The following is a 57,671-nucleotide window of genomic DNA, read 5'->3' as shown; positions in this document are numbered from 1 at the left end:
AGTTGAATTTTGCTGAAACGAGGTACCAGAAAGAATTCTCAGATGCAGACAGGGTCTTTGCGCGCAAAATTCAGGCTTCCACCAGTGACGCTATTCCGCGAGGCAAAAGAATCGTTGAAGCCACGAGTCCGGATTTTGTTGAGGCGATCGCTTCCCGATGGCGGTTTCACCGTGATGGCAAGTCCCCCAAGTCGTTAAGACAAATAGCTGAAGCCAGTCCAAATCGGATGGGAGTTGATATAAAGAGCTATGCTGCTTCTCTTCGTAGTGGGGCTGATAGAATGATTGCACTCTACCAGGCGAAGCAAAATCAAAGCTAGCTATCCCAATGGCGCGCCATGCTGGGGTGATCCCCAAAGGGATTACCCCCAGTCGAGATTGGAACTGGCTTCGGCGATAGGGCTTTAAACCATCCTCTTTGCCGGTTACCGGCGAAGAGAATGGTTCAAAGAAAATCAGAGCCTGATCAACACCGACTTCAGCTCGGTGTAGTGTTCGATTGCAGCAGCGCCCATTTCGCGGCCAACCCCCGACATCTTGTAGCCGCCGAACGGCAGCGCCGGGTCCAGCGCACTATGGCAGTTGACCCACACCGAGCCCGACTTGATGCGCGGGATCATCCGGTGCACGGCGCCCAGGTCGTTGGACCAGATGCTGGCACACAGGCCATAGGGGTTGTCGTTGGCCATGGCGATCACTTCGTCGACATCGTCGAACGGCATGGCCACCAGCACCGGGCCGAAGATTTCCTCCTGCACCAGGCGATGACGCTGGTCGACATCGACGATCACGGTCGGCTTGACGAAATAGCCAGGCCCGAAGCCTTCACCACCACAGGCGATGGTCGCACCCAGCTCGCGGCCAAGCTCGATGTAGCCGGTGACCCGGTCCTGTTGCTTGGCCGAGATCAGCGGCCCCATCTGTACCGCAGGGTCCAGGCCGCTGCCCAGCTTCATGCCATTGGCGATGCCGGCGATGTCTGCGATGACGTTGTCGAACTGCTTGCGATGCACGTACAGCCGGGAGCCGGCGCAGCAGACCTGGCCCTGGTTGAAGAAGATCGCGGTGGCGGCACCTGCGGCAGCGTCCTGCAGGTTGGCGTCGGGCATGACGATGGTCGGCGACTTGCCACCCAGTTCGAGGGTCACGCGGGTCATGTTGTCCATGGCCGCCTTGCCGATCAACTTGCCCACTTCGGTCGAGCCGGTGAAGGTCAGTTTGTCGACACCGGGGTGGCGGCTGAGCGCGGCGCCAGCATTCAGCCCGGTGCCGGTGATGACGTTGAACACGCCAGCCGGGTAACCGGCTTCGTCCACCAGCTCGGCGAGTTTCAGCGCGGTCAGCGGGGTTTCGTCGGCGGGCTTGAGCACCACGGTGCAGCCGGAGGCCAGGGCCGGGCCGAGTTTCCAGCAAGCCAGCAGCAGCGGGAAGTTCCAGGCGACGATGGCGCCGACCACACCGATGGCCTCGCGACGGACGAAGCCGTGGAACTGGTCGTTGGGCATCAACGGCATGGACGCCTCGACGGTGCTACCCTCGATCTTGGTGGCCCAACCGGCCATGTAGCGCAGGAAGTCGATGGCCAGTTGCACGTCCATGACCTTGGCCACGGCGGCGCTCTTGCCGTTGTTCAGGCATTCCAGCTCGGCCAGTTGCTGCGCGTCGCGCTCCATCAGGTCAGCCAGGCGCCACAGCAGGTTCTGCCGCTCGCGCGGGCGCGTCCGGCTCCATGCCGAGTCGTCGAACGCCTGGCGGGCGGCGCGTACCGCGCGGTCGACGTCCTCCTGTTCGGCGGCTGGCACTTCGCCGAGCACGTCACCGGTCGCGGGGTTGCGAAACGCAAGAGTGCGGCCACTGGCGGCATCCTGCCAGTCGGCGCCGATGCGCATCTTCAGCTTGCGTTCGAGAAAGGCGCGGGTGGCGGGCAGGATGGGCAGGTCGGAAAGCATGGGGCTGTGCCTCTTGTCATTGGATGTGCCCTGGCATGGCGCAATGGCCGTGCCAAGCTTGGCCAATGCGCGCAAGGTATTGAGTTGGCTGGGTTTTGCCTGGATGCAAAGGGCAAGTTGCGCGGCTGCGCTGTTGCACATTGAGACGCTGTGAGACGGTGATGACACAGTATCCCTACCGCAGAGGTGGGCGTGTAGGAGCGGGTTTACCCGCGAACACGGGCGCAGCCCGTGCCATACACCGCGCCGTTCGGTTCGCGGGTAAACCCGCCCCTACAGGTACTGCGTCGGCCTCAAGCCTCTGTCTCAGGATGAAACACCTTGTCGCGAAATGGCACGCTCCCACTCATCCGGCAGCCGCTCGTGGGCCCCCTGAAAACCACCTAAAGGCCTGAAATAAACCACTTTTAATGCACCTGGCACAGTTTCTGTATCACAAGCTGTCACCTGCACACCTGCTGTACCAAAACGTGCAAGAACGATAATAACAACCGTGGAGGTCTGACCTTGAAGACGACTCGACTCCGGCGGCATGCGGGTAAACTGGCGTTGATCGCCGCCGCACTGCTGGGCACCCAGGCCATGGCGGCCGAGCAGGGCCCGAGCCTGTTGCAGAACAAGTGCATGGGATGCCACATCCCTGAGGGCAATGACACCTACAGCCGCATCAGCCACCAGCGCAAGACCCCTGAAGGCTGGCTGATGAGCATCGCCCGCATGCAGATCATGCATGGGCTGCAGATCAGCGACGACGATCGCCGCACCCTGGTCAAGTACCTGGCCGACAAGCAGGGGCTGGCACCGAGCGAAACCGATGGCGTGCGCTACGCCATGGAGCGCCGGCTCAATACCGTGGAACACTTCGATACCCAGCTCAGCGAAACCTGCGGCCGTTGCCACTCCGGTGCCCGTGTAGCCCTGCAGCGACGCCCGGCGCAGGAATGGGAACACCTGGTCAACTTCCACCTCGGCCAGTGGCCATCCCTGGAATACCAGGCCCAGGCGCGCGACCGCGACTGGCTGGAAATCGCCCTCAAGCAAGTCGTGCCAGAGCTGGCCAAACGCTTTCCGCTGGAAAGCCCGGCCTGGGCCGCCTGGGAAAAAGCCAAGCCCAAGGCCGATGTGCTGCCGGGGCAGTGGGCGTTCAGCGGCCACATGCTCGCCAAGGGCGATGTGCGCGGCGTGATGAGCGTCAGCGCAGGCGAGGGCGATACCTTCAAGGTCGAGGTCAAGGGTAGCTACGCCGACGGCACGCCGTTCAACGGCAGCGGCTCGGCCATCCTCTACAACGGCTATGAATGGCGCGGCAACGTCAAGGTCGGCGACAGCAACCTGCGCCAGGTCTTCGCCGCGCTGGACGGCGAGATGAAAGGCCGCATGTTCGAGGCCGATCACGATGAGCGTGGCCTGGACTTCACCGCAGCGAAGGAAGGCAAGGCGCGCTTGCTGGCGGTGCAGCCGGCGTTCATCAAGGCCGGGGGCGAAAGCGAGATCACCCTGGTCGGTACCGGCCTGTCGGGCAAGCCCGAACTGGGCACGGGCGTCGAGGTGAGCGAGGTGCTGGAGCAGACGCCGACCCTGGTGCGGGTCAAGGCCCGCGCTGCGGCCGATGCCAAGCCTGGCCAACGCGAGGTCGCGGTCGGTGATCTCAAGGGCGCTAGCCTCGCGGTCTACGACAAGGTCGACGAGGTCAAGGTGGTGCCGGCGTTCTCCATCGCCCGTATCGGCGAGAACGGTGCCAAGGTGCCGAAGGTCCAGGGTCGCTTCGAGGCCGAAGCCTGGGGCAAGGACGCCAGCGGCCAGCCGATGCGCATCGGCTACTTGCCTGCGGCGTGGAAGGTCGAGCCGTTCAACGAGCGCGCCGTCGAGGACGAAGACGTCAAGTTCGCCGGGCAGATGCAGGCCGACGGCGTGTTCGTGCCAGGCGGTGCCGGCCCGAACCCTGCGCGCAAGATGATGACCAACAACGCTGGCAACCTGAAGGTCATCGCAACGCTGGCAGACGGCGGCCAGACCGGCGAAGGCCACATGATCGTCACCGTACAACGCTGGAACAACCCGCCACTGCCATAAAGGGCAGGGCACCACGGTTTTTCCAACGGATCGATTATCGGAGGTCGCCATGGGCGCACTACTGAACCTGGTCGAACGCAACCTGCACGAAGTGCAGGTCGATGCCGACCGCATGCTGTTCCACATCCCCAGCAGTTCGCTGTTCACCGCCGATGCGGTGACCGGCGGCATCATCGACACCCTGCGCCAGCACGGATGCTCGGCCGAAGAGCTGATGCAGCGCCTTGGCCAGCGTTTCGCCGGGCAGGAGATCGAGGAAACCCTGCACGAGCTGATCGCCCTCGAGCTGGTCAGCGACGGCTCGCCGCTGACGCCGGAAATCGCCCTGCGCCAGGTCGAGCGCACCGCGCTGAACACCGTGGTGCTGAACGTCAATACCGGCTGCAACCTCAGCTGCACCTACTGCTACAAGGAAGACCTGGACAAACCGTCGGCGGGCAAGAAGATGAGCACCGCCACCGCCGAGGCTTCGGTTGAGATGTTGCTCAAGGAGTCGCCCGACGAGCAGCGCTACAGCGTGGTGTTCTTCGGTGGCGAGCCGCTGTCCAACCGGCCTTTGATCGAGCATATGGTCGCCTACTGCGAGCGGCGCTTCGCCGAGGCCGGCAAGCAGGTGGAATTCATCATGACCACCAATGCCACCCTGCTCACCGAAGAGATCATCGACTGGCTCAACGCCCACCGCTTCGGCCTGTCGATCAGCATCGACGGGCCCAAGACCGTCCACGACCGCAACCGCATCACCGTGGGCGGGCAGGGCACCTACGACGTGGTGCGACGCAAGGCTGACCTGTTGCTGTCGCGCTACACCAGCCGCCCGGTGGGCGCGCGGGTGACCTTGACCCGCGGCATCACCGACGTCGAGACCATCTGGAACCACCTGTTCAACGAAATGGGCTTTGCCGAGGTCGGTTTCGCACCGGTCACCTCCGGCGACATGGCCGACTTCAACCTCACCGGCGAAGAACTGGTGCAGGTGTTCGCCAACATGAAAGCCCTTGGCCGGCGTTACCTGGAGGCGGCGCTGGAGCACCGCAACATCGGCTTCTCCAACCTGCACCAGCTGATCACCGACATCCACGAGGGCCACAAGAAAGCCCTGCCGTGCGGGGCCGGGCTGAAGATGCTGGCCGTGGACCACGAGGGTGAGTTGAACTTGTGCCATCGCTTCACCGGCTCCAGCCTGCCGACCTTCGGCAACGTGCACCAGGGCGTCAAGCAGGCGCAGTTGAACGATTTCCTGTCCCAGCGCCTGGATCGCAGCAACACCGGTTGTGACACTTGCCGCATCCGCAACCTGTGCTCCGGCGGCTGCTACCACGAAAGCTATGCCCGCTTTGGCGATCCGCAACACCCGACGTATCACTATTGCGAACTGATGCGCGACTGGGTCGATTTCGGCATCGAAGTCTACAGCCGCATCATGGCCGCCAATCCGGCCTTCATCGACCGCTACATCACTCCGCGGAAGGCGCACTGACATGAAACATTTGAAGCCCCTGAACAACAAGGCGCGGATCCTCGAGCAGGCCGCCGCCGAAGACCGCGTCGAAGAGGTCGTGGCCATGAGCGCGGTGGCCGGCTGCACCGCCACCACCGATCCGGGTTGGGAAGTGGACGCCTTCGGTGGTGTGAGTTCCTTGTGCCAGCCGATGGAGGCCGACCTGTATGGCTGTTCCGACCCTTGCTGGTGGCCGGCGCAGGTGCCGGACATGATGAGCACCTACCAGGATTGGAACGCCCAGGCCAGCAACTCCCAGGAAGACTGGCGCAACCTGGGCACCGTGTTCCCCAAAGACAAGTGATCGGCCCGACAAGAATGACAAGGGGAAACCGCATGAATGCTGGACGCTGCGCGCAACTCGCGCTGACCATCGTCGCCTCGGCCTACGCCTGGGCGGCACAGGCCGACGACACCGGGCCCGCCCTCAAGGCCGGCCAGGAGTACCTGATCACCACCAACTATCCGAACAACCTGCACGTCATCGACGTGGCCAGCGACACGCTGTACAAGAGCTGCCAGATGCCCGACAGGTTCGGCCCCGGCACCGCGATGATGGCGCCGGACAACCGCACCGCCTACGTGCTCAATAACCACTATGCCGATATCTACGGCATCGACCTGGACACCTGCAAGACCACCTTCCACGCCAATCTGTCCAGCGTGCCCGGCGAAGTCGGCAAGTCGATGTATTCGTTCGCCCTGAGCCCCGACGGCAAGGAGGTCTACGCCACGGTCAACCCGACCCAGCGCCTCAACGACCACTACGTGGTCAAGCCACCGCGCCTGGAGGTGTTCAAGACCGACGATGGCCTGGACGCCAAGCCGGTGCGGACCTTCCCGATGCCGCGCCAGGTCTACCTGATGCGCGCCGCCGATGACGGCAGTTTGTTCGTCGCCGGGCCCGACCTCTACAAGATGGACGTCAAGACCGGCAAGTACAGCGTCGCCTTGCCGCTGCGCAACTGGAACCGCAAGGGCTACAGCGCCCCGGACGTGTTGTACTTCTGGCCGCACCAGAGCCCGCGCCACGAGTTCTCGATGCTCTACACCATCGCCAAGTTCAAGGACGACAAGCAGGACCCGAACGAGGCGCAGCTGCTGTATGGCTACCTGAGCGTCGACCTCAAGACCGGCAAGACCCACACCCAGGAATTCGCCGACCTGACCGAGCTATATTTCACCGGCCTGCGCTCGCCGAAAGATCCCAACCAGATCTACGGCGTGCTCAACCGCCTGGCCAAATACGACATCAAGCAACGCAAGCTGATCAAGGCGGCGAACCTGGAACACACCTACTATTGTGTGACCTTCGACCAGAAGGGCGACAAGCTGTACCTGGGCGGGACCTTCAACGACCTGGCGGTGTTCGACCCTGAAACCTTGGAGAAGGTGAAGAACATCAAGCTGCCGGGCGGAGACATGTCCACCACCACGCCGCAGGTGTTCGTCCGCTAGTTGAGTGTTGTTTTCTTCACGGGTAAACCCGCTCCTACAGGATGTGCAGTGCCCCTGTAGGAGCGGGTTTACCCGCGAAAGGGCCGGAACAGACAAACAACAAGAGAACGCCCATGCCCCAGCCAAGCTATTCCCTGGGCAACCAGGACAAACCGCTGCTCGACCAGTGCATCGGCGATGCCTTCGACGCCACCGTCGCACGTTTCCCCGACCGCGAAGCCCTGGTCGTGCGCCACCAGGCCCTGCGCTACACCTGGCGGCAACTGGCCGATGCCGTCGACCAGCATGCTCGCGCCCTGATGGCCCTGGGCGTGCAAGCCGGCGATCGCCTGGGGATCTGGGCACCCAACTGCGCCGAGTGGTGCATCACCCAGTTCGCCAGCGCCAAGATCGGCGCGATCCTGGTCAACATCAATCCGGCCTATCGCAGCAGCGAGCTGGACTATGCCCTGGGCCAGTCCGGTTGCCGCTGGGTGATCTGCGCCGACGCCTTCAAGACCTCCGACTACCATGCCATGCTGCTCGGCCTGGTACCGGGCCTGGCGCTCGCCCAAACCGGCCAGCCCGTGACGTGCGAGCGCTTCCCGGAGCTGCGCGGGCTGGTCAGCCTGGCCAGCGCGCCACCCCCGGGATTCCTGTCCTGGCAGCAGTTGCAGGCCCGCGCCGAGGCCGTGAGTGCCCAGGCCCTGGCCGAGCGCCAGGCCCAGTTGCACTGGCGCGACCCCATCAACATCCAGTACACCTCCGGCACCACGGGGTTTCCCAAGGGCGCCACGCTCAGCCACCACAACATCCTCAACAACGGCTACCTGGTCGGCGAGAGCCTCGGCCTCACCGAGCATGACCGCCTGGTGGTGCCGGTACCGCTGTACCACTGTTTCGGCATGGTCATGGCCAACCTTGGCTGCATGACCCACGGCAGCACGCTGATCTACCCCAACGATGCCTTCGACCCACTGGCCACCCTGCGCGCGGTGGCCGAAGAGAAGGCGAGCGCCCTGTACGGCGTGCCGACCATGTTCATCGCCGAGCTGGACCACCCCCAGCGCGGTGAATTCGACCTGTCGAGCCTGCGCACCGGAATCATGGCGGGCGCCACCTGCCCGATCGAGGTGATGCGCCGGGTGATCGGCGAGATGCACATGGCCGAGGTGCAGATCGCCTATGGCATGACCGAAACCAGCCCGGTGTCGTTGCAGACGGGTGCCGCGGACGACCTGGAACGCCGTGTCACCAGCGTTGGCCGGACCCAGCCGCGGTTGGAGAACAAGGTGATCGACAGCGACGGCGAGACCGTGCCCCGGGGCGAGATCGGCGAGTTGTGCACCCGCGGCTACAGCGTGATGCTCGGCTACTGGAACAACCCCCAGGCCACGGCCGAAAGCATCGATGCCGAGGGCTGGATGCACACCGGTGACCTGGCGGTGATGGACGAGCAGGGTTATGTGCGCATCGTCGGGCGCAGCAAGGAGATGATCATCCGCGGCGGGGAGAACATCTATCCGCGCGAGTTGGAGGAGTTTTTCTTCACCCATCCCGCGGTGGCCGACGTGCAGGTCATCGGCGTGCCATGCGGCAAATATGGAGAGGAAATCGTCGCCTGGGTGCGCCTGCATCCGGGGCATGTGGCCAGCGAAGAGGAGCTGCGCGAGTGGGCCAGGGCACGGATCGCGCATTTCAAGGTGCCGCGGTATTTCCGCTTCGTCGAGGAGTTTCCGATGACGGTGACGGGCAAGGTGCAGAAGTTTCGGATGCGCGAGATCAGTGTCGAGGAGTTGTCGGCGGGGTGATGATGCACTGCCTGTGCCGGCCTCTTCGCGGGGCAAGCCCGCTCCCACAGTTCGGATACGGCGCAGACCCTGTAGGAGCGGGCTTGTCCCGCGAAGAGGCCGGTACAGGCAGTCGAAAAACTAGTTCTGGAGCAATTCGGGACTATTGAAGTTGCTCAACCGGCGATCCCCCTCGGCACAGTCCAACCCCAGAACAGTCTCAAGCAACAACGCCTTCTGCAAACTCCGCTCCCCCGTCGCCCAGGCCTGCTCCAGCACCGGCAGCACCCGCCGTGGCAACACGCTGAACATCGGCTGCCAAAACCCACCCTGGCGCAGCATGGCCGCGCAATCGTTCGCCACCGCCAAGCGCCGCAGGTCGTCGATCAGGGGCTGGTCCACCAAGGGCGAATCGCAGGCCAGCAGCACCACCCAGTCATGCCGCGCCGCAGCGAGGCCGGCGATAACGCCAGCCAACGGCCCAGGGAAATCGGCCTCGGCGTCACCGACCAACTGATCGGCATACGCCGCGTAGTCCGCCTGGTTACGGTTGCAGGAAACCACCAGGTCGTCGCACAGAGGCCGTACGGTACGCCGGATATGGGCGATCAGCGGTTCGCCGCGCCACGCCAGCAGGCCCTTGTCACGCCCGCCCATGCGTTGACCACGGCCACCGGCAAGGATCAGTACGGAGCAGGGGGGCAAGGTGTCAGGCATGAAAAAGGGTTCCGGGCAGTCGATGCCCGGAACCCTCTCATTCAACGCCTGGCTTGTCCAGTCAGGCTTCGTTCGGCATCGCCTCGGCTGCCTGGGATCTGCCCCGTCCAGCCAAGCGCATCACCACCACGAAGAACACCGGCACGAACACCACCGCCAGGGTCGCGCTGAGCATGCCGCCGATCACCCCGGTGCCGATCGCCTGCTGGCTCGCCGAACTGGCGCCAGTGGCGATGGCCAGCGGCACCACGCCGAGAATGAAGGCCAGCGAGGTCATCACGATCGGCCGCAGGCGAAGGCGCGCAGCCTGAACGGCCGCCTCGGCGGCGTCCATGCCCTGGTCGACCAGGTGCTTGGCGAACTCGATGATCAGGATGGCGTTCTTCGCCGAGAGGCCAATCAGGGTGATCAGTCCGACCTTGAAGAACACGTCGTTGGGCATGCCTCGCAGGGTCACCGCCAGCACCGCACCGAGCACCCCGAGCGGTACCACCAGCAGCACTGCGGTCGGGATCGACCAGCTCTCGTAGAGCGCCGCCAGGCACAGGAACACCACCAGCAGCGACAGCGCCATCAGCATCGGAGCCTGGCTGCCGGACAGGCGCTCCTGCAGCGACAAGCCGGTCCATTCCAGCCCTGCGTCGGCCGGCAGTTGCGCCACCAGCCGTTCGATCTCCGCCATGGCTTCGCCGGAGCTGTAGCCGGCAGCCGGCTCGCCGGAAATCGACACCGCCGGGTAACCGTTGTAGCGGGTCAGTTGCACCGGGCCGCTGACCCACCTGGCCTGCACGAACGCCGACAATGGCACCATCTTGCCGCTGCTGTTGCGCACGTGGATCTTCAGCAGGTCCTCGACCTGGCTGCGCTGGTCGCCCTCGGCCTGCACCACCACCCGTTGCATACGACCCTGGTTGGGGAAGTCGTTGACGTAGCTGGAGCCCACGGCCACGTCCAGCACCGTGCCGATATCGGCAAACGACACGCCCAGGGCGTTGGCCTGGCGACGGTCGATCTCCAGTTGCACCTGCGGGCTTTCGGCCAGCGAGGCCTCGCGCACGTTGGTCAGCACCTTGCTCTTGCGGGCGTTGGCCAACAACGTGTCGCGCGCCGCCATGAGCGCCGCGTGGCCCATGCCGCCGCGGTCCTGCAGGCGGAACTCGAAGCCGGTCGACTCGCCCAGGCCATCGATGGGGGGCGGCAGCACGGAGTAGGCGATGGCATCCTTGAGCTGGCTGAACGCCAGGGTCGCCCGCTCGGCAATCGACTGGGCGCTGTCGTCGGCTCCGCGCTCCGACCAGTCCTTGAGCGTGGTGAAGGTGAGCGCCGCATTCTGCCCGCTGCCCGAGAAGCTGAAGCCGAGAATCACCGTGGTGTTGCCGACGCCGGCTTCCCCGGCGTTGTGCGCCTCGATCTGCGCCGCCACCTGCTCGGTGCGCAGGCGGCTGGCCCCCGGCGGCAACTGGATGTCGGTGACGGTGTAGCCCTGGTCTTCTGTCGGCAGAAACGCCGTGGGTAAATGACTGAAGCCAAAGCCGAGCACCGCCAGCAGCACGCCATATACCAGCAGGTAGCGCCCGCTGCGGGCCAGCGCCTGCATCACCCAGCGCTGATAGCCGTCGCTCATGGCCTCGAAGCGCCGGTTGAACCAGGCGAAGAACCCCTTGTGTTGTGGGTGCTCGCCCTTGGCCACCGGCTTGAGCAAGGTAGCGCATAGGGCCGGGGTCAGGCTCAGGGCGAGGAACGCCGAGAACAGGATCGACACCGCCATCGACACCGAGAACTGCTGGTAGATCACCCCCACCGAACCTTTCATGAATGCCATGGGCAGGAACACCGCCACCAGCACCAGGGTGATGCCGACGATGGCGCCGCTGATCTGGCCCATGGCCTTGCGCGTGGCCTGCTTGGGCGGCAGGCCTTCCTCGGCCATGATCCGCTCGACGTTCTCCACCACCACGATGGCGTCGTCGACCAGGATGCCGATGGCCAGGACCATGCCGAACAGGGTCAGCACATTGACCGAGAAGCCCAATGCCAGCATCACGGCGAAGGTGCCCATCAGCGCGACGGGGACCACCAGGGTCGGAATCAGCGTGTAGCGCAGGTTCTGCAGGAACAGGAACATCACCGCGAACACCAGCAGCATGGCCTCGAACAGGGTGCTGATGACCTGCTGAATCGATACCTTCACGAACGGCGAGGTGTCGTAGGGGATGTCGTATTGGACGCCCTCCGGGAAGTAGCGCGAAAGCTCCTGCATCTTGGCCCGCACCAGGGTGGCGGTTTCCATCGCGTTGGCCCCCGGCGCCAGCTGCACGCTGAAGGCGGTGGCCGGCTTGCCGTTCAGGCGTGTGCCGTATTGGTACTCCTGGGCGCCGATCTCCACCCGGGCGACGTCGCCGATGGTCACGGCAGATCCATCCGGGTTGGCCCGCAGCACGATCGCGGCGAACTCTTCAGGCGTGCTGAGTTGGCCCTTCACCACCACGTTGGCGGTGATCTCCTGGGTGTCGCGGGCCGGCAGGTCGCCGATGCTGCCGGGCGCGACCTGGGCATTCTGCGCGGCGATGGCTTCGGCCACGTCGTTGGGCGTGAGGTTGAAACCGATCAGCTTGCGTGGGTCGATCCAGATGCGCATGGCGCGCTCGGAGCCATACAGCTGGGCCTTGCCCACGCCTTTGAGGCGGCGGATCTCGTTCATCACGTTGCGCGCGAGGATGTCCGACAATGCGGTTTCGTCGAGGCTGCCATCCTCCGAGGTGAGCGTGCCGAGCAGCAGGAAGCCAGTGGACACCTTTTCCACCTGCAGGCCTTGCTGGGTCACTGGCCGAGGCAGGCGCGACTCGACGACCTTGAGGCGGTTCTGTACGTCGACCTGGGCCAGGTCGGGGAGGGTGCCCGGCTCGAAGGTGGCGGTGATGGTGGCGCTGCCCAGGCTGCTCTGCGACTCGAAGTACAGCAGGTTGTCGGCGCCGTTGAGCTCCTGCTCGATCAGGCTGACCACGCTTTCGTCCATGGTCGCCGCCGATGCGCCGGGGTAAACGGCGTAGATTTCCACTTGCGGCGGCGCCACGTTGGGGTACTGCGCCACTGGCAACTGCGGGATGGCCAGTGCCCCGGCCAGCAGGATGAACAAGGCCACGACCCAGGCGAAGATCGGCCGGTCGATGAAGAACTGTGGCATGGCTCAGGCCCTCACTGATCGGTGCGCTGGGCAACGGGTTGAGCGTCCGCAGCCGCATCGACCTGGACCTGGTCGCCAGCCTTGACGTGCTGCAGGCCCTCGATCACCACGCGCTCGCCAGCGGCCAGGCCCTCGGTGACGCGCCAGCGGTCGCCCTGGGCGCTGCCCAGCACAACCTGACGCTCGCTGATGCGCGCCTGGTCGTCGACCACCAGTACCTTGGGCACCCCGGCGCTGTCGCGCAGGATGGCCCGTTGTGGCACGCTCAACCCCTTGGGTTGCACCGCCTGTTCCAGACGCACGCGTACGTAGCTGCCAGGTAGCAGGTCGAGATCGGGATTGGGGAATTCGCTGCGCAGGGTGATCTGGTTGGTGCTCGGGTCGACACTGATGTCGGAGAACAGCAACGTGCCGGGCAACGGATAGGTGCTGCCATCGTCCTGCACGAGGGTGGCGCGGGCCTGGCCGTCGCCCACCTGTTGCAGTTCGCCGGCGCGCAGGGCGCGACGCAAGGCGGTGAGCTCGCGGGTTGACTGGGTGACGTCGGCGTGGATCGGGTCGAGCTGCTGGATGGTCGCCAGCGCCGTGCTCTCGTTTTGCCCCACCAGCGCGCCTTCGGTGACCAGGGCGCGACCGATGCGCCCGGAGATCGGCGCGGTGACGGTGGCGTAGCCCAGGTTCAGGCGTGCGCGCTCCAGCGCCGCCTTGGCCGCGGCAACCTCGGCCTCGGCCTGCAAGAAGGTGGCGCGCGCGTTGTCGTACTCCTGGCGGCTGACGGCCCTGTCGTCGACCAGTTGGCGGTAGCGCTGCTCCTGCAGGCGGGCCTGGTAGCGGTTGGCTTCGGCCTTGGCCAGGGTGGCGCGGGCACTGTCGTGGTCGGCCTTGAACGGGGCCGGGTCGATGAGAAACAGCACGTCGCCTTGCTTGACGTCGCTGCCTTCGCGGTACACGCGCTTGAGCACCACCCCGGCCACGCGTGCGCGAACTTCGGCGGTACGCGGCGCCAACAGGCGGCCGCTGAGCTCGCTGCTGATGGCCAGGGGCTGCAGTTGCAAGGTCTCGACCCTTACCTGGGGCGTGGGTTGCTGGTCTTCCTGCTCGGCGCCATCGTCGCAAGCGGCGAGGGGCAGGGTGAAGAACGCCATGAGCGCGAACTGGCGCAGGCGGGCGGGGCGGATAATAGGCATGCGGATCTTCCGATGATGACCGGAGGTATCCTAAGCCAACGCTGCCCGGGGAGGCTGTTACCAGCTGTAGGATGTGTGTGAAAAAGTGTGAAGAATGGTCCTGTGACGTTGTAGGGTTCTATATCCTGCGAATCACTGTACTGGCTTCATCGCCAGTGACAACTCCCTAAAACGCCAGCCATGCCCTTATGCCAAACATCCTTCTGGTCGAAGACGACAGCGCGCTTTGCGAACTGATCGCCAGCTACCTGCAACGCAATGATTTCCACGTCCGGGTGATCGCCCGCGGCGACCACGTGCTGGACGCGTTCCGCCAGGCCAAACCCGACCTGGTCATCCTCGACCTGATGCTCCCCGGCATGGACGGCCTGCAGGTGTGCCGTCTGCTGCGCCAGGCTTCGCAAAGCCTGCCGATCATCATGCTGACCGCCCGTGACGACAGCCACGACCAGGTCCTGGGCCTGGAGATGGGCGCCGACGACTACGTCACCAAGCCCTGCGAACCTCGGGTGCTGCTGGCCCGCGTACGCACGCTGCTGCGCCGCAGCAGCGTCAACGAGCCACGCCTGGACAACGAGCAGATCCTCATTGGCGGCCTGCGCATCGAGCTGGCCGAGCGCGTGGTCTGCTGGCGAGGCGAGGAGGTGGAGCTGTCGAGCGGCGAGTACAACCTGCTGGTGGTGCTGGCCCGCAACGCCGGCGAGGTGCTCAGCCGCGACCGCATCCTGCAGCAGCTGCGCGGCATCGAGTTCAACGGCACCGACCGCTCGGTGGACGTGGCCATCTCCAAGCTGCGACGCAAGTTCGACGACCACGCCGGCGAAGCGCGCAAGATCAAGACGGTGTGGGGCAAGGGCTATCTGTTCAGCCGCGTCGAGTGGGAGTGCTGAGGCCCCATGCTGAAACTTCTGGTGCGCCTGTACCTGGTGATCATCGTTGCCTATGCCGGGGCCATCCTGTTCATCCCCCAGGCCATCGTCGGCTTGTTCCATGAGCGCTACACCGCCTACAACCTGGCGCAGGCCAAGGGCGTGCAGGCGCTGATCGTGCGCCAGTTTCAGCAGGCCCCGCGGGAGCGGTGGCCGGCGGTGGAGCAGGAATTGGCGCAAACCTTCGCGCCGCTCGAAATCAAGCTGCTGCGCATGGATGATGCCGGCCTGGGCGCTGCGGAGCGCGGGCGCCTGGAGCACGGCTTGCACGCGGTACGCATCGCGGAATGGGGCTACTACGAAACCGTCCTGGCTCCACTGGGCGACGGCTGGCTGGTGCGTTTGCATTCGCCGCCCGACCCGCTGGACATCAACTTGCTGTCGTGGGGCGTGACCGTGCTGATCGGCGCCGCCATGCTCGGCTGCCTGCTGCTGTGGTTGTGGCCACACTGGCGCGACCTGGAACGCCTCAAGGAAACCGCACGACGACTGGGCCAAGGGCAGATGGCCGAGCGCACGCAGATATCCCCGCATTCGAACATCGGCGAGCTGGCGGGCGTGTTCGATACCATGGCCGGCGACCTGGAGCGCCACGTCAATCAGCAACGCGAGTTGCTCGACGCAGTCTCCCACGAGTTGCGCACGCCGTTGACGCGCCTGGATTTCGGCCTTGTGTTGCTGTTCGACGAGGTGCCGCCGGCCAGCCGCAAGCGCCTGCTGGAGCTGGTGGGCCATGTCCGGGAACTCGACGAACTGGTACTGGAGTTGCTGTCGTACAGCCGCCTGTACAACGCCGACCAGGCACGTGAACGTGTCGAGGTATCACTGCTGGAACTGGTGGACAGCGTGCTGGGTGGCTTTGCCGAGGAACTCGACAGTCGCGGCATCCGCTGGGAGGTGCGCGCCGAAGGCGAACTGCCGCGCTTTGTACTCGACCCGAGGCTGACGGCCCGGGCGGTGCAAAACCTGGTGCGCAATGCCATGCGCTATTGCGATCAGAGCCTGCTGCTGCGCCTGCGGCTGGACCCGCACGGCGCTTGCCTGCTGTCTGTTGAGGACGATGGTATCGGCATTCCGGTCGAGGAGCGTGAGCGCATCTTCCAGCCGTTCTACCGCCTGGACCGCAGTCGCGACCGCGGAACCGGCGGCTTCGGCCTGGGCCTGGCGATCAGCCGGCGCGCCATCGAGGGCCAGGGCGGCACGCTGACGGTGATGCAATCGGCGCTGGGTGGGGCGCAGTTCGTCATTCGCCTGCCGGCTGCCGGGGCACCTGTCGTCTAAGGCGCCACCCACAGCACGTAGCGGTCCTTACCGTTGTGCTTGGCGGTATACAGCGCCTGGTCCGCGCGGATCAGGGCCGCGCTCAGGTTGTCGCCGGCATCTACCCGCGTCAGGCCGATACTGATCGTCACCGGCGGCTCGCCGAGATCGTCGCGTACCCGTTGACACAAGGCGTCCACCTCGTGCTCGGCGCCAAGTTCGGACACGCCCTGGAAGAAGATCGCGAACTCTTCGCCACCCAGTCGTGCGTAATCGTGGCCGGCCATGACCGCCTTGATGTGCATGGCCACCCGCTTGAGCACTTCATCGCCGATATCATGGCCGAAACGGTCGTTGACCCGCTTGAAGTTGTCGATATCGATCATCGCCAAGTACTGCCCCGCGGCAGGAACGCTGATGTATCGCTCGGCATTGGCCATGAAGGCGCGGCGGTTTGGAATTTCGGTGAGCGCATCGATGTAGGCTTGGTCGAGCAGGACCTTGGACAGGTAGAAATTGTGCAGTTTGGCTTGGCGCATCTGCAGGTAGCTGTAGATCACCAGGCCGCTGAGAAATACCGCATAGGCCAGCAGCATCACGCCTTCGAGGTCATCGATGTCGATGCGGGTGTGGTAGAACGGGTTGAGCAACGACCAACTGATCGCCAGGGTGCAGAAGAACGACCAGCGCCGCACCGGCAGCACCGACACCGCATAGAGCACGGTCGACACCCCCAATACCAGCCACACCGGGCGTAACTGGATGGGAATGCCTTCGATGACCAGGCGGATGCCCAGCGTGATGACCGCCACGAACACGAGATTGAGCACGTCGAAGTGATGGCTGCGGCGGGTGAAGCGAAGGACCACGGTAAGGCTGCCAAGCAGCCCCAGAAAAGCCCATGAGCGCCAGGTGAAACCCTGGCCGCCGATGAAACTGACGATCAGGTCGAACACCAGCCAGATGCCGATGCTTACCCAAAAAATCAGTATGCAGAACGGGCGCAACGCCTCGAACTCATGCTGGCGAAATTCCGAACGCAGCGCCGCAGGGGCAACCTGCTTGCGCACATGGGCTTCGATGGTCTTGAACATGGAGGCTCCGGCTGGTCAATCGCGCCGCAGAATACCCTGGGCCCATGAACGATAGCTCAACGCGAACACCGCCTCGGCATGGCAACCGCTGCCGAGCAACGGTTGCGCAGGTTCGGCTCGGAACGGTTGGCCGGGTGCACTGACCTGGCGAAACGCCTCGCGTACCACACCCACCTGGCACGGCAAGGCCTGTTCGTAGCTCTGGCGTACCAGCGGCGGCAGGCGTCCGGTGCCGGCGCCGTCCTGCCACCAGACCTTCAAACCCACTGCGGCCAACTGCTCCAACCACTGGGCGTTGACCCGTGGCGCCAGTTTGCCTGCACTGAAGGCACTGATATGCACCGGCTTGTCCAACTGCCGGTTGAACGCCTGCAATTGACGCTGCAAGGCTTCGCGACGCGAGGGTTGGCGAAAATGCCAGTCATCGAGTTCCATGGGCAGGTACCAACCGGCCACCGGCAGGTCCCAGCCGTCGCGTACCTGTTTGTACTGCTCTAGCGAGCGCCCCAGTTGGGCCTTCCAGTAGTTGCTCAGGCCGTCGTCGTCGAGTTCCTCGATACGTTGGTAATAGCCCGGGTCCATGTACAGCCCCAGTACCAGTTCCAGGCCTTGGGCGTGGGCCTCGCGCAAACTGCTGGCGAGCCAGCCCTTGGCGCCGCCGAAGTCGCTGTCGCCATAGGCACTCCATTGCACGATCAGGGTCCTGCCACCTTGTGCCACGGTGTCGCGCCACAGCTGCTGCCATTGCGCCGGAGTGACCGAGGCGTGGTTGTTCAGCGGCTGGTAGAACAGACGCTGGTCGGCCATGGCCGGGAGGCCGAAAGCGAGGATGAGAATTGCCATGAGGGTACGCATCAGAAGGTCAGCTCCGCACCTACCAGCACGCCATTGGCGCGCTCATAGAGATTGCCACCCAGCGACTGCTGGTACTCGGCGCGCACTTTCAGCGAGCCGCGGTAGGCGTTGTAGCGGTCGTCATCGAACCACCATTGCCAGCGCACACCGACCCCGGCGCGTGCGTCCTGGCGCCAGTCGTTGCTCGGGTCCTGGGCGGAGAACTCGAGAAAACCGTAAGGCATGATGGTTTGTGGCGAATTGCCCGGCAGCTTCCAGGCATGGCCCTGCTGGTAGCGTGACAGCCAGGCGTGGTCACCGGCGCGGGTCCACCAGGCGGCGTCCAGGTAGAGGAAGCGCTCGTTCCAGTCGTCTTCGTCGATGCGCCAGTCGTTGCGCCAGTCGCCTTGGTCGAGGAACGAGGCGGTTGCGCGCAGCAGCAGATCGTTGCTCGATTCGGCGTGGCTGCGCAGGTCGCCCCAGTTGTCGCCGACCTTGCTCGGGCTGAGCAGCTCACCCAGGCTCAGGCCGTCGTAGTGTTCGCTGTCGATCTGGCGCTGGTGATAGAGCTCGGCATAGAGGTTGAGGTTGGCCTGGCCGAACGGCTTGTAGCGCAGGCCGATGCCGGTGCCCATGCTTTGCGCGTAGTCGGTGCGGCTTTGGCCACCGAACAGGACCCTGCCATACACCGACAGGGTACGGCCGTTGCGGCTGGGCTCCTCGCCCAAGGCGTGGTCCCACATCGCCAGTTGCACGTTCTGCGATTGGGCGCGGCGGTCGCTGCCGCTGCGCACGCCATTGTCGAGGAAGCGGTCGTTGGTCGAGGTGCCGGCCGGCGACCAGGTGCTGGCCAGGGTGATGGTATCGCGTCGCGACAACGCTTCGTGGGCCCGCCGCTGGCGATACTTGCGTGCTTCCAGGCTGCCGTATTCGTCGTCGCCATCGACCACGTTCTGTTCCACATCGATCACCCGGCGCAGCTCGCGGCGCGCTGCGGCGCTGTCCTCGACGTCGTCGTAGCGCAGCGCCAGGGTTTCGCCGAGCCGGTAGTCCTCGGGGAAGTCGTGGGTGGCGCGTTCCAGGTAGGGGATCGACTGGCGTCGCTGGGCCGAATCCTGCGAGCTCGCCAGGCGCATGCCGTAATCGGCGCGGTAGCGCGGCTGGTCGGGCGCCAGGCGCACCGCTTCGGCCATCCAGGCGGTGCTCTGGGCGGTGTCACCGGCCAGTTGCGCGGTGTTGGCGGCTGCGTAGTAGTGGTCGGCGCGCGGGTTGTGGGCCAGGGCCTGGCGCTGCATGTCCAGGGCGGCTTGCAGGTCGCCCTGGCGTTGGGCGATGGCGGCGCCCAGAGCCCAGTCATCGGCGGTGCTGTGGGCGGCGGCGTCCCAGTAGCGACGCGCGGCCGCGGCGTCGCCGGCGTTGAGCGCGCCGCTGGCGGCGGTCAGGCGGGCGTTGTCGTTCCAGGCGTCGGCGGGCAGGCTGCGCCAGATCGGCAGCGCGGTTTCGGAGTCACCAGCCGCTTCCAGGGCATAAGCCAAGGGCAGGCGGCTCTGACCTGAATCCAGACGTTCGGCGGCCTGGTAATAGACCACGGCCTCGCCGGGCTGGTCGGGCATGGCGCAGCGGCCCAGGGCGCGGTATTGGCCGGCTTCGCTGGGGCTGGCCGGTATCGCCTGGCGCACGGCGTCGCATTGCCCGGCCTCGGCCAGACGACCCAGCAGTTGCCCGCGGGTGGCGCTATCGACACGAGGAATGAGGCTGAGCATGCGTGGCGTGGACAGCGGGCTGTCGGTGCGGGCGTAGAGATTACCCAGGCGCTGTAGCAGGGAAGGGCTCAGCCGGCCCTGGCGGCGGTCGTAGGCCTGCTCCAGCAGCTGCTGGGCTTGGGCTTGCTGGCCATTTTGCAGCAACAGGTAGGTGGCCTGCTCCAGCGCCGCCAAGTCGCCGGTCTGGCGGTAGCGGGCTACCCATTGGCCAGCGGTGCGCGGTTGTGGGGGCTGCGGCGGATCGCCGTACAGGCGCTGCTTGAGCACGGCGTAGGCTCTGGTATCGGCGCTCGGCGTGCAATCCTTGAATTGGGCGCGTGCCAGTTCAGGGTCGCGCTGCGACAGCCAGTCGACGGTCTCCAGGCATGGCCGCTGCAGGGCGTTGCTCAGTTGCCGCACCAGTGGCGCGTCGCCGCTCTGACGTGCCAGCTCCCAGAGTTGCTGTTGCTGCTGCGGTTGCTCCAGCTGTTGTTGGGGCAGGCTTTGCAGCCAGCGCTTGGCCTGCTGGTCGTGGTCGACTGCGATCGCGCGGTTGGCCATGGCCAGGCGGGCCTGGTTGGCCGCCTCGGGCGAGGGTGCACTTGGCAGCAGTCGGTTCAATCCATCCTCGTTGACTTGCTGCACGTAGGCATTGGCCAGGCGCTGCCAGTCCTCGGGTGGCAACTGGCCCTTGGCTGCCAGCGGCTCGAGCTGTTCGACGGTTTCGTTCCAGTTGCGCAACTGTTCGGCGAAGTTCGCCCGCGCCAGACGCAATACCCGGCCATCGCCCTGGGGGGATAGCTGGTTTAGCCAGTCCAGGGCCTTGGCTGCGCCATCGGATTTGGCCAGGCTCAGGCTGTAGGCCTGCCACAGGCGTACCCGCTGGTTGCCGCCGCTGGCCGCCAGCCATTTGTCGACCTGGCTGGCTGCCGGAGGGTCCTGTTCGATCCAGGCCAGGCGCAGCTCCAGCAGGGCGTCGGCGTGTTCGGGGCTGGCTTCCAGTTGCTGGGCTTCGGTTTCGGCTTCCTGGTAACGCCGCTGGTGGGCCAGGGCCTCGACCAACAAGGCACGGGCTTCGTCGTTGTTGGGCACCCGCCCGAGCACGTGGCGGGTCAGGCGTTCGACCTCCGCCCAATTCTGTTTCTTGGCTTCGCGAAAGCCTCTTTCCATGAACGGGTAGCTGGTGAAGCGCTGGAAGTCGGTCATCGGCGCTGCCAGGGTCGGTAGCGCGGTGGAGCACAACAGCAGGCCGGTGAACGTCAGGGTAATACGCGGCGTCATGCCACCTCCCGGGTCAGGTCGTAGGCGGCCTGCTGCTCGCTGGCCTGTTCTTCGAGTGCCTGTTGCAGCACTTCTTCGGTGATGATGCCGCGCGCGACCAGGTGTTCACCCAACGTTTGCGACTCGGGGTCGAAGTCGATCAACGCCTGGTTGAACAGCGCCACCGGCACCATGCCGCGCACTTGTAGCAGGGTGCCGAGCATCACCAGGTGGGCGCAGACCCGCTCGATCAGGTCGGCGTCATCCTGGTTGCGCTGGAGCACATCGAGCATTTCGCGGGTTTCGGGCTTCTGCCAGGGGCTCGGGTAATGTTGCAGCAGACCCAAGGTGACCCGGCCCTGTGGCGCCAGGCGAGCCTTGACCGGGCGCTTGAGCTGGCGGCTGATCACGCCTAGCGAAACCTGGCTGACCGGGCTCTCGCTGGCCAGGATCAAGGTCTCGCCGTCTTCGTCCACCGGCAGCACGCCATAGTGCGAGGCCAGGCGGCGGGGCAGCTTGGCGATCAGTTGCGGGTCGAGCTTGAATGGGTTCAGCGGTGCCCAGGGCAGGTCGAACTGCTCGGCCAGGGCCTTGACCAGCTGTTCGCTGTTCAGCCAGCCGCGCAGCAGCAGTTCACGCCCCAGGCGCCGACGCACCGGGCTGGTAATGGCGGTTTGCAGCTGTTCTTCGTCGAGCAGGCCCTGGGCCACCAGGCGCTGGCCCAGCGGCTGGCGCGCCGGTTGCGTCAAGGCGGGGAACTCGTGGGTGGTCTTGTCCCAGGCCACGCGCCGCGAGTCGCCCATCTCCATGACCTGGCGCAGGGCGCGCAGGTTGGCGAAGAAGTTGACGAAGTTGCTCCACATCATCCGCGGTGCCGACAGCAGGCCCTCGCCGATGCCGTAGTAGCGGGTCACGAACCAGCCGCGTTGGAACAGCCGATTGAACAACATCAGGCCGTTGAGCCAGAGCAGGGTGGAAAGCACCCAGCTGTCGCCGAGGATCGACATGAAATGCCAGGCGTCCGGCGCGATCACCGTGACCAGCCACATCGCCAGCAGTACCACCAGCAACAGGTTGACCAGAAAGCTCAGCAGGTAGGCGAACAGCCCGCGGCGGTCACGCCAGAGGAAATAGTTGAGCGCGCCTTTGCGGCTCCAGCCGAGGTTGCTGGTGCCCTGGAACACGATACCGACGATCCACCGCGACTTCTGCCGGATGGCGTGTTGCCAGTCGCGGGGGAAGTGCTCGCGCACGCAGATCACCTGGGAGAACGAGCGGCTCATGCCGAAACGCCATTCCTGCTTGAGCGCCAGTGCCGGGTCGGTGATGGAGTAGCGGGCGAAGATGCACTTCATGCCCTTCTGCTTGAGGCGAAAGCCAATGTCGTAGTCTTCGGTAAGGCTCTGCACATCGAAGGCGATGCCGTCGCCATCCTCGAGCAGGGCGGCGATGGCTCGGCGGCTGAAGCAGGTACCGACCCCGGCGCTGGGCACCTGCCCAGTCAACGCTTCGCGCACGATCACGTCCTTGCCGTGGTTTTCGGCGAATTCGTCGACGTAGTGCCCGGCGGTGAAGCCTTTCCATTCCGGTGCGTAGGGGTACACCGGGATCTGGATCATGTCCTTGGCCGGCAACAGGTAGTTGAACAGGCGCAGTTCCATGGGTGAGATGACGTCTTCGGCATCATGCAGGATGAAACCGGCGAACTGGATGCGGGCATCTTCCTGGAAGCGCAGGATGGCGTCGATGATGTTGTTCAGGCAGTCGGCCTTGCTGGTGGGACCCGGGCGCGCGCAGACCACCTTGTGCACGTTGGGATAGTGCAGGCACACGGCATCGACGTCGGCCTGGGTCTGTGGGTCGTTGGGGTAGGTGCCGACGAAGATCTGGTAGTTCTCGTAGTCGATGGTCGAGGCGGCGAGGCGCGCCATTTCGCCAACCACGCCAACCTCGTTCCAGGCCGGGACCATGATTGCCAGGGGCTTCTCGGCGATTTCGTAGAGACGTTTCTCATCGGCCCGCTCGTACTTGTCGTAAATGCGAAAACGCCTGATCAACTTGCGGCCCCAATAGCAGAGGTCGATGAACAGGTCGTCCAGGCCAAGCAGGAACATCAACGTGGCGAGGATGATCGCCAGGATTTTCAGGCCGAACAGGACATAGGTGAGAAAATCGATGAAGACCAGGCTCATGCGTCGTCTCGCTGGGCAGCGGATTCCTCGAACCAACGGCTCAGACGCTCGGCGATCTTCTCACTGGCGGTGCCGTCGCCGAATGGCGTATACACCCGTGCCATGCGTTCGTAGGCGACCGGGTCGTCGAGCAGGCGACTGGTTTCGTCGACGATCTGCTCGGTGACGGTGCCTACCAGCTTTACCGTGCCGCCCTTGAGCACGGCAGGCCGTTCAGTGACCTTGCGCAGCACCAGCACCGGCTTGCCCAGGGCCGGGGCCTCCTCCTGGACGCCGCCGGAGTCGGTCAGGATGACGTGGGCACGGGCCATCAGCCAGACGAAATGCTGGTAGTCCTGCGGCGCGATCAGGTGGATGTTGTCGCGGTTCGACAGTACCCCGTATACCGCACTCTGCACCTGTGGGTTGAGATGGACCGGGTAGACGAACTGCACCTCGGGATAGCGTTCGGCCAAGCGCGCCAGGGCCTGACAGATACGCTCGAAACCAGGCCCGAAGTTTTCCCGGCGGTGGCCGGTGATCAGCACCATGCGTTGGTCGTCACGCAAGGCATGCAGCGGCGAGTCGGCAGCAGGACGCCACTGGTGCTCGGCGAGGTGGTCGCGCATCCACAGCAATGCGTCGATCACGGTGTTGCCGGTAACTTCGATGTGGTCGGGGGGTACGCCTTCGCGAATGAGGTTGGCGTCGGAGTCGCGGGTTGGGGTGAAGTGCAGGTCGGCGAGTACGCCGGTCAGGCGCCGGTTGGCTTCTTCCGGCCAGGGTTGCTGCAGGTTGCCGGTACGCAGGCCGGCTTCGACGTGGCCTATCGGAATGCGCCTGTGGAAGGCGGCGAGGGCGGCCATGAAGCTGGTGGTGGTGTCACCGTGGACCAGCACGATATCGGGCTTGACCTGTTCATAGGCACTGTCGATCTTGTCCAGCAGGTCACGCGCCAGGCCGTTCAGGGTCTGGTTCTGGGTCATGACCCTGAGGTCCTGGTCCACGCTCAGGCCAAAGGCGGTGAGCACTTGCTCGAGCATTTCGCGGTGCTGGCCGGTGGAGCATATATGCAGGTTGATGCCTGGCCACTGGCGTAGCACACGCGCCAACGGCGCCATTTTGATCGCTTCGGGCCGGGTGCCGAAAACCATCATCACGGTATGGGGCATGCTGTACTCCTCGTCCTGGTCCCTGTCCGAGATCTATGTGGGTAGTGTCGGAATTAGATACAAGCAGTGGACCGGCAGGTTGTCCAATCCGTTCAGGTTGCTGGCGTCAGCTTTCCGGCGCTGGGTGTCAGTGGTTGATCGAGCTTGCCGAGAGGCGTACCGTTTGCGCTCTCAATGTTCAGGAGCCCCTCATGCAAGGCAAGGCCCGCAAGATCGTCCAGGCCATCCTCTACGAAGCCATTGCAGTGGCTTGCGTGGCGCCAGCGCTGTCACTGATGTTTGACGCCGGTATGGCTCATTCCACGGTGCTCTCGGTATTGATGTCGGGGGTGGCCATGAGTTGGAACATGGGCTTCAACTGGGCGTTCGAGCGCTGGGAGGCCCGCCAGAGCGTGCGTGAACGGACCTTCCTGCGCCGGCTGTTGCATGCCCTGGGCTTCGAAGGCGGGTTGGTGGTGCTGTTGCTGCCGCTGGTGGCGTTCTGGCTGGACATCAGCCTGTGGGCGGCGTTGCTCACCAACCTGGCGTTGTTCGCGTTCTTCTTCGTCTATGCGTTCGTCTTCCAGTGGGGCTTCGACAAGGTCTTCGACGTGCCGCTTTCGGCCCAGCAAGCCAGGTGTTGACTTGGCAGTGGCTGGCGAGATAACTTCCCGTCCCATGAATCCATTCCCGCACGTTCACGCCATTATTATTACCGCCATTATCAGCTTGGCGGGCTAGCGCGTACGTGCACCGAACCCGCCCTGGAGGCGGGTTTCTTCTCTCTGACTCCTGGGCAAACACGAAAACAGCCAGGAGTCATCGATGACCAACCTCAGCGTCAGCCCACGTACCGCCTCCACCCCCCAGCAGCTGCTGTCGGAGCAGGTGCGGCGCATTCTCGCAGCGCCCGTGTACGACCTGGCCATCGAGACGCCATTGCAGGTAGCCCCGGCGCTGTCGGCGAGCCTCGGCAACCAGGTGCTGCTCAAGCGCGAAGACCTGCAACCGACCTTTTCCTTCAAGATCCGTGGTGCCTACACCCGCTTGTCGCGCCTGAGCCAGGCCCAGCGCGAGCGCGGCGTTGTCACAGCGTCCGCTGGCAACCACGCGCAGGGCGTGGCCATGGCTGCGTCGCACCTGGGTATCAAGGCCACCATCGTCATGCCCACCACCACGCCGTCGTTGAAGATCGAGGGTGTACGCTCGCGTGGCGGCCACGTGGTGCTGCAGGGCGAGAGCTTCCCCCATGCCCTGGCCCATGCGCTGAAGCTTGCCGATAGCGAGGGCGCGACCTTCGTGCCGCCGTATGACGATCCCGATGTGATCGCCGGGCAGGGCACCGTGGCCATGGAAGTGCTGCGCCAGCATCCGGGGCGGCTGGACGCGATCTTCGTGCCGGTCGGCGGTGGCGGGCTGATCGCCGGGATTGCCGCCTACGTCAAGTACCTGCGCCCGGAGGTCAAGGTGATCGGCGTCGAGCCGGACGACTCCAATTGCCTGCAAGCGGCGATGGCCGCCGGTGAGCGCGTGATCCTGCCCCAGGTCGGCACGTTCGCCGACGGCGTGGCGGTCGCGCAGATTGGCGCCCACTGCTTCGAGCTGTGCCGGCATTTCGTCGACGAGGTGATCACGGTCAGCAGCGACGAACTGTGTGCGGCGATCAAGCACATCTACGACGATACCCGTTCGATCACCGAGCCTTCGGGGGCGTTGGCGGTTGCCGGGATCAAGAAGTACGTGGCCCGCGAAGAGGTGCAGGGGCAGACCCTGGTGGCCATCGATTCGGGCGCCAACATCAACTTCGACCGCTTGCGCCATGTGGCCGAGCGTGCCGAACTGGGCGAGCAGCGCGAGGCGATCATCGCCGTGACCATACCAGAGCAGCCGGGTAGCTTTCGCAGCTTCTGCCAGGCCCTGGGCAAGCGTCAGATCACTGAATTCAACTACCGCTACTACCCGGGCAAGGAGGCGCGCCTGTTCGTCGGCGTGCAGACCCACCCTGTGCAGGACCCCCGTGAACAGTTGCTCGTGACCCTGCAAGGGCAGGGCTACAGTGTGCTCGACCTGACCGACAACGAACTGGCCAAGCTGCATGTGCGCCATACCGTGGGCGGGCATGCGGCGGCTGGTGCCAACGAGCGGGTGCTGCGTTTCGAGTTCCCTGAGCGGCCAGGTGCGTTGCTGGGCTTCCTGGAGCGATTGGGCAAGCGCTGGAACATCAGCCTGTTCCATTATCGCAACCATGGTGCGGCGGTGGCGCGGGTGTTCGCTGCGCTGGAGGTGCCGGAGGATGAACTGGCGGGGTTGCCGCAGGCGCTGGATGAAATGGGGTATGACTACTGGGATGAGACGGAGAATCCGGCGTACAGGCTGTTTTTGGGCTGAGTTCGGATTCATGGGCGTCTGTGCCGGCGAAGTAGACATCGTAGGAAAGTTCTGACAGACAATTGCCCTAAATCAACATGTTGTTTACCGATCAGGCAGATGCTCATGGCATACCGAATCGCCAGGAGGATCCCGGCCATGAGCAGCACGTTCTTCATTCCGCCCGTCAACATCATGGGCATCGATTGCCTGGACGAAGCCATGGCAGCGATCGCCGGCTATGGCTTGCGCAAGGCCTTGATCGTCACCGACGAAGGCCTGGCCAAGGCCGGTGTTGCCGAGCGCATCGCCGGGCTGCTGGCCGAGCGTGACATCCAGTCGGTGCTGTTCGATGGCGCCAAGCCCAACCCCAGCATCGCCAACGTCGAAGCCGGCCTGGCAATTCTCCAGCGCGAAGGCTGCGATTGCGTGGTGTCGCTTGGCGGCGGCTCGCCACACGACTGCGCCAAGGGCATCGCCCTGTGCGCCACCAACGGTGGGCATATCCGCGACTATGAAGGCGTCGACCGCTCCGCCAAGCCACAGTTGCCGTTGATCGCGATCAATACCACGGCCGGCACTGCCAGCGAGATGACCCGTTTCTGCATCATCACCGACGAAGCGCGGCACGTGAAAATGGCCATCGTCGACCGCAACGTCACGCCGATACTCTCGGTCAACGACCCGGCGCTGATGGTCGCCATGCCCAAGGGCCTGACCGCGGCCACCGGTATGGACGCGCTCACCCACGCCATCGAGGCCTACGTCTCGACCGCCGCCAACCCGATCACCGATGCCTGCGCACTCAAGGCCATCACCCTGATCAGCGATAACCTGCGCCAGGCAGTACAAGACGGCAGCGACCTGCAGGCGCGGGAAAACATGGCCTATGCCCAGTTCCTCGCCGGCATGGCGTTCAACAATGCCTCGCTCGGCTACGTGCATGCCATGGCCCACCAACTGGGTGGCTACTACGATTTGCCCCACGGTGTGTGCAACGCGGTGCTGTTGCCCCATGTGCAGCGCTTCAATGCCAAGGTCAGCGCTGCGCGTTTGCGCGATGTCGCCAAGGCCATGGGCGTAAAGGTGTGCGGGCTGGATGCCGAGCAGGGCGCCGGTGCCGCGATCTCTGCGATCGAGCACCTGGCAGCGGCGGTAGGGATTCCGGCGGGGCTGGCCGAACTTGGCGCCAAGGTCGAGGATGTGCCGATTCTGGCCGAAAACGCCTTGAAGGATGCCTGCGGCCTGACCAACCCCCGCCCAGCGAACCAGGCGGAAATCGAGGCGATCTTCAAGGCCGCCTTCTGACGGCGCGGTACGTGGTGGCCTTCAGCGCTCGCGCATGAAGAAACCTGCCACGTACTTGCGGAAGGTTTCCAGGCTCTTGAAGTCGGCATAGCGCTTGAAATTCTCGGCATCAGGCTCCGGCCCGATCGGTTGTTCCAGCAGCGACACCGAAAGCACCCGGTCCTGATCCGAGGTCAGTACCAGTTCATCCATCACCTGGCCACCGATCACCGGTCGGCGCATCTGTACCTTCACCCCTTTGCCAGCCATCCAGTCGATCAGCGACACCAGTGCCTTGAGCGGCTCGCGCTCCTCGTCGCGGTATACCGGGAACAGGTGCGCGCGCGACAGCACCGGCACGCTGGCGACGTGGATCAGTTCGTAGAAGTGGCTGCCAGCGCTGGTCGGCGAATACAACGCCAGTGCCAGCAATGGCCCCGAGGCGCGGCTGCCGCCCCAGTACAGATGGTGGCCCTGGAAATCGAAACCGTCCGCGCTGCGGTTGTTGAACAGCTTGCGGCCCTTGATCTGGTCGACGCAGTCGAGCATCAGCCCATGCCGGCGATGATTGCCGAATACCGTGGCTTCGCGCAGGCGTGCCTTGAGCATCATCATGTGCTTCATGTCCAGGCGCGTTTCCAGGTAGTTGCCCGCCGGCACCCGCTCGAGCAGCGGGTAGCGGCTGGCGACCCCGCGCAGTTCGGCGAACTGCTCGGTGAGGTCCATCTTCAGGTGCGTGGCATACAGGTTGAGACCACTGATCTCGATCCAGGTCAGCAGCAGCGACAACAAGCGCTGCTGTTCGCGTCGTTCGCCAGGCTCGCCGGCGCTTTCAGCGCCCTCGCTGGCCTTGCGGAAATCGCCGATCAGGCGCAGCGGCGTATCCGGCGGTAACCAGGCCGCAGGCGGCGCTGGTTGCGCCTCGCGTGCCTGCGCTTCACGCTCGTCCTTGGTGAACGGGCAGCCTGGGGCGTGTTCGGCGGTACCGGGATTGTTCTTCAGAAACAAGGTGCCGGTGCTGCCATTGAGTGTCACGTTGAGCACGGGCAGGGCATCCTTGCGGCAGTCACAGGCCAGCCACTGGTTGGCGCTGCGCACCTTCATCAGTAACTGGTTGGCCTGCAGCAGGCGCGGGCCGTTGAGGCTGCCGTCGGCGAAGTCGGCCAGCAGCGCTTCCTCGGCCGGAGTCAGGCTGCGCACCTGCGCGGCGGTCTTGTCGATGATTCGCATGTAAAGGCAGCTCCAAGCTACGAGCCTCAAGCTTCAAGCAAAGTCGCGCAGCTTTCAACTCGCAGCATCGCCTGGAGCGCCACGCTTCATTGGCCGCCGAACAGCTTGGCGGCGCGGGCGCGGATCTCCTCGGGGCTGAGGTCCTCCTTGTGGGTGGAGACGAACCACAGGTTGCCGAACGGGTCCCTCAAGGTGCCGCTGCGGTCGCCGTAGAATTGATCGGTCACCGGGTGCAACTGGCTGGCGCCGGCGGCGAGCGCCTGGGCGTACACCTTGTCGCTGTCTTCGACGTACAGGTGCAGGCCCACGGCGGCACCGGCGAGGTTCTGGCTGGCGGTCAAGCCTCCTTCCATGTTGTCACAGGGGTCGGCGAGCATCAGCGACGAATCGCCGATGCGCAGTTCGGCATGGCCGACCCGTCCGTCCGGCCCTTCGAGGCGGAACATCTCGGTGGCGCCAAAAGCTTTCTTGTAGAACTCGATGGCCTTGGCCGCATCGTGGATGGCCAGGTACGGGGTGATGCTGTGCTGGCCTTCAGGGATGGCTTTGACTGGCATGTTCGACTCTCCTCTACGGTGGCTGCAACGGGACGCCCACTTGATGGAGGCAAGCAGGCGTCGGTTACTTAGAGTCGTTTGCGCAGGCGGAAAGTCGACAGCTCGGCTAGATCGAATTCCTATAAAGCGCCCATCCTAGAAGATGTAGTCAGTGGTCAGGAAGCTCGACTGGCGGTTGCGGATGATCTCGCTGATCAGCGCCTTGTTGGCCTCCTGGAAGCGGGTGGCGACCAGCGTGCGGATGGAGAACACACGCAAGGCGTCATGTACCGACAGGGTGCCTTCGGCGCTGTTCTTGCGCCCGTTGAACGGGTAGGTGTCCGGCCCACGTTGGCACTGGGCGTTGATATTGATACGACCGACCTGATTGGCGAAGGTGTCGACTAGCGCGCCGATGGTGGCCGGATCGTTGCCGAACAGGCTCAACTGCTGGCCGTAGTCGGAGTCGAGCACGTACTCGATCACCGTCTCCAGGTCGCGATACGGCACCACCGGTACCAGCGGGCCGAACTGCTCTTCGTGGTAGACGCGCATGTCGCGGCCCACGGGGTAGAGCAGGGCGGGGTAGAAGAACGAGCCGCGGCTTTGCCCGCCGCCAGGGTTGAGCACCCGGGCGCCCTTGGCCGTGGCGTCGGCGACCAGAGCGTCGAGGTAGTCGATCTTGCCTGCCTCGGGTAACGGCGTCAGCGCAACGCCAGGCTCCCAGGGCATGCCGGGCTTGAGCGCGGCCAGTTTGCGCTGGAACTTGTCGAGGAACGCTTCGACCACGTCCTCGTGCACGAACAGGATCTTCAACGCCGTGCAGCGCTGGCCATTGAACGAAAGGGCGCCGGTGACCGCTTCATCGACCGCGTTGTCGAGGTCGACCTGAGGCAGCACGATGCCAGGATTCTTGGCGTCGAGGCCCAGTGCGGCACGCAGCCGGTGCGGGCGCGGGTGGAGCTTTTTCAGGTCGCTGGCGGCCTTGTGGGTGCCGATGAAGGCGAACACGTCGACCTTGCCGCTGGCCATCAGCGCGCTGACGGTCTCCCGGCCACGGCCATAGATGACGTTGATCACGCCAGGCGGGAAACTGTCGCGAAATGCCTCGAGCAGCGGGCGGATCAGCAGCACGCCGAACTTGGCGGGCTTGAATACCACGGTGTTGCCCATGATCAGCGCTGGAATCAGGGTGGTGAAGGTTTCGTTCAGCGGATAGTTGTACGGCCCCATGCACAGCGCCACGCCCAGTGGTGCGCGGCGAATCTGGCCGAGGGTGCCCTGCTCGAGCTCGAAGCGGCTGGAGCGGCGGTCGAGGTCCTTGAGTGCATTGATGGTGTCGACGATATAGTCGCAGGTGCGGTCGAACTCCTTTTCCGAGTCCTTGAGGTTCTTGCCGATCTCCCACATCAGCAGCTTGACCACCGCCTGGCGCTGCTCACGCATGCGCGCCAGAAATGCCTCGACATGCTGGATACGCTCGGCCACGCGCATCGTCGGCCAGGCACCGCGGCCCTTGTCGTAGGCCTGCACCGCAGCATCGAGGGCGGTCAGCGCGGTGTCGGCGTCCAGCAGCGGAGCACTGCCCAGAATCACCTGTTGTTCACCGTCGGCCTGCTTGAGCCACACCGGGCTGCGCACCGTGGCCAGCGGGCCGTCCCAACGCCGCAGGGTACCGTCGACCAGGTAGTCGCGTTGTTCCATGGGCGCATCCAGGCGCCACGGCTCGGGAATGGCGTCGGCAGTGGGGAACAGCGAATCGAGCGTTGGGTCCATGGCGATTGCACCTCATAGGGTTGGGCAGATGAAGCGTTTCAGCTTCGAGCATGCGCTTGCCCGCAGAAAAACACCAGTCTGGCTCAATATTGCCGGCCTTGCGCCGATACAGGAGCAATCGCGTGTATCTGCAGGCCTATGAGCATCTTCCATTCCCCTCCTACCGACGATCAGGCGGCCTACTCCGGCTGCCTGCGTCGCTTGTTCCAGCGCCTGTTGCCGGTCGGCTTTGCCTTGGCGGGTATCGGGCTGTCGATGGCCCTTGGTCACCTGGACACGCAACGCCAGCACAGCGAACAGGTGGCTCAGGTCAACGCCCGCCTGGCGGTTGTGCGTGGGGCGCTGGAGGCGCAGTTGCGCGCTGCGTTCGGTGAAACGGAAGGCATAGCCCAGCTGATAGCCGCCGATGGCGCGATCAGCACCGAGCATTTTCGTGGCATGGCCGAGGACGCGCTCAATTCGGTGTCGTACATGCGCACCATCGCCCTGGCTCCGGATGATGTGGTGCGTGACATCTATCCACTGCCGGGCAACGAGGGGCTGATCGGCCTCGATTACCGGCGCATGCCGCGACAGTTTCCCAAGCTGCAATCGGCACGCGACCTGCAACGTGCGGTGCTGGCCGGCCCCGTGGCGCTCATCCAGGGCGGACGCGGGCTGATCTACCGGCGCCCGGTGTTCGTCAATGGTAAGCGCAATGTGCTGTTCTATTGGGGAAATGTGTCTATCGTCGCGGATATCGACAGGTTGTTGCTGGAAACCGGATTGCGTCCGGACACCGATTTCGAGCTCGCAATACGTGGCAGCGACGGCAAGGGTGCCCAGGGTGGCATGATCTGGGGTGAACCTCGCCTGTTCGAAGAGCCGCATGCCTCGGTCGATGTCGATGTGCCCGGCGGTATCTGGCAGATGGTAGCGGCGCCGCGTGGTGGCTGGCCGGCACTCAGCCTGTTCGGTTCGTCGCTGTTCTGGCTGGCACTGGCTTGTACCGGGTTGTTCAGCCTGTTCGTCGCCCAACTCAATCGCAAGAAGCGCCAGCTGCAACAGGGCAACCGCGAACTGCGCCGGTCCCAGGCGCGCTTCGAACGCCTGGCGCACTACGACACCATCACCGGCCTGCCCAACCGGGTGCTGTTCCAGCAACAACTGACCCAGGCGATCGGCAATGGTCATGGCCTGGCCGTGCTGATGCTCGACATCGACGGCTTCAAGCAAGTGAACGACAGCCTGGGTCACGCCATGGGCGACTTGCTCTTGCAACAGGCTACCGCACGTTTCCTGCAGGAACTCGATAGCTCAGACCGCGTGTGCCGCCTGGGTGGCGATGAGTTCGTGTTCATGCTCCAGGGCACCCAGGGACAGATCAATCACCAGGTGCGTCACCTGCTGCGCTGTCTGCAACGGCCGTTCGACCTCAATGGCAACGCCGCGCTGGTGACCGGCAGCCTGGGCTTGGCCTGGTGCCCGCAGCACGGCGAAGACGTGGGCAGCCTGCTGCGTCATGCTGACACCGCCATGTACGTGGCCAAAGAAAGCGGGCGCAACGCCTGGCGTGCGTACCACCCGGACATGACTCAGCGCCTGCAGCAGCGCCTGGAGCTCGAGCGCAACCTGCGCCGGGCGTTGCAGCACAACGAATTCGAGCTGTGGTACCAGCCCAAGGTGGACCTGTTCAGCGGGCGCGTGGAGGGCGTCGAGGCGCTGTTGCGCTGGCGCGATCCAGACCACGGGCTGGTCTCGCCCGGCGAGTTCATCCCCCTGGCCGAACGCACCGGGCTGATCATTCCGCTGGGCGAACGGGTCCTGGAACTGGCCTGCGCGCAACTTGCCGCCTGGCGGGCCGCCGACTGCCTGCCAGGCCCGCTGGCGATCAACGTCGCGGCCTTGCAGATCGAACGCAGCGACTATGTCTCGAGCTTGGCCGTGGCCCTCGAACGCCATGGCCTGAGCCCCAACCTGCTGGAAGTGGAGATCACCGAGAGCCTGTTGATGGAAAGCCAGCAGCAGGCCTGCGCGGCACTGGCGCAGTTGCGTGCCATGGGGGTGGCGACGGCGGTCGACGACTTCGGTACCGGCTATTCCTCGCTCGCCTACCTGCGGGCCTTGCCGATCGACCACCTGAAAATCGACCGTGCGTTCATCAAGGACTTGCCCGGTGACGATGACGCGGTGGCTATCGCCCGAGCGATCATCGACCTCGGCCATGCCCTGGGTTACCACATCACTGCCGAAGGCATCGAGACCCAGGCGCAATACGATTTCCTGCGCAATGCCGGCTGCGATCAGGGGCAGGGCTACCTGCTCGGGCGGCCAATGCCGGCTGAAGCATTGCAAGCCTGGTTGGGTAGCCATCGGCAGGGCCATCAGGGCAGCTCCTGAGCAGCCTGCATAACCGTCTCCAAGCCGTCTGGCTACTGACATTTTTACTAGTTGTGGTCTGTGCGCCCAACGCCTGAAATGCATGCTGCAGCGGCATTCGTGATGAATGCCGGGCATTTCCCTCAACGGAACAGGACAGGCAGATGAACAAAAAAGAGTTGGTCTCCAGTGTCGCCAAGATCGCCAACGTCGAACAGAAAAAGGCCAGGCTGGTGCTCGATACGCTCCTCGAATGCATTAGCACTGCGCTGGTGAATGGCCAGAAGGTCACCTTGGTCAACTTTGGCACGTTCGAGTCCAAACAGCGGGCCCCGCGCAAGGGCCGCAACCCGAGGACCGGTGACATCGTGCATATCCCGGGGGTGCAGGGGGCCAAATTCACTGCGGGCAAGGGATTGAAGGTAACGATCAATTCCTGACAGGCGCCTCAGGTATATTCCAATGGCAGTTCGAGCAGGCGGTCGGCTGCCTGGGCCAGGACGCGTGTCCGGTAGAGCGGGTCCTGGTCCATGCGCGCCAATCTGCGCCAGGTCTCTTCCCTTGCCCATGATTGGTTGTCGACGTAGTCCGTGCTTGCCAGAAGACCTCGCAGCTCACGCCTGAAAGCCAACGGCAGGCGCCGCCAGAGCGTTATCTGGGCTGGCACTGCACCTGCAAAGAGGTCTTCGTAGTCCACATCGGGGACCAGCAGGTCGACGCCAGTGGTTTGAAAATAGCGATCAGCCTGCGCCAAGGCCTGCTCCCCCAGGGTGAGGCTTTCCAGGCTCAGGGTCGACGCCACATTCACCGGGATCGCCGAGACATCGACTATCTCGCGCAATGGGTTTTCCGAGAAGTCCAGCAGCAGCGGCGCCTGCAAACCTGGCAAGCCGGCGGGCGTCGTGCGTAGCTGGCAGCGCGTCATGTACACCGTGCGCAGGCGGGGTAGCTGGCTCAGGTCGGGTGCCTCGAGCAGTGGATTGTCGGACAGATCAAGCACGCCCAGGTTGCTCATCGCGTCGAGCGTTGCCTGGGCAGGAGGCGTCCAGGTCAATGCATTGTGGTCCAGGTCCAGCCACTCCAGGCGTGCCGGCTCCGCAACTTCAGGGATATGCTGGAAACTGCACCGGCTCAGTATCATTCGCCGCAGCCCTGGCAGGCGTTCGAGCAATGCCGCGGGTATCTGGCTGAGGCGGGTATTGTGGGACAGCCTGAGCTCGCCGATGTGAGTGAACTCCTCTGGTAGCGCCAGTGACTGCAGATCCTGGTCTTCCAGTTCCAGTGCGGACAGGTCCAGGTCATACACGGTCTGTGTGTCGTTGAACCTCATTGGCGAGGCGCGTTGCCAAGCGGCCTGCACCCGCACGCTGGCCCGTTCACGGCGAGGCACTCGGTTGGCCCAGGTGTTGAGGTCACGGCGCAGGGCCTGCAGGCGTCCTTCAAGCCGGTCCAGTTCGAGACTGGGCGAAAGGCCCTGTTGCCGCCAGGTGCGCAATTGGCTGCGGTAGTCCATTTCCGAAGCGTTGGGGTACAGGCGCAGATAGCGGCGAGCCTGGGGAGTACGAATGAAGGTGCGCAGATCTCCCCGCCACGGATCCCCGCCGCGCAGCCCGAATGAAGGGCGTTCCGCTTGCGGGCCCCACAATCGCGCCGGCCATTCCATGCGGTCGCGCCCGGCGATGGTCAGCAGGGCCCGGCGCAAGCCCTCCGTGTCCGAGCCTGCGGTTCCCAGTGCTTGGCGCTGGCGGGACGACAAGGTGTCGAGCAGCGCACGCCCCGGGTCATCGTAGCGGGAACGGACAACTGGGCGCTCTTCTCGATAGCCTTCGTAGCCACGTTCGGTCTTGAGCAGCATCAGCGGATTTTCTGCCTGAGCGTCGCCCGTGGCCGCCAGCACTGCCCCTGTGGGGCTGGCATCGCGAATCTCCAGGCGCAGCCGTTGGGGCCAGCCGGGCAACCGACGCAGGCAGGCCAGCCAGAGGCGGTGGCTGTCCAGATTGGCCCGCGCCGGGAAATACAGCCCCTCCATGGCTCGGGCCAGAGGGACTTCGCTCGATCTGGCGGGCGCCAGACTGGAAAGCTCAACAGCGTCCAGCGCCTGCAGCCCGGCACCGGCCCTGATGGCCTCGATCCTCGCTAGTGTGTCGGTGAGCAGCATGGGTGTCGGCTTACCGGCAATGAATACCTCCCGCAGCGTCTGAGCGGAGGTACCGCTGATGGCTACTGCGCTATCGAGGTCAGTGTCACTGAGCGTTGCATGGTGCGGGTACAGCCTGCGCAGCAAACGCTGCGAGGACCAGGCCTGCGGTTGCTCGAACGGTAGATGCCAGGCACCTGAGCCATTGTGCGTCAGGGGCGGTTGATACGCTTCGGTATCGGTGGGGTGCAGCAGGCGCCAGGTACCCTCTTCGAAGGTTTGGGCTACCTCGTGCAGATGGCCGTCCAGGCGCAGATAATGCCGTCCCTCATGTGAATACAAGCCGACCTCGTCCGGCGCCAGGTCCTCCGGCAGAGCCACGCGGGTGCGATAAGGCACCAGGTCGGGTTGCCAGAGTCGGGGCTGGCCATCGGTGCTTTTGACTGCATCCAGGCTGTCCATCAGCGAACTACTGAACAGCGTTGGCAGCACGCGGCCTGCCAACAGTAAACCGCCCATGAGCGCGACATTCAGACCGACCGCTTCCAGATGCTGCAGCGCAAGGTGGCGATCGCCGTCGCTCCAGGCCTCGACGCCTTCGACCACTTCGCCCAGCAGCTGACAGGCCGCAACCCCGAGCATCAGGCTACCGATTACTGGAATGAAGAATCCGGCCAGGTTGAGGGCATTGAGCCCATAGTTTTCCCACTGTTCGAGGCGCCGTTGGCGGGCCAGTGCATCCACGGCGGCAGTGGGCACGGCAAGCTCGAGAGCTTCATCCTTGACCCGTTGCACATGGCGTTTCTGGAGGAACACGAACGGGTCGTCGTCGATGGCGTTGCGTTTGAGGTGCAATGTGGCCCCAGGTTGCAGCGACCAGGTTTGGTGGGCGGTAGCGTCGCTCTGGAGGCTGAGGTTTTGCTGCAGCAGGTCGAGGAAATGCGCCTGCTGATCGCGCGGCAGATAAACCCGAAACGCCGCTCGCCCCTCGGGCGTCAACAGCCGGTCGATCAATTGCTGCTGCACGGCGTCGAGATTTGCACACTGCAGCAGTGTCGATGGGTGGCCGGGGAGGTGCAGCAACAGGCCGGCACCGCCCGCATCTATCAGGGTGACCTCATGCACCGGAAGACTGAATAGCGTCACAGTCCAGCAACGGGTCGGCTGCCCCTCGAGCAGCGCGGCGATACAGTCGCGACCGGCCCCAGTGAGGCGGTGCCTGAGATAGGCCAGGTCTGCGGCCAGGCGCAGGCTGTCGCGCAACACTGCCTGGATAGCCTGGTCGACGGCGTGGTTACCCAAGTGCTGGTCCAGGTGGTGTTGATAGGCTGCGCCGATGTCCAGGCGCCGGCAAAGGGCCGCGAAAGTTGCCGGGGTCATGGACAACGGCGTGACCTGGTACTCCTCGCTGTCCATTTGCAGCGGCGCCGATGGCCCGTCCGGCCCGGTGGGCACAGTACCTTCGACCTGCACGGTCCTGACCTGTATGTCCTTGGACAAGGCCAAGGCACTGGGAGCGACAAAGTCTTCCTGAGCAGTGAAGTTCTGCAAGGCCGCCTGCACCAATGTACTGCGCCGGTGGCTGTAGGTGTAGCGCAGCCCCAGCCAATGCCAGGTGCTCTCTACGCGCAGCAGTTCGCAATCCGCCAGCGCGTGGGGGAAACCGGTGGCCTTGAGTTCGCCTGCGAGGCGCGTTTCTGCGAAGCCGGCGACCTGCTGCAAACCTTTGAGCAGACGCGCCAGGGCGGTTTGGCTGTGCTTGAGCCGTGCCCAGCTGTGTTCTACCGCCTCGCGCAGATGCGGGGCGGCATTGGCGATGGCATCGGCCGGCAACCCAGCCTGCTGGTGCACAGTTTGCAGCGTGTGGCGCATGGCCGCCCATTGGCCGGGTTGCGCGTGAGTCGCCCAGCACGGTAGCTGGGCCTGGATCAGGTCATAGTGGGGGTTATCGCTGGTTTGCATGGGGGCTCCCGGTTCAAAGAGCCGATAGCAAACACCCCATGCAATGGACGCGGGGGGTAACGGGTTGTCACCCGGTCGCGTCAGGCAGCATCCGGCACTGCCGCGTAGCTGATCCGTTGCACCTCTCGCAGTTGTTGATCGATCAAGGCCTGCAACGACTCTCCGGACTCCAGGTAGGCATCACCGAAGTCGCGTCCGCCCAATGCGCTGGGGTGGGCGACGACCTCGAGCACACCCGTTGCAGGCGCCAGGCCCGCCTTGAGATCGGCCGGGGTACAGACGTAGTCCGCCGTGGCACCGCTGAGCTGGCGCAGGCGCAGGTTGAGCAGCGTCTTGAACACGCGCTTGAGTGGACCGATGTTATGCCCCAGGTTGCGCGCCAGGCGCACTGGTACGCCTTGCTCCCGGGCGAAGCGTGCGACCACCTCGCCAATGGGCCAGATGTTGTGCACATGCTGGTGCGAGTCAAGGTGGCTGGGCAGCACGCCATGGTCAAGGCAATGTTGCCACTGGGCGCGCAGCTCTTGCTCCACGGCTGCGTGTTCCCGGCGCGACAGGCGCAGGGCCTTGCGCTTGATGAGCAGGTCGAATTCGCCATGGGGCGTGCAGAAACGTGGCTCGGCGAGGATCGCCTGGCTCAGCGGCCGGCCATAGGTCAGGTTGAAATGCAGGCCAATGCGGCCCTTTAGGGCGGGCTGGTGCGCCAGCACACAGGCCGGGGCGAAGGCCGGCATGTTGGCCATGATGGTCGCCGAGCTGATCAGCCCGGCCTGGAACGCACGCAGGATCACCGCATTGGTGTGGGCACTGAGGCCGAAATCGTCAGCGTTGACTATGACCTGGGATGGCATTCGGGCTCTCCTGTTGGGGAATGGGGGCCTGGCTTTCGGCGGGCGTGCCTTTGCGCAGCCGCGGCTTGACCTTCTGCCAGGTACGCAGGGCCAGGCCTAGCAGCAGGCCGTCGAGGCGCCAGCTGTAGCAGCTCAGGCGCCACTGTTCGCAGCATTCGGTCATGCGTTCATGAAGCTGATGGCTGGAGTTGGACAGGCTCACGCGTGAAGCGTCGACCCAGCTCCAGCCTTCGTCCAGGCCCCAGTGGATGAACTCTTCGAGCAGCACCCGACCGCTACCCAGGTCGCGATACTCAGGGACGAAGGCGAGGTTGTAGTCGTACACCCGGCCGCGTTCGAGCAGGCCCAGGCGGTAGCTGATGCAGCGCCCTTCGAGCTCCAGCAACACCAGGCAGACCAGCCCCTCGGCGGCCAGCGCGGTGAACGCCTGGTACATCCATTGGCGGCGCTGATCGCCCGAGAAGATGCCGACCTCGTCGTCGCCTTTCCAGCTGGCCGCTTCGACGGCACTGACCGCATCGAGCAGTGCCTCGATGTTGTCGGGGCTGGCGATCACGCGGCGTACCTGGGCGCCGCAGGCCTTGATGCGTTTACGCGCACGACGCAGCTTGTAGCGCGGATCGCCACTGATTTCCTGGCGATCGGCTTCGCTGATGCGATGTACCGGCACGCTGCAGGTGAGGCGCCGTTCGAACATCGAACTCTGTGCCGCCCACTGACGCAACCAGCCATCGGCCTCGCCAGGCACTTCGCTCAGTTGCAGCAGGGCGTGCGGCAATTGTTGGCGGATCGTGGTCAGCACCCGGCTGGCGTAGGCCAGCGGTAGGTCGATGAGCAGGGCGATGCGATCGGCCAGCGGATAACCGAGATGGCGCACCACAGGCACATGCAGTGGGCCGAACGGCTCACGCGCACGTACCAGGGGCAGGCACAGGCACAGCCGGTCACCCTGGTAACCGAGCAGCACCTGCAATTGCTGGCCAGGCGCAAGCGCAGCTTCCGCAGCATGCAGCCAGGCCAGGTGGTTGAATGGGGTACTGTCGGGCAGGCGCTGGCGCAGCGCCTCGTACTCGGCAGCGGGGAAGCCGGGGGTGCGCAGCGAGGCACACCAGCTCAAGCGCAAGGCCATGGTTCACGAGGCCGTGGCCGGGGCGCTCTCGGCCGCAGGCTTGCGTAACGGCTCCAGACGCGAGTCGCTGTAGCGGGACTCGCGGAAGAACTTCCAGCGGCCGAACAGGCAGTACACGTTCATGATCCGGCCCTGCTCTTGGTAACCCATGCGCAGGTGCAGCTTGAGCGCAGGGATGTTGTGCTGCTCGCACACGTCCACCACCTTGGTGCAGCCTTGGGCGGCCATGGCCTTCCACAGCGCCAGTTGCAGGTCCACCGACAGCTCCGTGCCCCAGTACTTGCGGGTCAGCTCGCCGCCGAACTCGAAGAACTCGCCAGGGCCGACCGGGAACCAGCAGCCGTAGAAGTGCCGGTCGTGGTAGTGCCGGGCACTGCCCCAGATGAACGCCACCACGTCACCGGCATCGTCGAGGAACATCAGCCCGGTGTGGCCTTCGGCTGCCAGCTCGCGCATGGTCTCGACGCGGTCGCCGAAATACCGGGCGAAGGCCTTGACGTTGTTGACCGTAATCGCCTCGACCCGCAGTGGCGGGTACGGTTTGAGTCGGTGTGGCGGGACCGGGCTGACCAGGTCACGCTCCATCCACACGAGCTCCCAGTGATAGAACACGAAACGCTTGAATGCGGCGTTCAGGGTGTTGCGCAATCCTTTGCGCTTGATACGGTCCTGGATCTTGCTCAATACACGCATGGTGCCTCCTGTTTACGGCAGGTCGCGGTGCGTCTCATGACGCGGTCCATGTCAGGGCTACATCGTGCGCCCTGGCGGGGGTTGAGTAAGCGGTAGGCCTTGCGCGCGTGCGCCGGGGCCGTGGTTGAAAGGCTCATGCCGGCCTCCGTTGCAGCATCTGGCGCAATGGCGTGAAATCGCTGGGCAGCATGATCAGGGTCTGGCCCAGCGAAACGCCGCTGAGCCGGCAATACAGCACCAGCATCGCCACGGTCACGACCAGATAGGCGATCGATGAGGCCAGCGCCGCGCCGACGATGCCCCAGGCGGGGATCATCAACACGTTGAGCAGCAGGTTCAGCGCAGCGCCCGCGCCCATCAGCAGCGACACTGTGCCGGGACGGTTCTTGCCCAGCAGGTCGAGGCGCAGGATGCTCGCGTAGCACAGCCCGAGCAGCCCGGGCAGCAGCGCCAGCAGGGCCGGGTAGGCCGGTTGGTAGGCTGCGCCGAACAGCGTGACGATCAGCCACTCGCCGATCAGCGCCATGCCCAGGCAGGCGCCGAGCATCACCGTGGCAGTCAAGCGCAGGGCCAGCGGGGTGAGTTTGTCCATGCCCTCGTCCTGCTGCAGCAGGCGTTTCATCAGCGGCGTGGTGACGGCCTCGGGCACGATGAGCAGCAATTCGGCGGCAGCGCTGGCCATGGCGTAATGGCCCAGAGCCGAGCTGCCGAGCATGGCGCCGATGAACAGGTAGTCCGAGCGCAGGATCAACTGCTGGAACAACAGGTCCGGGTGGCTCTTGGCGCTGTAGCTGAGCAGCTCGCGCTGGCCGCTGCGGTCCCACTTCAAACCGAGCCGGTGTTGCCGGCGCAGCCACCACAGGCCCAGCACCAGAACCAGGCCTATGCCCACCAGCCAACTGATCAACGCCGCTTCCAGGGCCTGGTCGCGCCACATCCAGAACAATCCGAGGAACAGCAGCAGTGGAGCCAGCGATTCGCTCAAGCGCAGGGCGTTGAAGGCGCCGACGCCACCACTGGCATTGTGCAGGGTCAGCAGGCCACTCTTGAGCACGGTCATCGGTACCGCGAGCAGCAGCAGCCAGGCCAGCAGGCCAAGCTGCACGGTGACCTCCAGGTCTGCACCAAACTCACGTACCAGCCACACGCAGGCCAGTGTCAGCACGGCGGCCAGCAGGCAGCCATACACCAGCACCTGGGTCAGCAGCAGCCCCATGTCGCGCTGCTTGGCCGCCTGGTAGCCCACGGCGCTGTTCAGGCCGCCGCTGGTAGCGGCGCTGATCAGGTCGGGGAGGGTACTGAGCAGCGCGAACAGCCCGCGTTCACTGGGCCCGAGGATGCGTGCCAGGAGCACGTTGCGCAGCAGGCGCAGGGCGATCATCGCAAGCTTGGTGCCCATGCTCAGCAGCAGGTGGCGCAGGTAATTGTCGCGGCTCATGCACGGCCTCCACGGCTCATGCGCCAGGCCAGCAGCATCGGGCGGCTGGCGTTGCGCTGGCTGACGCCGATGCGCGGTAGCGCGAGCGGATCGTCGTGGCCTCTGCAGATGCCGGGGCGAGTGCTCAGGGCGAACGGGTAACGGTGCGCGGCGACGCGGCTGCGAACCCGCTCGTCGTGGTCGCCGTTGGGGTAGCAGTACACCGGCAGCGGATGACGGCAGCCGGCCTGCAATGCTGCCTGGCTGCGCTGCAGCTCCTCATCCAGGCGGTGGTCGTCCAGCTGCGGTAGCAGGGCATGGCTGGCGCCGTGCGGGCCGAAACGGATCAGGCCGGAGCTTTCCAGTTCGTGCACGTGCTGCCAGTCCATGGCCTGGGGCATGGATTCGGCTGGACAGGCGTCGGTGAGCAGGTGCAAGGCCGGTTGGCTAAGGCTCTTGAGGCTCTGCAGGTAGTGCGCCAGGGCCTGGCTGCGGGCCTGCGGGCGGTCGGTCATGAAGTAGGCGGCTGGCAGCGGCCTGCCGAGCTTGCGCAGTTGCTCGATCAGATGCTTGCGCGGCGCCTCGCCGTGGCTGCCCCACAAGGTCTCGCCGACGCTTTCCCACCAGAAGCGCTGGCGGCTGCCAATGAAGTCGGTGGACAGGAAGATGCTCGCCGGCACCTGGTGCTTGCGCAGCAGCGGGAAGGCGTTGAGCGCGTTGTCGCGCCAGCCGTCGTCGAACGTCAGGGCGACCTTGGGGCGTCCTTCGCGACGAGGCGCGGCGTGGTCGTCGAGCAGGTCCATGAGGCTTACGCAGTCGAAGTGCCTGGGCAGCCAGCGCAGCAGGCCTTCGAATGCCCTGGGCCCGACGCACAGCTCGTTGCGATGGGGCAGCGCGGCGCTGGCGTCGTCGGCCAGCACCCGGTGCAGCATGAGGATCACCCCGGCGCCACGCAGTTCGGCACGGCCCTTGGGCGATTGGAAATACAGCCAACCGCTGGCCTGCTTGATTCGGGTCTTTATCGGCATGGGCGGTCGCTCATCGGTTCTGGTCCGGGTTCCATTGGCTGTAGCCGTGTCCACGCAGGAACTGCCACAGCCCGACGCACATGCCGGCCAGGGTCACCAGAACGAAAGCGGCCAGGCGAAACGGCTTGGGCAGGCGGTGGCGCACATCGAGCAGGCCGGCAATGGCGAAGGCGTAGCCCAGCAACTGTGCAGCCAGGGTCAGCCGGTACAGGCCGGGTTCGGCGGCCAGCCACAGGTTGGCCAACAGCAGTGGCAGCAGCAGCACCGGTGCCAGCCGGCGAATCAGCTTGTGGCTGATCAGGGCGATGGCGTACAGGCCGTGGCGCAGCGGGTTGAGTAGCTCGCGGCGGGCGGCCAGGCTCTGCAGCCCGCCGACGGTGACCCGCTGGCGGCGCCGGAACTGCTTGCCGGCCTCGTCGACGCCCTGGTCGATCACCACTGCCTCGGGCACGTAGACGATGCGTTTGCCCGCGGCCGGTGCGCAGGTACTGATGAAGAAGTCGTCGTTGACCTGGGGTGGAATCGCCTGGTACAGCTCGCGGCGCACGGCCAGCAAGGCACCGTCGGCGGAGACCATGCAGCCGGTGCGGTTCTCGACCTTGCGCAGCCAGGCTTCGTAGTGGCGGTAGAGGCTGTCGCCCAGGCTCAGGCCCTTGCCGGGGTTGGGGATGATCATGTGCCCGGCACTGCCGCCGACCTCGGGGTCGGCGAACGGCGCCAGCAGCAGGCCGAGGGTGTCGTCTGCCCATTGGTTGTCGGCGTCGGTGAACACCAGAATGTCGCCGCGGCAGGTACTGACTGCGGTGTTGAGCACGGCGGTCTTGCCCAGGCGCGGCAGGTCCAGTACCTGTACCCGAGGGTCGCGCACGCCGCGCGCCAGTTCAACCGTACGGTCGCTGGAGCCATCGCTGGCAACGATCACCTGCAGCTCGGCGGCCCGGTAATCCTGGCTGAGCACACTGCGCAGCTTGTGCTCGATATGACGTTCTTCGTTGTGCGCGGCGATCACCACGCTGACTCGTTGCGGCGCCAGTGGCGCAGGCCGGCGCCGAGGAAACAACGACGCTGCCAGGCTCAGCAGCACCGGGTAGCCGATCCAGGCGTACAGGGGGAGCAGCAGGCACAGCCAGAAAATGAACTCAGCCACGGGCGGGCCTCCTTGCAGTGCGGTTGAACAGGCTGAGCACGAACGCAGCTCCCGCCAGGTGCAGGCGCAACCAGTGCAAACCCCACAGTTGCAGGCTCAGCAGCGGGTCGCGGTGTTTCAGGCTCTGGCGCAGCGCCAGGCCCAGGGCGGGCAGGGCGCCGACCAGCAAGAACGCCAGGGCCAGGTGGGCGAACCCGTCGAGCAGGGCCGACAAGGCCAGCAGGTCGAGCGCCCAGGCAGCCAGCGACAACAACGGGAAGCGCAGCAGGCGCAGGCTCAGGCCGTGGCTGCGCAACAGCTGCAAATGGCTGCCCTGGCGCCACATTTCCTTGCCCAGCCATTCGCTCCAGCTGCCCTCGAAGCCCCAGTGCAGTACCACCGGCTGGCGCAGCACACGCAGGCGCGCACCGGCCTCGCTCAGGCGCAAGGTGAAGTCCTTGTCCTCGCCGGTACGCAGACGCTCGTCGAAGCCGCCTACCTGCTCGAACCAACGACGGCGCATCAGCAGGTTGGGGGTGGGCAGCCAATTGCAGTCCTGCACCGTTTGCCCGGCGCGCAGCGTGCGCCGTTGCCAGGCATAGGCGAACCACGGCGCCTGGCGCGGGGTGTCGCAGTCGAGGGCGAATACGTCGCCCTCGCCGCGCTGTTGCAGGTCGAGCAACAGGCTCAGCCAGTTGCCGGGCACCTCGATGTCGGCATCGAGAAACGCCAGCCAGTCGCCTGTGCAGGCCCTGGCGCCGTGGTTGCGCAGGGCACCGATGGCAACACCTGGCAGGTTCAGCAGCTTGGCGCCATGTTGCACGGCAATCTGTGGCCCGTTGTCGCTGGAGCCGTTGTCGACCACCACCAGTTCGCAGCCGACCCCGGCGAAGTGCGCGGCGCGGCGCGCGGCGTCGAGGGTGCGGCCTATGTGGCGGGCCTCGTTGAACATCGGGATGACGATGCTGACCAGGGTCATCGCGCCACCTCCCGGCCCCTTGGCTCGCGGGCCTGGCGCACCACCACACTCGACAGCGCGAGCATCAGCCACAGGTACTTGTGCGCCGGAACGCTGAGGAACATCAGGAACAGACCGATGGCCAGCATGCTCATGGTCAGGTGGGTCATCAGGTCGGCGTTGTCCCGATCGCCCGTGGCGCGCCACGCGGCGCGGGCCTGCCAGAAGTTGCGCACGGCCAGGGCGATCATCCCGACGAACAGCAGGCCGGCCGGCAGCCCCTGCTCGGTGAAGACTTCCAGGTAGGTGTTGTGGGCGCGCCGGTAGAGGTCGGTGGTCTTCGCGCTGAAGCCGGCAAATGCCTTGGAGAAGCCGGTTTGCGCATAGTGCAGCGGGAAGGTGCCGGGACCGGTGCCGAGCACCGGGCTGTGGCTGATCATCTCCTTGCCCACCACCAGATAGGAGGAGCGACGGCCAAGGGACTCGTCCTTGTGCGCGTTTACCCCACCCTTGAGCTGCACCAGGGTCTGGATGCGCTCGACGTAACCCGCCGGCATCAGCGCCGCGCCCAGTGGCAGGACGATGGCCAGGCCAAGCATGGCGAAGCCCAGGTGGCGTGGGCGGATATGCGTGAGCTGTTCGCGGTAGTTGTACAGCACGATGCCCAGGCTGATCAGCAGCACCACCAGCCCCGAGCGCGACTCGGTCTTGGTCATGCCGGCCAACAGCAACAGGCAGCACGCTACCCAGAACAGCCGCAGCGCCAGCGCACGGGTCTTGATCGCCAGCCACAGCGCCATGGGCAGGGCAATGGTGACCAGCAGGGCGAAGGCGTTGGGGTCGAGCATGGCCGAGGCGCGGCCCTGCTCCTGGTAATGGGTGGAAAACAGCGCGAACAGGCAGATCACGCAGACGCTCAGGGTCACCAGGCGCGCCAACATTGGCAGGTGGAGGTCGCGCCCGGCCAGCAGGGTGATGACGAACACCACCAGGCCGACCAGCAATTCGCGCAGGTGGCCGACCGACAGTTGCAGGTTGTCGCTGGTCCAAAGGCTCAGCAAATACAGCGCCATGAACGGGATCAACAGGCGCCAGTGGCTGCTGCGCAAGCGTTCGCTGGGCAATTGGCGGATGGCCAGTTGCAGGCTGAGGATCAGCACCAGGCCGATGCCCACCAGCTTGGCGGCGGACAACAGGCTGTCCTTGAGCAGCCCTTCCAGTGGCACCAGGGTGGCGATCGCCAGCAGACCCCAGGCAGGCTTGCGGTACAACACCAGGGCCCCGGCCAGGCCGAGCACCCCGGCCGGTGCCAGGTATGGGTAGGGGCTGGCCAGCAACCCCAGGCAGAGCAGGCCGACCAGGCCTACCAGCGACAGCGGGATGATCATGCGACAACCTCCTCGAGCGAGCCCCGATAGACCCGGGCCCAGCGCTGTGCCAGGGTTGGCAGGTGGTAGCGTTCGCGTTGCGTCTGGCGGGCGCGGGCCACCAGTTCGGCGGCCTGTGCCGGGTCTTCGAGCAGTGCGCGCAGGTGCTCGCCAAGCTCGTTCACCGCCAGCGGCGCGGCCAGCAGCCCACTGCGACCGTGCTCGATCACATCGGGAATGCCGCCGACCCCAAAGGCCACCACCGGCACGCCATCTTGCATGGCCTCGAGCAGGATCATTGGCGTGCCTTCGGTACGTGAGCTGATCACCAGGGCGTCCAGGCGCGCCATCCAGGGGCGCATTTCGCGTTGGAAGCCGGGCAGGGTGATACGCCCATGGAGTCCGGCGGCATCGATTCGTGCTTGCAGCAGCTGTCGTTCCGGGCCTTCGCCAAGCATCACCGCGTGCGCCCGCGGGTGGCGCTGGCACAGCGGGATGAGCGCATCGAGAAACAGGTCCGGGCCCTTTTCATGGCTAAGGCGACCAACGTAGGCGGCCAACCAGGTGCCACCCTGGTGACCCCAGTCCCGCTCGCCGGCGGCTTGCGTCGCTGCGGGTGGCAGACCATTGGGGATGACTTCCAGCTTGCGCGCCGGTACTCGCGCATCACGGTGGATACGGGCGATGCTTTCGGCCACGCAGACTACCTGGCCGATGGTCGGGGTGCGGCACAGCTGCAAGCTCAACCAGGTATAGAAGCGCTGTTTGCGGCTGCGCGGGGTAAAGCCGTGCTGGGTAGCGATCATCGGCAGGCGCAAGACGCTGGCCGCCAGCCAGCCGAACAACAGGCCCTTGAAATTGTGGCTGTTGATCAGCACGCCTTCGGCGCGCAGCCGGCGCAGGTGCGCCAGCAGCTCGCCGAGGCCGGTGCAGGCGTGGCTGTCCACGCCTGCCTCGCGAAACCGCGCAACCAGGTCGGCCGGGGCATCGAGAAACAGCACCCGGTGCCGGCCAGGCGTGGCCAGGCAGTGGTCCAGCAGCATGCGCTCGGCGCCGTAGAACCCGCCACTGCTCAGCAGGTGCAGGATCGGCCGGGCGCAGCCCTGCACGGCGGCGTTCAATTGCGCACCCAGTGCACCAACCGCGGGACGGACCAAGCCTTGTGCGGGTTGGGCAGGGCCGGGGTCTGGTCGTTGATCACCAGCAGCACCGGCAGGTCGAGCTGGTGGGTGAGCTGTGCCGGGTGCTTGAAGCGGTGGTCAAAGAACTCACGCACATAGACGATGGCGATCGCCAGCAGCAGGCCGGTCACCAGGCCGAATGGAATGATCAGGCCAGGTTTGGGGAACGCTGCAGCAGTTGGTTCGTAGGGGGCACTGAGGATCCGGGCGTTGGACTGGCTGCCGTCGAGCAGGCCCTGGCCGCGGCTTTCTTCATAGCGCTGGGCGTAGGTCGAGAAGGCCTTGTGCAGCGCCTCGATCTCGGTGTCCAGCTGACGGGTCTTGCTCTGGGTCTCGCGCAGTTGGTGGATGCGATCCTTGTATTCGGCGATGCGCTGGGTCTTCTGGTCGATCACCTGCTGGGTCACGGTCAGGTCCTGCTGCCGTTCGCGGATGCGGTTGTCGACGATCTTGAGGAACTGGCCGCGCAACTTGGCGATCTGCTCGCGGGCCAGCAGCATCTGCTCGGAGCCTGGCTGGAACACCGTCAGGTCAGCGTTGTAGCGGGCTGTCTGGGTGGTCAGTTGCTCACCGAGCTGCTTGATTTCGCGGTCCTCGAAGGCCACGTTGTCGACCGTGGTGGTGAAGGTGAAGGGGAACGCGTAGTCCGACATCCTGGCCTTGCTGGCGGTAGCCATGTTGGCCTGCAGGTAATCGAGCCACTGGCTGTTCTGCAGTTGGCGATCACGCTGCAGGTTGAGCGCCTGTTCCTCGGTGTTGATGGCGTTGAGGCGGAAGGTGATCTCTTCCTTCGGATCGGACGAGCCGATCGCCGTCAGCAGGCCCAGGCGTTGGCTCTCGAGGTCGCCGAGGCGGGCCTGGTAGTGCAGTTTCTTCTGCTCGTAGAAGGCTTCGGGCAGTTCGTTGGACTGCAGGTCCTGGCGGTTCTTCAGGAAGTTGTCCAGCAGGCGGGCGACGAACAGGGTGCCAAGCTTGGGATCCTCGGCGCTGTACACCACCGAGATTACGTTGGAGCCGGGCAGGGTCTCGACGGTCAGGCCCTTGACTGCCTGATCGGTGAGCGCATCCAGTTCGGTGTCGCGGGCTTCCTCCGGCTTGCTGCCGAACAGGCGCCCCACGGGGGCCACCACGGCGTTGTGCAGCGGCGTGAAGACAGTGCGCTGCAGCAGGCCCGGCTCGCTCTGGTAAAGGCCTTCCTTGCGCAGCTGGTTGATGGTTTCACGGATCAACGTAGGCGAGCGCAGGATATTGCTTTCGGTTTCCATGTCCGCCAGCGATGGCGGGATGAACTGGTCGGCCTCCTGGGCAAGTGCCGAGCTGGTGTCGCTTTGCGACAGTTTCTTGGACTGCACGATGACCTCGGCGGTGATGTCGTAGCTCTGCTTGAGCAGCAGTGGCAGCAACACCGCGATCACGGCGAAGACCAGGAACACCCGCTTCACCAACTGGCGGTTGGCGAAGAAGATGCGGAAGAACTCGTGCACGTAGTTTTCTTTCGGTTGCGTGATCATGCCGGGCTCCCCCTGTCAGTTGTCGCTGTCTTTGTCGTCGACCCGGTAGCTGAAGCTGAAGCCCCAGCCCTGGAACAGCACCACGTCGGCCAGTTGCCGGGACAGCTCGGCGGCACTGGCGAGTTTGGTCTTGGGTACGTAGAGCATGTCTTCAGGCTGCAGGTAGGCGAGGTTCTGGCTACCGCCGGCCAAGGCCTTGTCGACGTCGTAGTTCACTGCATGCACGGTGTTGCCCTCGCGGCGCATGATCACCACCGAGCCGAGCTTGGCCTTGAGGGTCGGGCCGCGCGCCAGGGTCAGCGCCTCGAGCACCGAGACCGGGCGACGGATCGCGAAGGCGCCAGGTTGGCCGACTTCGCCCAGCACGTAGATCTCGTTGCCGGCGGTGGATTTGAGCAGCACGTCGACCGTCATGTGCCCGGGCAGGCTGGCGTAGCGCTCGTTGAGGTAGTCGCGCAGCTGGTTGACGGTCATCCCTTGCAGCGGCACCGAGCCGATTTCCGGGAAGGTCGCGCGGCCGTCGCTGCCCACCGTGATGTCCCGGCTCATGCCGGTACCGGGGTGGGTCAGGGTGTTCTTCAAGGTGACTTCGCTGGTCATCGGGCTGAGCACGCGCACGGTGACCTGGTCACGGTTGTTCTGGAACACCCGTTTATTGCGGTAGGCATCGCGGATCGCGGTCTCGGCGTCGGCGGTGGTCAAGCCTTCGACACGCACCGGGGCATTGGTGCTGGGCAAGGTGATGGTGCCGTCGGGCTGTACCAGTTGGCTGCCGTTGAGGCCGCTGGCGGCCATGAAGTTGAGGTCGACGGTGTCGCCGGACTGGATGCGGTACACCCCCGAGGAGCTGTTGGGGATGTGGAAGATCACTTCCAGCACGTCCTGCGGGCGCAGTACCTGTTCACGCTTGGCCACTTCGGTGGCCTGGCTTTCGGCCGCGGGGGCGGTGAGGATCTGCACCGGCATCTCGCGGCTGTCCTGGCTGGCGCAGCCGCCGAGGGCGAGCAGGCACAGGGCAATCGATGGGTATCTCATGGTCTTCTCCTGTACCGGCCTAGAGGTTGTCGTACAGCCACTTGGGCATGTAGTACTTGCGCTTGTTGAACACGCTGCCGATCAATCGAGCCCCCGCCTGGGTCAGGCGTTGGGCCGCGGCTTGGGCGACTTCCCAGCGGGTTTCCTCGGCGCACACGACCAGGATCACGCCGTCGACCAGGGTGCCGATCACCAGGCTGTCGGCGCTGGCGTACACGGCCTCGCCATCGATGACCACGAAGCGGTAGTGGACGCTCAGTTGCGCCAGCAGGATGCGCAGGCGCTCCGGATCCAGGCGCTCGCGGCCACGGCGGAAGGTGCCGCCGGGGAGGATGTCGAACGGCTGGTCGGCCAGGCGCACGATGCAGTCCTGGGCCAGCGGCGGGGTGTCCTGGTCGAACAGCAGGTCGGTGAACCCGCGCAACTTGCCCAGGCCCAACTGCTGGCTGAGGTTGTTGCCGGTGTTGCTGCTGTCGATCAGCAATACGCTGCCGGCGCTCATCATCGCCAACTGATTGGCGAATACCAGGCTGCTGGTGCTGGTGCCGCTGCCGGTATTGGCCGCGGTCAGCAGCAGGGTGCGCTGGTCGAGGTCGAGGACAGTGGCGGTCAGGTTGGTCTCGCTCGGGGTGGCGACACTCAGGCTTCTCGAAGTAGAACCGTCCATCTCAACTTGCTCCGTGGCCAGTGAAGACTTTGAACGGAGTCTTGAGCAGGATTTTCATGTCCAGCATGGGGCTCTGTTCGTTGATGTAACTCAGGTCAAGCTCGACGCGTTGGTCGAAGTCGATGTTGCTGCGCCCGGAGATCTGCCAGAGGCCGGTCATGCCGGGGTAGATCGACAACCGCGCGAGGTGGTTGTCCTTGTAGCGATACGCGTTGAACGAGGTGGGGCGAGGGCCAACCAGGCGCATGTCGCCGGTGACCACGTTGATCAGGTTGGGCAGCTCGTCCAGGCTGCTGCGGCGCAGCCAGCTGCCGACCGAGGTGATGCGCGGGTCCTTGTCGATCTTGAAGTCGATGGCATCGGCGCCGTGCTTGTTCAGGTGGCGCACCGAGTCCTTCAGTGCCTCGGCATTGGCGACCATGGTGCGGAACTTGAACATGCCGAACACCCGGCCGCGGTAACCGGTGCGTTTTTGCACGAAGAACACAGGGCCGGCGCTGGAGCCCTTGATCAGCAGGGCGAGCACCAGGAATACCGGCGACAGCAACAGCAACAGGCCGAGCGCCGCCAGGCACGACAATGCCCGATTGGTGCGCGACAAGGTCCATGGCCGGCCACCGATACGGCCTGTGAACCAGCCACGGCCTTGCATGTGGATCGCTGCATCGATGCGTTGTCGATGCGCCGGGTCCATTCGTTTGTCCTGGTACAGCGCCTGTAGCTGCGCGCTTCTGGGTTGTCCCGTCATACCGCCCTCCGTTGATCCGACTGCTCGCCTGCGCGGTTGGCCCGAGGGCCGTTGGGCGAGTAGTAGCCTTGAAACCAGGCGACGAATCGCCTGAGCCCTTCATCCAGTGAAATGCATGGGGTAAAACCGGTGACCTGGTCCAGCGCGGTGGCATCGGCGCAGGTCGCCAGCACATCGCCCGGTTGCAGCGGCAGCAGTTCGATCACAGCGTCGCGTTGCAGGTGTTTTTCCAGTAATGCCAGGTAGTCGAGCAGCTCTACTGGACGCTGCCCGCCGATGTTGAACAGGCGCCAGGGCGCGTGGCTGGTGGCGGGGTCTGGCTCCAGCGCGTCCCAATGCGAGTCGGCGCCTGGCGGTTGGGGAATCAAGCGCACCAGGCTTTCGACGATGTCGTCGATGTAGGTGAAGTCGCGCTGGTGGCGGCCGTAGTTGAACAACTGGATCGCACGTCCCTGGCTGATCGCCGTGGCGAACTGCATCGGCGACATGTCGGGGCGCCCCCAGGGGCCGTAGACGGTGAAAAAACGCAAACCGCTGCAGGGCACGCCGAACAGGTGGCTGTAGCTATGGGCCATGGCCTCGTTGGCCTTCTTGGTGGCAGCGTACAGCGACAGCGGGTGGTCGACGGCGTCCTGCACCCGGTATGGGGTGCGCTGGTTGGCGCCGTACACCGAGCTGGACGAGGCGTACAGCAAGTGCTGCACCGGATGCCGGCGGCAGCCTTCGAGAATGTTGAGAAAGCCTGCGAGGTTGCTGTCGACATAGGCCTGTGGATTTTGCAGCGAGTAACGCACGCCGGCCTGCGCGGCCAGGTGCACCACCACGTCGGGGCGCTCCAGGGCGAACAGCCGCGCCACCCCGTCGCGGTCGCCCAGGTCCAGATGGTGCACCGCCAGGTCGCCGGCCTGCTCACGTACCCAGCGCACGCGGTCATGCTTGAGGCTGGGGTCGTAGTAGTCGTTGTAGTTGTCCAACCCCAGGACCTGGTGACCATCGCGCAGCAGGCGCAGGCAGGTGTGAGCACCGATGAAACCGGCTGCGCCGGTCACCAGCACCTTCATGGCGCGCCTACCTGGGGCGTGACCTGGCGCAGGCCGATGCCGCTGTAGAGCAGGCCATGGGCGGCGACTTGCTCGGGGTTGTAGAGGTTGCGTCCATCGATGATCACCCGCTCGCGCAGCTTGCTCGCCAGGAGGGTGAAGTCGACCACGCGGAAGTTCTTCCATTCGGTGCAGATCACCAGGGCGTCGGCGTCCTGCAGGGTGTCGTCACGCGTGGCGCACAACTGCAGGTCGTCGCGGTAGCCGTACAGGCGCCGGCATTCATCCATTGCCTCAGGGTCGTAGGCACGTACCGTGGCGCCTTCGGCCCAGAGTGCTTCCATCAGGTAGCGGCTTGGCGCCTCGCGCATGTCGTCGGTGTTGGGTTTGAACGCCAGGCCCCAGAGGGCGATGGACTTGCCGGCCAGTTGACCGCCCAGGCGCTGCTTGAGCTTGGCGAAAGGCACCTGGCGCTGTTGGTCGTTGACGTCGTTGACGCTCTGCAGCAGGCGCAGCGGCATGCCACTGTGCTCGGCGGTGTGCAGCAAGGCCTTGATGTCCTTGGGGAAGCACGAGCCGCCGAAGCCGCACCCCGGGTAGATGAAGTGGTAGCCGATGCGCGGGTCGGAGCCGATGCCCTTGCGCACCGCCTCGATGTCGGCGCCCAGGCGCTCGCTGAGGTTGGCCAATTCGTTCATGAAACTGATGCGGGTGGCGAGCATGGCATTGGCGGCGTACTTGGTCAGCTCGGCACTGCGGTTGTCCATGAACATGAGCTTTTCATGGTTGCGACAGAACGGTGCGTAGAGTTCGCTGAGCTGGTCGTGAGCCACCGCATCGCGGGTGCCGACGATGATGCGATCAGGGCGCATGCAGTCGGCGAGGGCGCTGCCTTCCTTGAGAAATTCCGGGTTGGACACCACGCGCACCTGAAGCTGCGCCTTGCCCAGGCGCTGCAATTCGTCGCGGGCCAGCACCAGCACCTGGTCAGCGGTGCCCACCGGCACGGTCGACTTGACGATCAGGGTGCGGTCGCCCTCCATCAGCTCGGTGATCTGCCGGGTGACGTCCAGTACGTGGGACAGGTCGGCCGAACCGTTCTCGTCCGGCGGGGTGCCCACGGCGATGAAGATCAGCTCGGCATGGCTTACCGCGTCGCTGGCCTGGGTACTGAACGACAGGCGGCCTTCGCGGATGTTGTCTTCCAGCAGTTCCGACAGCCCGGGCTCGCTGATCGGCGGCACGCCCTGGCGCAACTGATTGATCTTGTGGGTATCCACGTCCACGCAGAGCACGCGGTGCCCTACGTCCGCCAAGGCTGCCGCCTGTACCAGACCGACATAACCGGTACCAAAAACGCTCACGTCCATGCGCATCGCCTCGATGGATGAGTAAGGGAGATGAAACAGATGTGAATTCGGTATAGCTCAGCCTTGCGCAATTGCGTCAAACCAATGGCATGTTTCGCTTCATTTACACGCGCTAACGCCTAGGGCGAATTGCCAGCAACCCTTTGCCAATCCGGGGGTTAGCGTTGAAAGCTAGTGGCAAATGGCCGAAGCAATAACCGATGAACGGTTGTAGGCCGCGTCATTCCTGGCCTGTGAGTAATAGAGAGTGACGAGGATGAGACACTGAAAGCGCCAAATTCTGGCGTTGTGATATCGCCGGTAAATTGACATTTCCGGCTTGTGAATTGTTTCAGGACTGCTACGGTTTGAGTAGAAATCGATGACCGCGAGGGTCCGGGACATGCGTGGCTGGGTCAAAATCTTGCTGTTGGTTGGCTATCTGGCGAGTTTTCACGGTTATTACGCCGAACGCATCGGGGCGCTCGGGATAGGCTTGCCGCTGCTCCTGTATCTCGGGGTGTTCGCGGTGCTGGCGGCGGCTTTGCTGTTGTCTGCCTGGATTCGTCCAGCCCTTTTGCGCTGGGCATTGGCGCTGGTTCTTGCGGTGAGCGCGGTGTTCATCGACGCGTACACTCGGATCACCGACGCCTACATGACCTACAGCGCTTTCGTATCGATGGTCTACGCCGGTGGCTTCGTTCAGGAGGCGCTGCAGCAGTACCACTATGCAATTACCCTGGCCATGGCAAAGGCGGCACTGCTGTTGCTGGGCATTGGCGTGCGTCCAGGGCCAGCACCGCGCTTGGTGCCAACCTGGCTGCCGATGGCCTCGCCGGTGCTGGCGCTGGCGCTGCTGGTGGCGATCCTGTTCGTGCGTGCCGGCGAGGGCGCACGGGGCCTGCCGGTCATGTACACGCCGCTGGCCTACCTCAGCCTCATGGGTTACGAAAGCGTGCATGCCAGTGTCGGCCCGCGCCAGCCGGTGAGCCTGGCGCGCACGACGGCGCCACTGGCCCGCGACATCGTCCTGGTGATCGATGAAAGCATTGCCGGTAACTACCTGGACATCAACACGCCAGCCGGCGTGAACAGCCACTTGAACCGCCCGCAGCCAGGCGTGGATATCGTCAATTTCGGCTATGCCGCTTCCATCGCCAATTGCAGTGCCGACACCAACGTCACGCTGCGTTACGGCGGCACCCGCGACGACTACCTGCGCATCAACTCGACCCAGCCATCGATCTGGCAGTACGCCAAGGCGGCGGGGTTGGGTACGGTCTACATCGACAGCCAGCGTACCGGCGGGCACTTGCAGAACCTGATGACCGAGACGGAAAAACGCGACATCGACCAGTTCATCCAATTCGACGACACGCCGGTGGTGCAGCGTGACATGGCGGCACTGACGCGCCTGGTGGCGCTGCTGGCCGACGGTAAGCCGCAGTTGATCGTGATCAACAAGGTCGGTGCGCATTTCCCGGTGCACGACAAGTACCCCGACGATTTCATGACGTACAGGCCGGCGCTGCCGCGTGGGCGTTTCACCGATGTGACGGATATCGGCACCCGTGATGGGTTCGACGGGCGGCCTCAGGACTGGGTGTTGTATCGCAACAGCTATCGCAACAGCGTGCAGTGGAACGTTGGCGAGTTCTTCCGGCGCCTGTTTGCCGACGGCGACCTGAGCCAGGCGGTGGTGATCTATACCTCCGATCATGGGCAAGACCTGCATGAGCGAGGCAATCCTGGCTTGAACACCCATTGCGACAGTGACCCGGTGGCGGAAGAGGGGTTGGTGCCGTTGCTGGTGATCCAGGGGCAGGGCCTCAAGACCCTGGACTGGCAGGCTCACCTGGCGCATAACCGCAATGCTTCCAGCCACTACAACATCTTCCCGACCCTGCTGCGCTTGATGGGGTATGACGGGGCCGGGGTGGCGGCGGTCTATGGCAAGGCGCTGGACCAGGTGACCGACGACCCGTTTACCTTCAACGTGCGTTTCAATGCGCGATTGGGGGCAAAGCCAGACTTCCGTCATATCGACCTGGGGCAGGTGGTGACGCCGGAGCCGGATCAGGGGGTGACGGCAGTGCGGTGAGCGCCGGCGAACACCGGCGCAGCCCTCATCGTGCACCGTGGTGTCTGGTTCGCGGGTAAACCCGCTCCTACAGGATCTTCATTGCTGCTGGGGCCGAGGTCAGTGCCGGTTCAATGGTGTCAGCCCCTGTGCAATGCCCTGAAACTGCTGGCCTCTTCAACCAGCCAGTCGTGCACCGCACGAGCCCCTGGCTGGGCCAGGCCTCCTGGCGAGTAATGCAGCATGTAGCGCTTGTGGTTGGCGATGGGCACCCCGAACGGCACGATCAGCGCTCCACGCTCCAGTTCGTCATTGAGCAGGGTGCGCCGGGCGATCGCCACGCCGATGCCAGCGATAGCTGCCTCGATCGTCAGATGGTTGCGGTTGAACGTGTGGCCCCGACGGACATCGAGGCCCGTGGCACCGATGCCTTCCAGGTAGAACTCCCATTCGGCGTATTCCGAGCTGCCACGCCAGGCCGTCATGTCGTGCAGCAACGGGTAATGCACCAGGTCCGCCGGGCCATGCAGCGGCGGGCGGCCGCGCAGCAGGGCCGGCGAGCAGACCGGGAAGATCTGCTCGTCCAGCAAGGGCGTGGACAACATGCCGGGATAGCTGCCGTCGTTGAGGTCGATGGCCAGGTCGAAATCCTCGGGGTCGAGCGCCTGGGCACTGTCTTCGGCCACCAGCCGCAACTCGATGTCCGGGTAGCGCTGCTGGAAGCGAGGCAGCCGCGGTGTCAGCCACTTGGCCAGGAACGACGGAATCGAGCGCAGGCGCAATGTGCCGCGGATTTCGCCGGCATCCAGGCGCAACAGTTCGGCCTCGATACTGCCGTAGGCCTCGGCCACCGTCTGCGCCAGCCGCTGGCCCTCGGCGCTCAACTCCACGCCACGGGGCCGGCGCAGGAACAACCGGTAGCCCAGGCGCTCCTCGAGTTGGCGCATCTGCTGGCTGACCGCGCCCGGGGTGATATGCAGCTCTTCGGCGCAGCGAGTGAAGGACAGGTGTCGGGCAGCGCAGGAAAACACGTGTAGCCAGACGAACATCTGGCCGTTGAGTTGGCGTCTCATCGTTTAGTCATGCTAATGGCTTGCTTAGGAGGTTTCGTTGGTCATTGCCGGGTCTGCGCGTCAGTATGGCGCCAATTGGCAATTTCGCTCAAATTTTCTACGGAATCGTGGCGCTAGGAAACTGCCGCCACGGTCAGGCATTAGCATGGCTATCAGTGTTTTCGACCTTTTCAAGATTGGCATCGGCCCTTCCAGTTCGCACACGGTGGGCCCGATGCGGGCTGCCGCGACCTTTGCCCAGGCCCTGCGCGAACAGGATCTGCTGACCCAGGTGGGCCGCGTCGAAGTACGCCTGTACGGCTCGTTGTCGGCCACTGGTGTCGGCCATGCAACCGACCGCGCCTGTCTGCTCGGGCTGATGGGGCAGTGGCCGGACCGGATCGACCCCGCCAGCATCGAGCCACGCATTGCCCAACTGTTGCAGGAGCACTGCCTGATCCTCGATGGCAGCCACCCGGTGGTGTTCGATTACGCCCGGGACATGCG

The 57,671-nt window shown here is 64.8% G+C and carries 44 protein-coding genes (2 of these 44 cut by a window edge); 15 read left to right on the top strand and 29 right to left on the bottom strand.

The window, feature by feature from the left end:
* On the top strand, positions 1 to 320 hold the 3' portion of the coding sequence (locus E6B08_RS15170; protein ID WP_136914784.1) for an RHS repeat-associated core domain-containing protein. The gene continues 409 nt to the left of window position 1, outside the view; the window shows 320 of its 729 coding nt (coding positions 410–729); its start codon lies off the left edge, out of view; the stop codon is at positions 318 to 320.
* Positions 321 to 455: 135 nt separating this feature from the next.
* On the opposite strand, the gene E6B08_RS15165 is transcribed toward E6B08_RS15170, so the two are convergent.
* The gene (locus tag E6B08_RS15165; RefSeq protein ID WP_136914783.1) at positions 456 to 1,949 is read right to left on the bottom strand and encodes an aldehyde dehydrogenase family protein; all 1,494 of its coding nucleotides are present in this window, start codon (positions 1,947 to 1,949) and stop codon (positions 456 to 458) included.
* A gap of 507 nt (positions 1,950 to 2,456) precedes the next feature.
* Here E6B08_RS15165 and peaA point away from each other — a divergent pair.
* The 5 genes from peaA (at position 2,457) to E6B08_RS15135 (ending at position 8,771) form a co-directional block, all read left to right on the top strand.
* Positions 2,457 to 4,022: a quinohemoprotein amine dehydrogenase subunit alpha gene (gene peaA, locus E6B08_RS15155; RefSeq protein WP_136914782.1), complete on the top strand. Its 1,566-nt coding sequence runs from the start codon at positions 2,457 to 2,459 to the stop codon at positions 4,020 to 4,022.
* 49 nt (positions 4,023 to 4,071) lie between these two features.
* A complete protein-coding gene (gene peaB / locus E6B08_RS15150) occupies positions 4,072 to 5,502 on the top strand; it encodes a quinohemoprotein amine dehydrogenase maturation protein (protein ID WP_136914781.1) in 1,431 nt (476 codons plus the stop codon).
* Position 5,503: 1 nt separating this feature from the next.
* The gene (qhpC, locus tag E6B08_RS15145; protein ID WP_136914780.1) at positions 5,504 to 5,827 is read left to right on the top strand and encodes a quinohemoprotein amine dehydrogenase subunit gamma; all 324 of its coding nucleotides are present in this window, start codon (positions 5,504 to 5,506) and stop codon (positions 5,825 to 5,827) included.
* A gap of 32 nt (positions 5,828 to 5,859) precedes the next feature.
* Positions 5,860 to 6,981, top strand: a complete 1,122-nt coding sequence (peaD, locus tag E6B08_RS15140) for a quinohemoprotein amine dehydrogenase subunit beta (protein ID WP_136914779.1) — start codon at positions 5,860 to 5,862, stop codon at positions 6,979 to 6,981.
* A gap of 113 nt (positions 6,982 to 7,094) precedes the next feature.
* Positions 7,095 to 8,771, top strand: coding sequence for a fatty acid CoA ligase family protein (locus E6B08_RS15135; RefSeq protein WP_136914778.1), 1,677 nt, complete (start codon positions 7,095 to 7,097; stop codon positions 8,769 to 8,771).
* A gap of 120 nt (positions 8,772 to 8,891) precedes the next feature.
* Here the strand turns inward: E6B08_RS15135 and mobA are convergent, their stop codons facing one another.
* The 3 genes from mobA to E6B08_RS15120 all read right to left on the bottom strand — a co-directional run bounded on the left by mobA (position 8,892) and on the right by E6B08_RS15120 (position 13,838).
* Positions 8,892 to 9,467, bottom strand: coding sequence for a molybdenum cofactor guanylyltransferase MobA (gene mobA, locus E6B08_RS15130; protein ID WP_136914777.1), 576 nt, complete (start codon positions 9,465 to 9,467; stop codon positions 8,892 to 8,894).
* Between the two features lie 61 nt (positions 9,468 to 9,528).
* Complete coding sequence (locus E6B08_RS15125) at positions 9,529 to 12,651, bottom strand: efflux RND transporter permease subunit (protein ID WP_136914776.1); 3,123 nt, start codon at positions 12,649 to 12,651, stop codon at positions 9,529 to 9,531.
* 11 nt (positions 12,652 to 12,662) lie between these two features.
* Entirely contained in the window at positions 12,663 to 13,838 is a 1,176-nt protein-coding gene (locus E6B08_RS15120) for an efflux RND transporter periplasmic adaptor subunit (protein WP_136914775.1), read from the bottom strand.
* Positions 13,839 to 14,026: 188 nt separating this feature from the next.
* On the opposite strand from E6B08_RS15120, the gene E6B08_RS15115 reads away from it, so the two are divergent.
* On the top strand, positions 14,027 to 14,728 hold the full coding sequence (locus E6B08_RS15115; RefSeq protein ID WP_136914774.1) for a response regulator transcription factor: 702 nt from the start codon (positions 14,027 to 14,029) through the stop codon (positions 14,726 to 14,728).
* A 6-nt stretch (positions 14,729 to 14,734) separates the two neighbouring features.
* Positions 14,735 to 16,048 (top strand): ATP-binding protein, encoded by a 1,314-nt coding sequence (locus tag E6B08_RS15110; RefSeq protein WP_136914773.1) that lies wholly within the window; start codon positions 14,735 to 14,737, stop codon positions 16,046 to 16,048.
* Here the strand turns inward: E6B08_RS15110 and E6B08_RS15105 are convergent.
* The 5 genes from E6B08_RS15105 to wecB are packed head-to-tail and all read right to left on the bottom strand — an operon-like array spanning position 16,045 to position 24,300.
* A complete protein-coding gene (locus E6B08_RS15105; protein WP_136914772.1) occupies positions 16,045 to 17,121 on the bottom strand; it encodes a sensor domain-containing diguanylate cyclase in 1,077 nt (358 codons plus the stop codon). The two genes, E6B08_RS15110 and E6B08_RS15105, sit on opposite strands and share 4 nt — an antisense overlap.
* Before the next feature lie 15 nt (positions 17,122 to 17,136).
* A complete protein-coding gene (locus E6B08_RS15100) occupies positions 17,137 to 17,976 on the bottom strand; it encodes a DUF4434 family protein (protein WP_136914771.1) in 840 nt (279 codons plus the stop codon).
* Entirely contained in the window at positions 17,976 to 20,978 is a 3,003-nt protein-coding gene (locus E6B08_RS15095; RefSeq protein ID WP_136914770.1) for a phage receptor, read from the bottom strand. Before E6B08_RS15095 ends, E6B08_RS15100 begins: the two co-directional genes overlap by 1 nt.
* Positions 20,975 to 23,149 carry a cyclic di-3',5'-guanylate-activated glycosyltransferase NrfB gene (gene nrfB / locus E6B08_RS15090; RefSeq protein ID WP_136914769.1) on the bottom strand — a complete coding sequence of 725 codons (2,175 nt, stop codon included), beginning with the start codon at positions 23,147 to 23,149 and terminating at the stop codon, positions 20,975 to 20,977. Before nrfB ends, E6B08_RS15095 begins: the two co-directional genes overlap by 4 nt.
* A complete protein-coding gene (gene wecB, locus E6B08_RS15085; protein ID WP_136914768.1) occupies positions 23,146 to 24,300 on the bottom strand; it encodes a non-hydrolyzing UDP-N-acetylglucosamine 2-epimerase in 1,155 nt (384 codons plus the stop codon). The genes nrfB and wecB overlap by 4 nt, the downstream gene beginning before the upstream one ends.
* 191 nt (positions 24,301 to 24,491) lie before the next feature.
* Between wecB and E6B08_RS15080 the strand changes: the two genes are divergently transcribed.
* From E6B08_RS15080 to yiaY, 3 genes are all read left to right on the top strand, one after another.
* Complete coding sequence (locus E6B08_RS15080) at positions 24,492 to 24,923, top strand: PACE efflux transporter (protein ID WP_136914767.1); 432 nt, start codon at positions 24,492 to 24,494, stop codon at positions 24,921 to 24,923.
* A gap of 181 nt (positions 24,924 to 25,104) precedes the next feature.
* Positions 25,105 to 26,667, top strand: a complete 1,563-nt coding sequence (gene ilvA / locus E6B08_RS15075; protein WP_136914766.1) for a threonine ammonia-lyase, biosynthetic — start codon at positions 25,105 to 25,107, stop codon at positions 26,665 to 26,667.
* A 138-nt stretch (positions 26,668 to 26,805) separates the two neighbouring features.
* Entirely contained in the window at positions 26,806 to 27,954 is a 1,149-nt protein-coding gene (gene yiaY / locus E6B08_RS15070; RefSeq protein ID WP_136914765.1) for an L-threonine dehydrogenase, read from the top strand.
* A gap of 21 nt (positions 27,955 to 27,975) precedes the next feature.
* On the opposite strand, the gene E6B08_RS15065 is transcribed toward yiaY, so the two are convergent.
* The 3 genes from E6B08_RS15065 to E6B08_RS15055 form a co-directional block, all read right to left on the bottom strand.
* Positions 27,976 to 29,163 carry a hypothetical protein gene (locus E6B08_RS15065; protein WP_136914764.1) on the bottom strand — a complete coding sequence of 396 codons (1,188 nt, stop codon included), beginning with the start codon at positions 29,161 to 29,163 and terminating at the stop codon, positions 27,976 to 27,978.
* A gap of 86 nt (positions 29,164 to 29,249) precedes the next feature.
* The gene (locus E6B08_RS15060; protein ID WP_136914763.1) at positions 29,250 to 29,720 is read right to left on the bottom strand and encodes a VOC family protein; all 471 of its coding nucleotides are present in this window, start codon (positions 29,718 to 29,720) and stop codon (positions 29,250 to 29,252) included.
* A 135-nt stretch (positions 29,721 to 29,855) separates the two neighbouring features.
* Positions 29,856 to 31,475: an NADP-dependent glyceraldehyde-3-phosphate dehydrogenase gene (locus E6B08_RS15055; protein ID WP_136914762.1), complete on the bottom strand. Its 1,620-nt coding sequence runs from the start codon at positions 31,473 to 31,475 to the stop codon at positions 29,856 to 29,858.
* Between the two features lie 138 nt (positions 31,476 to 31,613).
* Between E6B08_RS15055 and E6B08_RS15050 the strand changes: the two genes are divergently transcribed.
* Both E6B08_RS15050 and E6B08_RS15045 read left to right on the top strand, forming a co-directional pair.
* Positions 31,614 to 33,854: a putative bifunctional diguanylate cyclase/phosphodiesterase gene (locus tag E6B08_RS15050; protein WP_136914761.1), complete on the top strand. Its 2,241-nt coding sequence runs from the start codon at positions 31,614 to 31,616 to the stop codon at positions 33,852 to 33,854.
* Positions 33,855 to 33,949: 95 nt separating this feature from the next.
* Positions 33,950 to 34,273: an HU family DNA-binding protein gene (locus E6B08_RS15045; protein WP_265411754.1), complete on the top strand. Its 324-nt coding sequence runs from the start codon at positions 33,950 to 33,952 to the stop codon at positions 34,271 to 34,273.
* A gap of 8 nt (positions 34,274 to 34,281) precedes the next feature.
* Here E6B08_RS15045 and E6B08_RS15040 read toward each other — a convergent pair whose 3' ends face one another.
* The 16 genes from E6B08_RS15040 to E6B08_RS14965 all read right to left on the bottom strand — a co-directional run bounded on the left by E6B08_RS15040 (position 34,282) and on the right by E6B08_RS14965 (position 54,053).
* The gene (locus E6B08_RS15040) at positions 34,282 to 37,932 is read right to left on the bottom strand and encodes a leucine-rich repeat domain-containing protein (protein WP_136914759.1); all 3,651 of its coding nucleotides are present in this window, start codon (positions 37,930 to 37,932) and stop codon (positions 34,282 to 34,284) included.
* 80 nt (positions 37,933 to 38,012) lie between these two features.
* Complete coding sequence (locus tag E6B08_RS15035) at positions 38,013 to 38,783, bottom strand: ChbG/HpnK family deacetylase (protein ID WP_136914758.1); 771 nt, start codon at positions 38,781 to 38,783, stop codon at positions 38,013 to 38,015.
* The gene (locus E6B08_RS15030) at positions 38,755 to 39,912 is read right to left on the bottom strand and encodes a GNAT family N-acetyltransferase (protein ID WP_136914757.1); all 1,158 of its coding nucleotides are present in this window, start codon (positions 39,910 to 39,912) and stop codon (positions 38,755 to 38,757) included. The genes E6B08_RS15035 and E6B08_RS15030 overlap by 29 nt, the downstream gene beginning before the upstream one ends.
* Positions 39,913 to 39,915: 3 nt before the next feature.
* The gene (locus E6B08_RS15025) at positions 39,916 to 40,605 is read right to left on the bottom strand and encodes a GNAT family N-acetyltransferase (RefSeq protein WP_136914756.1); all 690 of its coding nucleotides are present in this window, start codon (positions 40,603 to 40,605) and stop codon (positions 39,916 to 39,918) included.
* A 133-nt stretch (positions 40,606 to 40,738) separates the two neighbouring features.
* A complete protein-coding gene (locus E6B08_RS15020; protein ID WP_136914755.1) occupies positions 40,739 to 42,043 on the bottom strand; it encodes a lipopolysaccharide biosynthesis protein in 1,305 nt (434 codons plus the stop codon).
* Positions 42,040 to 43,050, bottom strand: coding sequence for a polysaccharide deacetylase family protein (locus E6B08_RS15015; RefSeq protein WP_136914754.1), 1,011 nt, complete (start codon positions 43,048 to 43,050; stop codon positions 42,040 to 42,042). The genes E6B08_RS15020 and E6B08_RS15015 overlap by 4 nt, the downstream gene beginning before the upstream one ends.
* 10 nt (positions 43,051 to 43,060) lie before the next feature.
* Complete coding sequence (locus E6B08_RS15010) at positions 43,061 to 44,197, bottom strand: glycosyltransferase family 2 protein (protein ID WP_136914753.1); 1,137 nt, start codon at positions 44,195 to 44,197, stop codon at positions 43,061 to 43,063.
* Complete coding sequence (locus E6B08_RS15005; RefSeq protein WP_136914752.1) at positions 44,190 to 45,155, bottom strand: glycosyltransferase; 966 nt, start codon at positions 45,153 to 45,155, stop codon at positions 44,190 to 44,192. The genes E6B08_RS15010 and E6B08_RS15005 overlap by 8 nt, the downstream gene beginning before the upstream one ends.
* Entirely contained in the window at positions 45,152 to 46,522 is a 1,371-nt protein-coding gene (locus E6B08_RS15000) for an O-antigen ligase family protein (protein ID WP_136914751.1), read from the bottom strand. The genes E6B08_RS15005 and E6B08_RS15000 overlap by 4 nt, the downstream gene beginning before the upstream one ends.
* Positions 46,519 to 47,622 carry a glycosyltransferase family 4 protein gene (locus E6B08_RS14995; RefSeq protein WP_238349212.1) on the bottom strand — a complete coding sequence of 368 codons (1,104 nt, stop codon included), beginning with the start codon at positions 47,620 to 47,622 and terminating at the stop codon, positions 46,519 to 46,521. Before E6B08_RS14995 ends, E6B08_RS15000 begins: the two co-directional genes overlap by 4 nt.
* Positions 47,619 to 49,193: a GumC family protein gene (locus E6B08_RS14990; RefSeq protein ID WP_136914750.1), complete on the bottom strand. Its 1,575-nt coding sequence runs from the start codon at positions 49,191 to 49,193 to the stop codon at positions 47,619 to 47,621. Before E6B08_RS14990 ends, E6B08_RS14995 begins: the two co-directional genes overlap by 4 nt.
* A 15-nt stretch (positions 49,194 to 49,208) precedes the next feature.
* Positions 49,209 to 50,228 carry a polysaccharide biosynthesis/export family protein gene (locus tag E6B08_RS14985; RefSeq protein ID WP_136914749.1) on the bottom strand — a complete coding sequence of 340 codons (1,020 nt, stop codon included), beginning with the start codon at positions 50,226 to 50,228 and terminating at the stop codon, positions 49,209 to 49,211.
* A gap of 19 nt (positions 50,229 to 50,247) precedes the next feature.
* The gene (locus E6B08_RS14980) at positions 50,248 to 50,895 is read right to left on the bottom strand and encodes a CpsD/CapB family tyrosine-protein kinase (protein WP_136914748.1); all 648 of its coding nucleotides are present in this window, start codon (positions 50,893 to 50,895) and stop codon (positions 50,248 to 50,250) included.
* A gap of 1 nt (position 50,896) precedes the next feature.
* Complete coding sequence (locus E6B08_RS14975) at positions 50,897 to 51,643, bottom strand: sugar transferase (RefSeq protein ID WP_136914747.1); 747 nt, start codon at positions 51,641 to 51,643, stop codon at positions 50,897 to 50,899.
* Positions 51,640 to 52,704, bottom strand: a complete 1,065-nt coding sequence (locus E6B08_RS14970) for an NAD-dependent epimerase (RefSeq protein WP_136914746.1) — start codon at positions 52,702 to 52,704, stop codon at positions 51,640 to 51,642. Before E6B08_RS14970 ends, E6B08_RS14975 begins: the two co-directional genes overlap by 4 nt.
* Entirely contained in the window at positions 52,701 to 54,053 is a 1,353-nt protein-coding gene (locus E6B08_RS14965; RefSeq protein ID WP_136914745.1) for a UDP-glucose dehydrogenase family protein, read from the bottom strand. The genes E6B08_RS14970 and E6B08_RS14965 overlap by 4 nt, the downstream gene beginning before the upstream one ends.
* Positions 54,054 to 54,435: 382 nt before the next feature.
* Between E6B08_RS14965 and E6B08_RS14960 the strand changes: the two genes are divergently transcribed.
* On the top strand, positions 54,436 to 56,133 hold the full coding sequence (locus E6B08_RS14960; RefSeq protein WP_136914744.1) for a sulfatase-like hydrolase/transferase: 1,698 nt from the start codon (positions 54,436 to 54,438) through the stop codon (positions 56,131 to 56,133).
* Positions 56,134 to 56,252: 119 nt separating this feature from the next.
* On the opposite strand, the gene E6B08_RS14955 is transcribed toward E6B08_RS14960, so the two are convergent.
* The gene (locus E6B08_RS14955) at positions 56,253 to 57,185 is read right to left on the bottom strand and encodes a LysR substrate-binding domain-containing protein (RefSeq protein WP_136914743.1); all 933 of its coding nucleotides are present in this window, start codon (positions 57,183 to 57,185) and stop codon (positions 56,253 to 56,255) included.
* Positions 57,186 to 57,330: 145 nt separating this feature from the next.
* On the opposite strand from E6B08_RS14955, the gene E6B08_RS14950 reads away from it, so the two are divergent.
* A protein-coding gene (locus E6B08_RS14950; protein ID WP_136914742.1) for an L-serine ammonia-lyase crosses the window boundary here: on the top strand, positions 57,331 to 57,671 show its beginning. It continues 1,036 nt past the right edge of the window; 341 of the gene's 1,377 nt are visible here — the first part of the coding sequence; its start codon is at positions 57,331 to 57,333; the stop codon falls past the right edge of the window.

Origin of the sequence: Pseudomonas putida (genome assembly GCF_005080685.1) — a bacterium.
Lineage (GTDB): Bacteria > Pseudomonadota > Gammaproteobacteria > Pseudomonadales > Pseudomonadaceae > Aquipseudomonas > Aquipseudomonas putida_V.
Note: the sequence above shows the minus strand (reverse complement) of the source record. Positions and strands in the feature narration are given on the sequence as shown.

What these genes read in the sequence shown, in the direction of transcription:
- E6B08_RS15030 (WP_136914757.1), bottom strand. Translation starts at nt 39,912, where the DNA reads ATGGCCTTGCGCTTGAGCTGGTGTGCCTCGCTGCGCACCCCCGGCTTC.
- nrfB (WP_136914769.1), bottom strand. Translation starts at nt 23,149, where the DNA reads ATGAGCCTGGTCTTCATCGATTTTCTCACCTATGTCCTGTTCGGCCTG.
- E6B08_RS15040 (WP_136914759.1), bottom strand. Translation starts at nt 37,932, where the DNA reads ATGCAAACCAGCGATAACCCCCACTATGACCTGATCCAGGCCCAGCTA.
- ilvA (WP_136914766.1), top strand. Translation starts at nt 25,105, where the DNA reads ATGACCAACCTCAGCGTCAGCCCACGTACCGCCTCCACCCCCCAGCAG.
- E6B08_RS15005 (WP_136914752.1), bottom strand. Translation starts at nt 45,155, where the DNA reads ATGACCCTGGTCAGCATCGTCATCCCGATGTTCAACGAGGCCCGCCAC.
- qhpC (WP_136914780.1), top strand. Translation starts at nt 5,504, where the DNA reads ATGAAACATTTGAAGCCCCTGAACAACAAGGCGCGGATCCTCGAGCAG.
- E6B08_RS15035 (WP_136914758.1), bottom strand. Translation starts at nt 38,783, where the DNA reads ATGCCATCCCAGGTCATAGTCAACGCTGACGATTTCGGCCTCAGTGCC.
- E6B08_RS15080 (WP_136914767.1), top strand. Translation starts at nt 24,492, where the DNA reads ATGCAAGGCAAGGCCCGCAAGATCGTCCAGGCCATCCTCTACGAAGCC.
- E6B08_RS14980 (WP_136914748.1), bottom strand. Translation starts at nt 50,895, where the DNA reads ATGGACGGTTCTACTTCGAGAAGCCTGAGTGTCGCCACCCCGAGCGAG.
- E6B08_RS14965 (WP_136914745.1), bottom strand. Translation starts at nt 54,053, where the DNA reads ATGGACGTGAGCGTTTTTGGTACCGGTTATGTCGGTCTGGTACAGGCG.
- mobA (WP_136914777.1), bottom strand. Translation starts at nt 9,467, where the DNA reads ATGCCTGACACCTTGCCCCCCTGCTCCGTACTGATCCTTGCCGGTGGC.
- E6B08_RS15115 (WP_136914774.1), top strand. Translation starts at nt 14,027, where the DNA reads ATGCCAAACATCCTTCTGGTCGAAGACGACAGCGCGCTTTGCGAACTG.
- E6B08_RS15050 (WP_136914761.1), top strand. Translation starts at nt 31,614, where the DNA reads ATGAGCATCTTCCATTCCCCTCCTACCGACGATCAGGCGGCCTACTCC.
- wecB (WP_136914768.1), bottom strand. Translation starts at nt 24,300, where the DNA reads ATGCCCCATACCGTGATGATGGTTTTCGGCACCCGGCCCGAAGCGATC.
- E6B08_RS15135 (WP_136914778.1), top strand. Translation starts at nt 7,095, where the DNA reads ATGCCCCAGCCAAGCTATTCCCTGGGCAACCAGGACAAACCGCTGCTC.
- E6B08_RS14960 (WP_136914744.1), top strand. Translation starts at nt 54,436, where the DNA reads ATGCGTGGCTGGGTCAAAATCTTGCTGTTGGTTGGCTATCTGGCGAGT.
- E6B08_RS15165 (WP_136914783.1), bottom strand. Translation starts at nt 1,949, where the DNA reads ATGCTTTCCGACCTGCCCATCCTGCCCGCCACCCGCGCCTTTCTCGAA.
- E6B08_RS15000 (WP_136914751.1), bottom strand. Translation starts at nt 46,522, where the DNA reads ATGATCATCCCGCTGTCGCTGGTAGGCCTGGTCGGCCTGCTCTGCCTG.
- peaD (WP_136914779.1), top strand. Translation starts at nt 5,860, where the DNA reads ATGAATGCTGGACGCTGCGCGCAACTCGCGCTGACCATCGTCGCCTCG.
- E6B08_RS14955 (WP_136914743.1), bottom strand. Translation starts at nt 57,185, where the DNA reads ATGAGACGCCAACTCAACGGCCAGATGTTCGTCTGGCTACACGTGTTT.
- E6B08_RS15020 (WP_136914755.1), bottom strand. Translation starts at nt 42,043, where the DNA reads ATGAGCCGCGACAATTACCTGCGCCACCTGCTGCTGAGCATGGGCACC.
- E6B08_RS15015 (WP_136914754.1), bottom strand. Translation starts at nt 43,050, where the DNA reads ATGCCGATAAAGACCCGAATCAAGCAGGCCAGCGGTTGGCTGTATTTC.
- yiaY (WP_136914765.1), top strand. Translation starts at nt 26,806, where the DNA reads ATGAGCAGCACGTTCTTCATTCCGCCCGTCAACATCATGGGCATCGAT.
- E6B08_RS15055 (WP_136914762.1), bottom strand. Translation starts at nt 31,475, where the DNA reads ATGGACCCAACGCTCGATTCGCTGTTCCCCACTGCCGACGCCATTCCC.
- E6B08_RS15100 (WP_136914771.1), bottom strand. Translation starts at nt 17,976, where the DNA reads ATGCGTACCCTCATGGCAATTCTCATCCTCGCTTTCGGCCTCCCGGCC.
- E6B08_RS15110 (WP_136914773.1), top strand. Translation starts at nt 14,735, where the DNA reads ATGCTGAAACTTCTGGTGCGCCTGTACCTGGTGATCATCGTTGCCTAT.
- E6B08_RS15065 (WP_136914764.1), bottom strand. Translation starts at nt 29,163, where the DNA reads ATGCGAATCATCGACAAGACCGCCGCGCAGGTGCGCAGCCTGACTCCG.
- E6B08_RS15125 (WP_136914776.1), bottom strand. Translation starts at nt 12,651, where the DNA reads ATGCCACAGTTCTTCATCGACCGGCCGATCTTCGCCTGGGTCGTGGCC.
- E6B08_RS15105 (WP_136914772.1), bottom strand. Translation starts at nt 17,121, where the DNA reads ATGTTCAAGACCATCGAAGCCCATGTGCGCAAGCAGGTTGCCCCTGCG.
- E6B08_RS14970 (WP_136914746.1), bottom strand. Translation starts at nt 52,704, where the DNA reads ATGAAGGTGCTGGTGACCGGCGCAGCCGGTTTCATCGGTGCTCACACC.
- E6B08_RS14985 (WP_136914749.1), bottom strand. Translation starts at nt 50,228, where the DNA reads ATGAGATACCCATCGATTGCCCTGTGCCTGCTCGCCCTCGGCGGCTGC.
- E6B08_RS15060 (WP_136914763.1), bottom strand. Translation starts at nt 29,720, where the DNA reads ATGCCAGTCAAAGCCATCCCTGAAGGCCAGCACAGCATCACCCCGTAC.
- E6B08_RS15120 (WP_136914775.1), bottom strand. Translation starts at nt 13,838, where the DNA reads ATGCCTATTATCCGCCCCGCCCGCCTGCGCCAGTTCGCGCTCATGGCG.
- E6B08_RS15095 (WP_136914770.1), bottom strand. Translation starts at nt 20,978, where the DNA reads ATGACGCCGCGTATTACCCTGACGTTCACCGGCCTGCTGTTGTGCTCC.
- E6B08_RS14975 (WP_136914747.1), bottom strand. Translation starts at nt 51,643, where the DNA reads ATGACGGGACAACCCAGAAGCGCGCAGCTACAGGCGCTGTACCAGGAC.
- peaB (WP_136914781.1), top strand. Translation starts at nt 4,072, where the DNA reads ATGGGCGCACTACTGAACCTGGTCGAACGCAACCTGCACGAAGTGCAG.
- E6B08_RS15025 (WP_136914756.1), bottom strand. Translation starts at nt 40,605, where the DNA reads ATGCGTGTATTGAGCAAGATCCAGGACCGTATCAAGCGCAAAGGATTG.
- E6B08_RS14990 (WP_136914750.1), bottom strand. Translation starts at nt 49,193, where the DNA reads ATGATCACGCAACCGAAAGAAAACTACGTGCACGAGTTCTTCCGCATC.